Source organism: Roseovarius sp. TE539 (genome assembly GCF_003298505.1).
In the GTDB taxonomy this organism is placed as follows: Bacteria; Pseudomonadota; Alphaproteobacteria; order Rhodobacterales; family Rhodobacteraceae; genus Roseovarius.
In genome coordinates this window covers 1-56418 of record NZ_QNGB01000022.1, presented here as the reverse complement: position 1 = coordinate 56418, position 56418 = coordinate 1, and the positions used below count along the sequence as shown (strand labels likewise).

At 64.3% G+C, this 56418-nt stretch carries 51 protein-coding genes, 1 tRNA gene and 2 pseudogenes (1 of these 54 only partly in view); 29 read left to right on the top strand and 25 right to left on the bottom strand.

Features of this window, described 5'->3' with window-relative positions; all coding sequences use genetic code 11:
• From DQW77_RS13500 to DQW77_RS13485, 4 genes are all read right to left on the bottom strand, one after another.
• Positions 1-33 carry the 5' end (the start) of a LuxR family transcriptional regulator gene (locus tag DQW77_RS13500; RefSeq protein WP_181711271.1) on the bottom strand. It extends 723 nt beyond the left edge of the window, so only the first 33 of its 756 coding nucleotides appear in the window; the start codon lies at positions 31-33; the stop codon falls past the left edge of the window.
• A complete protein-coding gene (gene aroQ / locus DQW77_RS13495; RefSeq protein WP_113258760.1) occupies positions 30-473 on the bottom strand; it encodes a type II 3-dehydroquinate dehydratase in 444 nt (147 codons plus the stop codon). The genes DQW77_RS13500 and aroQ overlap by 4 nt, the downstream gene beginning before the upstream one ends.
• A gap of 268 nt (positions 474-741) precedes the next feature.
• Positions 742-2007, bottom strand: coding sequence for an FAD-binding oxidoreductase (locus DQW77_RS13490; protein WP_113258759.1), 1266 nt, complete (start codon positions 2005-2007; stop codon positions 742-744).
• A 174-nt stretch (positions 2008-2181) separates the two neighbouring features.
• Positions 2182-3405: an acyl-CoA dehydrogenase gene (locus DQW77_RS13485; RefSeq protein WP_113258758.1), complete on the bottom strand. Its 1224-nt coding sequence runs from the start codon at positions 3403-3405 to the stop codon at positions 2182-2184.
• Between the two features lie 89 nt (positions 3406-3494).
• On the opposite strand from DQW77_RS13485, the gene DQW77_RS13480 reads away from it, so the two are divergent.
• Positions 3495-4421, top strand: a complete 927-nt coding sequence (locus DQW77_RS13480) for a LysR substrate-binding domain-containing protein (RefSeq protein WP_113258757.1) — start codon at positions 3495-3497, stop codon at positions 4419-4421.
• Between the two features lie 28 nt (positions 4422-4449).
• Here the strand turns inward: DQW77_RS13480 and phoB are convergent, their stop codons facing one another.
• The 11 genes and pseudogenes from phoB to DQW77_RS13430 form a co-directional block, all read right to left on the bottom strand.
• Positions 4450-5139: a phosphate regulon transcriptional regulator PhoB gene (gene phoB, locus DQW77_RS13475; RefSeq protein ID WP_113258756.1), complete on the bottom strand. Its 690-nt coding sequence runs from the start codon at positions 5137-5139 to the stop codon at positions 4450-4452.
• 18 nt (positions 5140-5157) lie between these two features.
• Complete coding sequence (gene phoU / locus DQW77_RS13470; protein WP_113258755.1) at positions 5158-5883, bottom strand: phosphate signaling complex protein PhoU; 726 nt, start codon at positions 5881-5883, stop codon at positions 5158-5160.
• An 11-nt stretch (positions 5884-5894) separates the two neighbouring features.
• The gene (pstB, locus tag DQW77_RS13465; protein ID WP_113258754.1) at positions 5895-6692 is read right to left on the bottom strand and encodes a phosphate ABC transporter ATP-binding protein PstB; all 798 of its coding nucleotides are present in this window, start codon (positions 6690-6692) and stop codon (positions 5895-5897) included.
• A gap of 21 nt (positions 6693-6713) precedes the next feature.
• Positions 6714-7532: pseudogene (gene pstA, locus DQW77_RS18570) on the bottom strand (phosphate ABC transporter permease PstA); the annotation flags it as partial.
• A 492-nt stretch (positions 7533-8024) separates the two neighbouring features.
• Positions 8025-8513 (bottom strand): annotated as a pseudogene (locus tag DQW77_RS18565) (DUF3333 domain-containing protein); the annotation flags it as partial.
• Between the two features lie 11 nt (positions 8514-8524).
• Positions 8525-9901 carry a phosphate ABC transporter permease subunit PstC gene (gene pstC / locus DQW77_RS13455; protein WP_113258752.1) on the bottom strand — a complete coding sequence of 459 codons (1377 nt, stop codon included), beginning with the start codon at positions 9899-9901 and terminating at the stop codon, positions 8525-8527.
• 112 nt (positions 9902-10013) lie between these two features.
• Positions 10014-10994, bottom strand: coding sequence for a substrate-binding domain-containing protein (locus DQW77_RS13450; RefSeq protein ID WP_113258751.1), 981 nt, complete (start codon positions 10992-10994; stop codon positions 10014-10016).
• A 150-nt stretch (positions 10995-11144) separates the two neighbouring features.
• The gene (locus DQW77_RS13445) at positions 11145-12200 is read right to left on the bottom strand and encodes a cell wall metabolism sensor histidine kinase WalK (protein WP_113258750.1); all 1056 of its coding nucleotides are present in this window, start codon (positions 12198-12200) and stop codon (positions 11145-11147) included.
• 32 nt (positions 12201-12232) lie between these two features.
• A complete protein-coding gene (locus tag DQW77_RS13440) occupies positions 12233-12760 on the bottom strand; it encodes a gamma carbonic anhydrase family protein (protein ID WP_113258749.1) in 528 nt (175 codons plus the stop codon).
• Positions 12757-13398 carry a guanylate kinase gene (gene gmk / locus DQW77_RS13435; protein WP_113258748.1) on the bottom strand — a complete coding sequence of 214 codons (642 nt, stop codon included), beginning with the start codon at positions 13396-13398 and terminating at the stop codon, positions 12757-12759. The genes DQW77_RS13440 and gmk overlap by 4 nt, the downstream gene beginning before the upstream one ends.
• 54 nt (positions 13399-13452) lie before the next feature.
• Positions 13453-14343 (bottom strand): YicC/YloC family endoribonuclease, encoded by an 891-nt coding sequence (locus tag DQW77_RS13430; RefSeq protein WP_113258747.1) that lies wholly within the window; start codon positions 14341-14343, stop codon positions 13453-13455.
• A gap of 272 nt (positions 14344-14615) precedes the next feature.
• On the opposite strand from DQW77_RS13430, the gene DQW77_RS13425 reads away from it, so the two are divergent.
• Both DQW77_RS13425 and DQW77_RS13420 read left to right on the top strand, forming a co-directional pair.
• Entirely contained in the window at positions 14616-15317 is a 702-nt protein-coding gene (locus DQW77_RS13425; protein ID WP_113258764.1) for a PAS domain-containing protein, read from the top strand.
• Between the two features lie 93 nt (positions 15318-15410).
• Entirely contained in the window at positions 15411-16538 is a 1128-nt protein-coding gene (locus DQW77_RS13420; RefSeq protein WP_113258746.1) for a mandelate racemase/muconate lactonizing enzyme family protein, read from the top strand.
• 40 nt (positions 16539-16578) lie between these two features.
• Here DQW77_RS13420 and DQW77_RS13415 read toward each other — a convergent pair whose 3' ends face one another.
• The gene (locus DQW77_RS13415) at positions 16579-17583 is read right to left on the bottom strand and encodes a GlxA family transcriptional regulator (RefSeq protein WP_113258745.1); all 1005 of its coding nucleotides are present in this window, start codon (positions 17581-17583) and stop codon (positions 16579-16581) included.
• 180 nt (positions 17584-17763) lie between these two features.
• Here DQW77_RS13415 and DQW77_RS13410 point away from each other — a divergent pair, with 180 nt between their 5' ends.
• Positions 17764-19131, top strand: coding sequence for a class II 3-deoxy-7-phosphoheptulonate synthase (locus DQW77_RS13410; RefSeq protein ID WP_113258744.1), 1368 nt, complete (start codon positions 17764-17766; stop codon positions 19129-19131).
• A gap of 112 nt (positions 19132-19243) precedes the next feature.
• Here DQW77_RS13410 and DQW77_RS13405 read toward each other — a convergent pair whose 3' ends face one another.
• Positions 19244-20344 (bottom strand): PQQ-dependent sugar dehydrogenase, encoded by a 1101-nt coding sequence (locus DQW77_RS13405; RefSeq protein ID WP_113258743.1) that lies wholly within the window; start codon positions 20342-20344, stop codon positions 19244-19246.
• 123 nt (positions 20345-20467) lie between these two features.
• Here DQW77_RS13405 and DQW77_RS13400 point away from each other — a divergent pair, with 123 nt between their 5' ends.
• From DQW77_RS13400 to DQW77_RS13380, 5 genes are all read left to right on the top strand, one after another.
• The gene (locus DQW77_RS13400) at positions 20468-21655 is read left to right on the top strand and encodes an ABC transporter substrate-binding protein (protein ID WP_113258763.1); all 1188 of its coding nucleotides are present in this window, start codon (positions 20468-20470) and stop codon (positions 21653-21655) included.
• Positions 21656-21756: 101 nt separating this feature from the next.
• On the top strand, positions 21757-22545 hold the full coding sequence (locus DQW77_RS13395; protein WP_113258742.1) for an ABC transporter ATP-binding protein: 789 nt from the start codon (positions 21757-21759) through the stop codon (positions 22543-22545).
• Between the two features lie 30 nt (positions 22546-22575).
• Positions 22576-23289 carry an ABC transporter ATP-binding protein gene (locus DQW77_RS13390; protein ID WP_113258741.1) on the top strand — a complete coding sequence of 238 codons (714 nt, stop codon included), beginning with the start codon at positions 22576-22578 and terminating at the stop codon, positions 23287-23289.
• Positions 23290-23476: 187 nt separating this feature from the next.
• Entirely contained in the window at positions 23477-24487 is a 1011-nt protein-coding gene (locus DQW77_RS13385; RefSeq protein ID WP_113258762.1) for a branched-chain amino acid ABC transporter permease, read from the top strand.
• Positions 24484-25788, top strand: coding sequence for a branched-chain amino acid ABC transporter permease (locus DQW77_RS13380; protein WP_113258740.1), 1305 nt, complete (start codon positions 24484-24486; stop codon positions 25786-25788). Before DQW77_RS13385 ends, DQW77_RS13380 begins: the two co-directional genes overlap by 4 nt.
• A gap of 293 nt (positions 25789-26081) precedes the next feature.
• On the opposite strand, the gene DQW77_RS13375 is transcribed toward DQW77_RS13380, so the two are convergent.
• Positions 26082-26285, bottom strand: coding sequence for a hypothetical protein (locus DQW77_RS13375; protein ID WP_147094976.1), 204 nt, complete (start codon positions 26283-26285; stop codon positions 26082-26084).
• Between the two features lie 201 nt (positions 26286-26486).
• Entirely contained in the window at positions 26487-27587 is a 1101-nt protein-coding gene (locus tag DQW77_RS13370) for a phosphotransferase (RefSeq protein WP_113258738.1), read from the bottom strand.
• Between DQW77_RS13370 and DQW77_RS13365 the strand changes: the two genes are divergently transcribed.
• The 3 genes from DQW77_RS13365 to dxs are packed head-to-tail and all read left to right on the top strand — an operon-like array spanning position 27586 to position 30674.
• On the top strand, positions 27586-27837 hold the full coding sequence (locus tag DQW77_RS13365; RefSeq protein WP_113258737.1) for an exodeoxyribonuclease VII small subunit: 252 nt from the start codon (positions 27586-27588) through the stop codon (positions 27835-27837). The genes DQW77_RS13370 and DQW77_RS13365 overlap by 2 nt on opposite strands.
• 5 nt (positions 27838-27842) lie before the next feature.
• Positions 27843-28709 carry a polyprenyl synthetase family protein gene (locus tag DQW77_RS13360; RefSeq protein ID WP_113258736.1) on the top strand — a complete coding sequence of 289 codons (867 nt, stop codon included), beginning with the start codon at positions 27843-27845 and terminating at the stop codon, positions 28707-28709.
• 36 nt (positions 28710-28745) lie between these two features.
• A complete protein-coding gene (dxs, locus tag DQW77_RS13355; protein WP_113258735.1) occupies positions 28746-30674 on the top strand; it encodes a 1-deoxy-D-xylulose-5-phosphate synthase in 1929 nt (642 codons plus the stop codon).
• A gap of 242 nt (positions 30675-30916) precedes the next feature.
• On the opposite strand, the gene lon is transcribed toward dxs, so the two are convergent.
• Entirely contained in the window at positions 30917-33328 is a 2412-nt protein-coding gene (gene lon, locus DQW77_RS13345; RefSeq protein WP_113258733.1) for an endopeptidase La, read from the bottom strand.
• Positions 33329-33726: 398 nt separating this feature from the next.
• Positions 33727-34857, bottom strand: coding sequence for a tRNA guanosine(34) transglycosylase Tgt (tgt, locus tag DQW77_RS13340; RefSeq protein ID WP_113258732.1), 1131 nt, complete (start codon positions 34855-34857; stop codon positions 33727-33729).
• 66 nt (positions 34858-34923) lie between these two features.
• On the opposite strand from tgt, the gene rimK reads away from it, so the two are divergent.
• The 4 genes from rimK (at position 34924) to tpiA (ending at position 38059) form a co-directional block, all read left to right on the top strand.
• Entirely contained in the window at positions 34924-36330 is a 1407-nt protein-coding gene (gene rimK / locus DQW77_RS13335; protein ID WP_113258731.1) for a 30S ribosomal protein S6--L-glutamate ligase, read from the top strand.
• A gap of 125 nt (positions 36331-36455) precedes the next feature.
• Positions 36456-36818 (top strand): SUF system Fe-S cluster assembly protein, encoded by a 363-nt coding sequence (locus DQW77_RS13330; RefSeq protein ID WP_113258730.1) that lies wholly within the window; start codon positions 36456-36458, stop codon positions 36816-36818.
• Between the two features lie 28 nt (positions 36819-36846).
• Positions 36847-37200, top strand: a complete 354-nt coding sequence (locus tag DQW77_RS13325; protein WP_113258729.1) for an iron-sulfur cluster assembly accessory protein — start codon at positions 36847-36849, stop codon at positions 37198-37200.
• Positions 37201-37309: 109 nt separating this feature from the next.
• Positions 37310-38059, top strand: coding sequence for a triose-phosphate isomerase (gene tpiA, locus DQW77_RS13320; protein WP_113258728.1), 750 nt, complete (start codon positions 37310-37312; stop codon positions 38057-38059).
• Between the two features lie 2 nt (positions 38060-38061).
• Here tpiA and DQW77_RS13315 read toward each other — a convergent pair whose 3' ends face one another.
• The gene (locus DQW77_RS13315) at positions 38062-38544 is read right to left on the bottom strand and encodes an Lrp/AsnC family transcriptional regulator (RefSeq protein ID WP_113258727.1); all 483 of its coding nucleotides are present in this window, start codon (positions 38542-38544) and stop codon (positions 38062-38064) included.
• A gap of 145 nt (positions 38545-38689) precedes the next feature.
• Between DQW77_RS13315 and cysG the strand changes: the two genes are divergently transcribed.
• The 6 genes from cysG (at position 38690) to DQW77_RS13285 (ending at position 44114) form a co-directional block, all read left to right on the top strand.
• Positions 38690-40099: a siroheme synthase CysG gene (gene cysG, locus DQW77_RS13310; RefSeq protein ID WP_113258726.1), complete on the top strand. Its 1410-nt coding sequence runs from the start codon at positions 38690-38692 to the stop codon at positions 40097-40099.
• A gap of 1 nt (position 40100) precedes the next feature.
• Positions 40101-40409: a DUF2849 domain-containing protein gene (locus DQW77_RS13305; RefSeq protein ID WP_113258725.1), complete on the top strand. Its 309-nt coding sequence runs from the start codon at positions 40101-40103 to the stop codon at positions 40407-40409.
• Positions 40402-42069 carry a nitrite/sulfite reductase gene (locus tag DQW77_RS13300; RefSeq protein WP_113258724.1) on the top strand — a complete coding sequence of 556 codons (1668 nt, stop codon included), beginning with the start codon at positions 40402-40404 and terminating at the stop codon, positions 42067-42069. Before DQW77_RS13305 ends, DQW77_RS13300 begins: the two co-directional genes overlap by 8 nt.
• Positions 42056-42790 carry a phosphoadenylyl-sulfate reductase gene (locus tag DQW77_RS13295; RefSeq protein ID WP_113258723.1) on the top strand — a complete coding sequence of 245 codons (735 nt, stop codon included), beginning with the start codon at positions 42056-42058 and terminating at the stop codon, positions 42788-42790. Before DQW77_RS13300 ends, DQW77_RS13295 begins: the two co-directional genes overlap by 14 nt.
• Positions 42787-43194: a DUF934 domain-containing protein gene (locus DQW77_RS13290; protein WP_113258722.1), complete on the top strand. Its 408-nt coding sequence runs from the start codon at positions 42787-42789 to the stop codon at positions 43192-43194. The genes DQW77_RS13295 and DQW77_RS13290 overlap by 4 nt, the downstream gene beginning before the upstream one ends.
• Before the next feature lie 71 nt (positions 43195-43265).
• The gene (locus DQW77_RS13285) at positions 43266-44114 is read left to right on the top strand and encodes a ferredoxin--NADP reductase (protein ID WP_113258721.1); all 849 of its coding nucleotides are present in this window, start codon (positions 43266-43268) and stop codon (positions 44112-44114) included.
• An 88-nt stretch (positions 44115-44202) separates the two neighbouring features.
• On the opposite strand, the gene DQW77_RS13280 is transcribed toward DQW77_RS13285, so the two are convergent.
• Complete coding sequence (locus DQW77_RS13280; RefSeq protein ID WP_113258720.1) at positions 44203-45336, bottom strand: hypothetical protein; 1134 nt, start codon at positions 45334-45336, stop codon at positions 44203-44205.
• 196 nt (positions 45337-45532) lie between these two features.
• On the opposite strand from DQW77_RS13280, the gene infC reads away from it, so the two are divergent.
• From infC to DQW77_RS13265, 3 genes are all read left to right on the top strand, one after another.
• A complete protein-coding gene (gene infC / locus DQW77_RS13275) occupies positions 45533-46087 on the top strand; it encodes a translation initiation factor IF-3 (RefSeq protein WP_113258719.1) in 555 nt (184 codons plus the stop codon).
• 134 nt (positions 46088-46221) lie between these two features.
• Positions 46222-47637, top strand: coding sequence for a YcjX family protein (locus DQW77_RS13270; RefSeq protein ID WP_113258718.1), 1416 nt, complete (start codon positions 46222-46224; stop codon positions 47635-47637).
• Positions 47634-48632 carry a YcjF family protein gene (locus DQW77_RS13265; RefSeq protein ID WP_113258717.1) on the top strand — a complete coding sequence of 333 codons (999 nt, stop codon included), beginning with the start codon at positions 47634-47636 and terminating at the stop codon, positions 48630-48632. Before DQW77_RS13270 ends, DQW77_RS13265 begins: the two co-directional genes overlap by 4 nt.
• A gap of 57 nt (positions 48633-48689) precedes the next feature.
• Here DQW77_RS13265 and DQW77_RS13260 read toward each other — a convergent pair whose 3' ends face one another.
• Positions 48690-49100 carry a group III truncated hemoglobin gene (locus tag DQW77_RS13260; protein ID WP_113258761.1) on the bottom strand — a complete coding sequence of 137 codons (411 nt, stop codon included), beginning with the start codon at positions 49098-49100 and terminating at the stop codon, positions 48690-48692.
• Positions 49101-49440: 340 nt separating this feature from the next.
• Here DQW77_RS13260 and ileS point away from each other — a divergent pair, with 340 nt between their 5' ends.
• Positions 49441-52377 carry an isoleucine--tRNA ligase gene (gene ileS, locus DQW77_RS13255; protein WP_113258716.1) on the top strand — a complete coding sequence of 979 codons (2937 nt, stop codon included), beginning with the start codon at positions 49441-49443 and terminating at the stop codon, positions 52375-52377.
• A 19-nt stretch (positions 52378-52396) separates the two neighbouring features.
• On the top strand, positions 52397-53560 hold the full coding sequence (locus DQW77_RS13250; protein WP_113258715.1) for a PLP-dependent aspartate aminotransferase family protein: 1164 nt from the start codon (positions 52397-52399) through the stop codon (positions 53558-53560).
• Positions 53561-53624: 64 nt separating this feature from the next.
• Here the strand turns inward: DQW77_RS13250 and DQW77_RS13245 are convergent, their stop codons facing one another.
• Positions 53625-54932: an ATP-binding protein gene (locus DQW77_RS13245; protein ID WP_113258714.1), complete on the bottom strand. Its 1308-nt coding sequence runs from the start codon at positions 54930-54932 to the stop codon at positions 53625-53627.
• A 40-nt stretch (positions 54933-54972) separates the two neighbouring features.
• Between DQW77_RS13245 and DQW77_RS13240 the strand changes: the two genes are divergently transcribed.
• A complete protein-coding gene (locus tag DQW77_RS13240) occupies positions 54973-55884 on the top strand; it encodes an MBL fold metallo-hydrolase (protein WP_113258713.1) in 912 nt (303 codons plus the stop codon).
• Between the two features lie 79 nt (positions 55885-55963).
• Positions 55964-56038: transfer RNA gene (locus DQW77_RS13235), tRNA-Asn, on the top strand.
• The last annotated feature ends 380 nt before the right edge of the window (positions 56039-56418 follow it).

Genomic DNA, 56418 nt, shown 5'->3' with positions numbered 1-56418 from the left:
GAGCAGAGCGTTCAGCTCGCTCGTCGGGATCAAGGTTCGATCTCCAGCTGGCCTGCAAGGGCATCCAGTGCGAGCGTGTATCCCGCAGCCCCGAATCCGCAAATGACGCCCAGGGCGACCGGTGCGATGTAGGAGTGGTGCCGGAACGCGTCGCGGGCGTGGATGTTGGACAGGTGCAGTTCGATCACAGGCAGGGCGACGGCGCTGATCGCGTCGCGCAGTGCGATCGAGGTATGCGTGTAGGCGCCCGCATTCAGGACGATGCCATCATGAACACCGCGCGCTGACTGGATCAGGTCCAAGAGGGTACCTTCGCTGTTGCTTTGCTCGACCGTCACGCTGATGCCGCGCGCAGCACCATGATCCCGACAGCGGCGGGATATGTCCTCAAGCGTGGTGTGGCCGTAGATTTCTGGTTGCCGTGTGCCCAGCATGTTGAGGTTGGGGCCATTGAGGATCAGGATGGAGGTCATGGTCTGGCAGTGTCCTTTGTGACAGGCCGTAGCGCGAATTCCTTGCCCTTGTCGAGTTTTCACACGCATGCCGGCCTGATTTTCCGGCCGCCGGTGCAGAAGTGCCATCAGGCGGGCGCCGTTTTCAATATTGAAATCATCTGGTAACTGACAGTTAACAATAAGAATATTGGAGTTTTAGCGGGAGTTCATACACTCCTATTTTATTAACATAATACTGATTATGCGCTTTATGCATGATACCATACGAAGGACTCGCCCACTGGCATCAGCGCCTTTCGGAGATCATGTGCACCAGCCTTGCCCCGGTTTCGAAAAACCGGGTGCGCAGCCCGGGCAGTCTTTCGTGGTGGGCACCGACAGACCCGATCGGCAAATCGGCCTCGTCCCCATCCAGCAATGCTCTGGCCGCGGCCTGTCCGAAAACCGTTCCGGGAGCGATGCCGCGACCGGAATAACCGAAAACGGCATATCCACCCTCTCCAATACGCATGATGCGCGGAAGATGGTCTTCGGTCATGGATATCTTCCCGGCCCAGGCATGGGTGATCGCGGCATCCGCCAGACGCGGGAACAGCCTTTCCAGCTTGCGCCGTGCCCACCCCGCTTGAATGCCCAGGGCGTCGGCATCGCCCATCCCGCCAAGGATCACGCGCCCCGTCGCATCGCGCCTCAGCGACGACATGATCAACCCGGTATCCCAGCATCCTTCGCCACCCGGCAGAACATCCCCGGCCAGGTTGGCGCCGAGCGGTTCCGTCGCCAGCTGAAAGTAATTCACGACGGGAACATCCGGGGGATCCACCGGTCCCAACGCGCGGTGGTAGGCATTGGTCGCAAGCAAAAGACGGCTGGCTGTCAAGGTTCCGCCCGCGGTCCGCAGACACCATTCACCGTTTTGTTCAAAAATACCCTCTACCCGGCTGTTTTCAAATATTTTTGCACCGTTTCCTGCCGCCGCGCGCGCAAGGCCGCGCGCATAGGCCAGCGGTTGGAGCGTGCCTGCCCGCGCATCATGCAAAGCCCCGTGAAACCGGTCAGTTCCGGTGCGGTCGCATGCCTCCTGTCCATCGAGAAGAGTGACCGGAGCGCCGCGCGCCACCATTTGCGCGTGCCGTTTGCGCAGGTCCGACACCCCTCGTGGCGCATGGGCCAGATGCAGCGTGCCGTTTCGCACCGGTTCGCAGGCGATGCGGTGGCGGTCAATCAGTCCGAAGACCTCGTCCGGCGCCGCGGCAAGGATCCTGTTCAGGCGCTCGCCGGCAGATGCCCCCAACGTTTCAGCTACCGCATCGGGCGGCAGCCAAAGGCCGGCATTGACCAGCCCGACATTACGGCCCGATCCGCCGTGACCGATCGTTTCAGCCTCCAGCAAGGTCACATCTGCCCCCTGCCCGGCAGCTTCAAGCGCGGCCGCACAGCCGGTGAACCCGCCACCGACAATGGCCAGTTCGGTCTTGTGGACCCCCTCCAGCGGTGGCGCTGAAAACACCTCGCCAGCGCTTTCGCGCCACAGGACGGACAGATCAGACATTCACCGCCCCTCGCCGAAACTTGATGAAGGTTGCGGCTGAAAGGTTTGATGAAAAATCAAAATCAGGCAAGGCCATATGTGGCGCGTTCGGAGTTCGGTCCGGGGCTTGATCTATACGGAAGAATGAGGTCATCCCCATAGCCTGCCCGCTTGTCGTACCCGGTGCAATGGGTGTCAGAAAAATGCCTGCAACCCGGTTTGCGCCCGCCCGAGGATGAGCGCGTGAACATCATGCGTGCCTTCGTATGTGTTCACCGTCTCCAGGTTCACCATGTGACGGATCACCTGATATTCCAGACTGATCCCGTTTCCGCCGTGCATGTCGCGCGCCATGCGCGCCACGTCCAGCGCCTTGCCGCAATTGTTGCGCTTGATCAGGCTGATCATCTCGGGGGCGGCACTTGCCTTGTCCATTAGGCGCCCCACCTGCAGCGCCGCCTGCAGCCCGAGCGCGATCTCGGTCTGCATGTCGGCAAGTTTCTTCTGGTAAAGCTGGGTCTGTGCAAGGGGGCGTTTGAACTGCTGACGGTCCAGCCCGTATTGCCGCGCCGCGTGCCAGCACGTTTCCGCGGCCCCCATCACGCCCCAGGCAATGCCATAACGGGCCCGGTTCAGACAGCCGAAAGGCCCTTTGAGACCCTGGACGTTCGGTAGCAACGCATCTTCGCCCACCTCGACATCGTCCATCACGATTTCGCCGGTGATGGAGGCACGCAGGGACATCTTGCCGTCGATCTTCGGGGCGCTCAGCCCCTTCATCCCCTTTTCGAGAACGAAACCCCGGATCTTTCCGTCATGCGCGTCCGATTTTGCCCAGACGACGAAGACATCCGCGATCGGGCTGTTTGAGATCCAGGTCTTGGTACCACTCAGGCGGTATCCGCCGTCAACCTTGCGGGCCCGTGTCTTCATTCCCGCCGGATCACTGCCGGCATCCGGTTCCGTCAGGCCGAAGCACCCGATGAGATCCCCCGCCGCCAATCCGGGCAGGTATTTGCGGCGCTGGTCCTCGCTTCCGTAAGCATGGATGGGATACATCACCAGGCTGGACTGAACGCTCATCATGCTGCGGTACCCGGAATCGACACGCTCCACTTCCCGTGCGACAAGCCCATAACCGACATAGCCCGCGCCCAGCCCTCCGTACGTCTCGGGGATGGTCGTGCCCAGAAGCCCCATTTCCCCCATCTCGCGGAAGATCCCGGGATCGGTCCGTTCGTCGCGGAATGCCTCCGTCACCCGCGGTTGCAGCTTCTCCTGCGCGTAGGCGCGGGCGCTCTCGGCGATCATGCGTTCGTCTTCTTCAAGCTGTTCGGTGAGCCGGAGGGGATCCTGCCAATCGAACTGCCCGAGATCGGGTGCGTCCTTGGCGGTCAACGCAGGAGAATCGAGGGACATGACGACACCTTTCTTGAGATCTTGCAATGTTTCATGGGAAGAATACCCCGCGTATTTTGATAATTACAGCGACAATTCGGCAAGGATACATGAGAAAACCGCAAGCATTTCCGGAATCACGGCGGTTCCTGCCCTCCATCGCCGCATTGCGGGCGCTGGAGGCGCTGGACCGGTTGGGCAGTGCCACCGCCGCAGCCGAGGCGCTGAATCTCACACAAGGGGCTGTCAGCCGCCAATTGCGCGGGCTGGAGACTCAGCTGGGGATTACGCTGTTCCTGCGCGAGGGGCGCGGCATACGCCTGACGCCCGAGGGCGCCCGCTATGCCGGCGAGATCCGCGAGGCGTTGCAGCAGATCGCCCGTGCATCCCTCAGGCTTTCGGTCAATCCGGCCGGTGGAACCCTGGACCTGGCGATCCTGCCAACCTTCGGAATGCGGTGGCTGGTGCCCCGGCTTCCCGATTTCGCGCGCCGCCACCCGGAAATCACCGTCAACCTCGCCACACGGTTGAAGCCGTTCAACTTCGCCTCGGATTCGTTTGATGCGGCGATACATTTCGGTGATGGCGACTGGCCGGGAACACAGGCGCTGCGCCTTCGGGACGAAGCTGTCATCGCCGTCTGCTCACCGGCACTGCTGCCCGACGGGCCGCTGACGGCTGCGTCGGAGGTGCTGCGCCTGCCGCTCCTGCACATCGAAACGCGGCCGGACGCCTGGTCAGACTGGCTGCGTGCGCATGGTGTCGAGGACAGTCCGACCAGCGGCACGATCCATGACCAGTTCTCGACCATCACGCAGGCCGCGCTGCACGGTCTGGGGGTCGCGCTTTTGCCCGACTACCTGGCTGAACAGGATCTGGCCACCGGCCGTCTGGCACGGGTCTGGGGCGAGGCGACGCCGATGCCCGGCGCGTACCATCTTGTCTGGCCTTCCGAGCATGCCGAGGATCCGGTTCTTGGCGCCTTCCGCGACTGGCTGTCGGGACAGGCCGAGGACGAGGATCCGCTGCCCCGCTGAACGGTTGACCGGACTGACGCCGGAATTTTCAGCCAAGCGCGTATCCCGCCCCGCGCACGGTGCGTAGGGGATCGGACCCGCCATGCTGACACAGGGCTTTCCTGAGCCGGCCGATATGCACGTCCACGGTGCGGGTATCCACATAGATATCCCGTCCCCACACCCGATCGAGCAGCTGTTCGCGGCTCCAGACACGACCGGGCTTTTCCATGAAGGTGGCCAGAAGCCGGAATTCCGTGGGTCCCAGTTTCAGGGGTTTGTCGGCGCGGGTGACCCTGTGGGTTTCCGAGTCGAGCACGATATCGGTGTATTCCAGCCGTTCACCCACAGTCGCCGGGCGCGTCCGCCGCAGCTGCGCGCGAACCCGGGCCATCAGTTCGACAACCGAATAGGGCTTGACCACGTAATCGTCCGCCCCGGTCTCGAGTCCGCGCACCCGGTCCACCTCCTCGGAACGGGCCGACAGCATGATGATCGGGACGCCGCGGGTTTCCGAACGGGTCTTGAGCTGCCGGCATACCTCGATGCCCGAGACATTGGGCAGCATCCAGTCCAGCACGATGATGTCCGGTGCTGCCTCCTCGACCAGCATCAGCGCCTCTTCGCCGTTGCCGGCTCGGGTGACGCGGAAACCGTCCGCTTCCAGGTTGTAGGCCAGCACTTCGCGCTGTGCCGGCTCGTCCTCGACCAGAAGGACAGTGGGGTGTTCCGGAGACATTGCCCTCATAGACCTCGCTTATTTGCCGCCACTCGGTGCGACGGCAGGATCCGTGGATGTCTTGTCGCTTTTCGGGCGTTTGTCCTCGGGCATCTCCCCGGTCACCAGATAGATCACCTGCTCGGCGATGGAGGTGACGTGATCGCCCATGCGTTCGGTATTCTTGGCCATGAAATGCAGGTGCATGCAGGCGGTGATGTTGCGCGGATCCTCCATCATGAACGTCAGGAACTCGCGGAACAGGGCATTGTACATCTGGTCGACGTCATGATCGCGATGCATCACGTCACGGGCCAGGTCGGCGTCGCGCTGGATGTAGGCATCAAGCGCGTCCTTGAGCATCCGCTCGACCTCGCGGGCCATGCGGCGCAAGGCGGCCGGCGATCCGTCGATCGGTGTCATCTGGGACAGAACCGTGGTGCGCTTGGCCATGTTCTTGGCGTAGTCACCTATCCGCTCGAGGTTGGCACTGATCTTCATCACGCTGAGGATCAACCGCAGGTCCACTGCCGTGGGCGCCCGCAACGCGATCACGCGCGCCGCTTCCTCGTTGATCTGCTCTTCCAGCAAATCAACCGCACGATCACCATCGCGAACCTTCTCGGCAAGTTCCTCGTCACGGTATTCCAGCGATTTGGCCGCGTCGATTATCGCCTCTTCGACCAGCCCGCCCATCTTCATGATCAGCGCCTGTATGGATTCCAGGTCCCGGTCGAAAGCCGAGGCTATGTGTTCGTCCTGCATTTGGGCTCTCCTCAGCCGATCCGTCCGGTAATGTAGCTTTCTGTGCGCTCGTCATTCGGGTTGGTGAAGATGTGGCCCGTCTCGCCAAACTCCACCATGCTCCCGAGATGAAAGAACGCCGTCTTCTGGCTGACCCGCGCGGCCTGCTGCATCGAGTGGGTGACAATCACCACCGAAAAGTTGCTGCGAAGATCGTCGATCAGTTCCTCCACCTGCGAGGTGGCGATCGGGTCAAGCGCCGAGCAGGGTTCGTCCATCAGAAGAACCTCGGGTTCGGTGGCGACGGCGCGGGCGATGCACAGCCGCTGCTGCTGCCCGCCGGAAAGGCCGGTGCCCGGTGTTTCCAGCCTGTCCTTGGCCTCGTCCCAGAGCGCGGCGCGGCGCAGCGATTTCTCGACGATCTCGTCGAGTTCGCCCTTGGTCCGGGCCAGACCGTGTATCTTGGGGCCGTAGGCCACGTTGTCATAGATCGACTTCGGGAAAGGGTTGGGCTTCTGAAAGACCATGCCGACCTTCGCCCTGAGCTGAACAGGGTCGACGCGCTTGTCGTAGATATCCTCCCCGTCGAGACGTATGTCCCCCTCGACCCGGCAGACATCAATCGTGTCGTTCATCCGGTTCAGGCACCGCAGGAATGTGGATTTGCCGCAGCCCGACGGCCCGATGAAGGCGGTAACGGTCTTGTCCTCCAGGTCGACGTCCACATCCTTGATGGCGTGCGTGTCGCCGTAAAAGACTTGGACGTCACGTGCCGAAAACTTGATCTCTTTCTGGTCCACGTCTCTCTCCGAATTGGGCGTGTCATACATGGTAACGGCTCCTGTCAGGACTTACCAACGGCGCTCGAACCGGCGGCGCAGGATGATGGCGATAAGGTTCATGAGAACCAGAAATACCAGAAGCACGCAGATCGCCGCGGCGGTGCGCGCCTCGAAGGCGCGTTCAGGAAAATCCGACCAGCGGAAAACCTGCACCGGCAGAACGGTGGCACTGTCCGTGATGCTGCCCGGCACTTCGACGATAAAGGCGACCATGCCGATCATGATCAGCGGTGCGGTTTCGCCCAGGGCCTGCGCCATGCCGATGATCGTGCCGGTCAGGATACCGGGCATCGCCAGTGGCAGTACGTGATGGAAACTCGCCTGCACGTTGGACGCCCCGACCCCGAGCGCCGCATCCCGGATCGAGGGCGGCACCGCCCGGATCGCGGCCCGGGCCGCGATGATGATCGTCGGCAGCGTCATCAGCGCCAGAACGATACCACCAGCCAGCGGCGCCGAGCGCGGCACACCGAACACGTTCAGGAAAACCGCCAGCCCCAGCAGACCGAACACGATCGACGGCACCGCGGCAAGATTGTTGATGTTGACCTCGATGAAGTTCGTGAACCGGTTCTTGGGCGCGAACTCCTCAAGATAGATCGCCCCCAGAACACCGATGGGGAAGGCAAGGCTGAACGTCACCAGCATCGTCAGGAGCGAGCCGACCAGCGCGCCGCGGATACCCGCAAGCTCGGGCGCGCGACTGTCGGCGGCAGTGAAGAAGCGGGTGTTCAGCGTCTCCTTGATCTTGCCCTGGTCGCGGAGCGTCTCGATCCACGCGATCTGCCGGTCCGTGACCTTTCGATCCGCCTCAGGCAGTTCGGAGGTGTAGAGCGTCCAGTCATCGCTGTTCTCGATCGGCAGCGAGACTTGCGTCAGCAATTCGGCCTTGGCCGTCGCGCGATTGACTTCGGTGAGGCGCATCCAGCCGCCGCCGGCCTTGATCATGATCGAGATGTTCTCGTCATCCACCTTTTCTGCGCCTGACGCGCCCGCAGCACGGCGCTCGAGGGCGGCCGCCTCGTCGATCAGGTCCTGTTGTTTGGCCCGGGCGCTCTCGGCTTTTTCAAGCTGACGCTGCCGGTCTTCTTCGCTGTCGGCTTTTTCCGCGCGTTCCGTGTAGACCCGCACCGCGTTCTCCTGCCGCGCCGCCTTGGTGCGCAGGCTGTCGGCATCCTCGTAGAGATGCTGCTTGACCTGACGGAGCGCCGCCCCGAAATCGTTGGAGCTGGACGAGACCCGCAAATCACCGTCATCGCCTTCGAAGACGGTCAGCAGACCGCTGGCCTCCGCATCACGCAGCGCGCCGAATTCGCCCTTCAGGTAAAGGTCGGTGGTATCGGACGCCAGGAACTCGAAGGTCATCGTCTCGCCGATAAGGCCCGGTTCCGCGGCAATCCGGTCGCCCAGTTCGAAACTGGCCCCGCCCGAGATGATTTCCCCCAGTTCCCGCCCGGCGGTCCGGCCCGTCGCACGGGGAAACTGCGCTTCCATCATGGCTTCGGTCAGGTCTCCGAACTGTGCCCTCGCGATCTCATCCGTCGGTGTCTCGGCTGTGACGCCGATCACTTCGGGGTCGATCGTGATTTCCGAAACGACATAATGCTCGGTGACCGCCTTGGATGCCTGGGTCACGACCGATCCCAACAGCGCGACCAGCGCCGCGGCGGCCACGCCGATGGCGATGATGCCATACATCTTGAGCCGGAATTCGGCGGCGCGCCGTTGCTTGAGGCGTCCGGACCCGGCCGCAAGGCTGCCGTGGTCGAACCCGCCGGATGGAGGCGTTTGTGCGGTGGAATCAGCCATCTGTTCGGCCCTCAATCATAACGTTCGCGGTATCTGGCAACCAGTCGCTGGGCTGCCATGTTCATCAGAAGGGTCAGGACGAAAAGCGTGAAACCCAGCGTGAAGGCGGGACCGGCGGCCGTAGAAGCCTCGGTATCGCCGGTAATGAGGGCCACGATCTGCACGGTCACCGTGGTCACGGCCTCAAGGGGATTGGCGGTCAGGTTGGCCCCCTGCCCCGCGGCCATGACCACGATCATGGTCTCGCCGATAGCGCGGCTGATCGCCAGCAGAACCGCCGACACGATCCCCGGAAGCGCGGCAGGCAGCACCACCTGACGGATGGTTTCGGCCTTTGTCGCGCCAAGCCCCAGTGATCCGTCGCGCAGACTTTGCGGGACAGAGTTGATCACGTCGTCGCTGAGCGACGAGATGAAGGGAATGATCATGATTCCCATCACGATCCCGGCGGCGAGCGCGGATTCACTGGCCACGCGGATGCCGATCGCCTCGCCGGTGTCGCGCAGGAAGGGCGCCACGGTGATCGCCGCGAAAAAGCCGTAAACGACGGTGGGGATGCCGGCAAGGATCTCCAGCATCGGCTTGGCGTAGGAGCGCACTGTCTTGGAGGCGAAATCCGACAGGAAGATCGCCGCGAAAAGCCCCACAGGCACTGCCACCAGCATCGCGATCAGCGTGATCAGGAGCGTCCCCGCGAACAGCGGCAGCGCACCGACCTTTTCAGCGTCCATCTTGCCTTCGAAGACACCCGAAAGCGGGCTCCACGTGGTGCCGAAGATGAACTTGTGCAATTGCCAGTCGATCGCGTTGAAGAACCGGACGGTCTCGAAGATGAGCGAAAGCACGATCCCGATGGTTGTCAGGATCGCGATCACCGCCATCACCAGCAGCCCTGCACGGATCACCGTTTCCGAACGGTTCCGCGCCCGCCATTCCGGCGAGATGCTCAGGTAGGACAGGACCCCGCCAAGAATGGCCGCGCCCAATGTCAGGACGATCACCACCACGTTCCGGATCCGGTCCAGCCCGGCGAAGCGGTCCGCCACCTGCTCGCGCAGCATGTCACTGCCGGACGATATGCGGCCATCGGCGATGGCGCGGGCGTCGGACAGGATGAGTTGATGCTCGATAAGGGGCGCATCCGGCCGGGCCTGGGCAATCTCGTTCATCAAGGTCGAGGTGATGAACCATGTGGCGCCGATCGTCGATATCACCAACACGCCCAACCCGGCCATCAGGACCCAAAGGGCGCTGTGCAGGCCGTGATAGGATGGGCGTGAATGCAGCGCGGCATCCCCGGCCGCGTCAACCCGGGCGGCACGGTTCCGCGACGCAAGATAGGCCGCGGCGGCAAGGACGAGGACGAGGGCGAAAAGGGTGAACACCATCTTGAAACGGCTCCGAAGGCAGGCGGCCCCGACATTCAGTCGGCCGGAAGGTGCCGGAGGCGGCAGGATGCCGCCCCCGGCGTGTCGTCAGGGATCGCTTTTGCGAAGCCTGTCAGTAGTTGTCGACCGTCAGGGCCGGGAGGTTCTCCACCGCGTCCTTGTTCGACGCCATCAGGTCATCGCCGACCGGGATCAGGCCCAGCTCGGGCAGGTAGCCGTCGGGGCCGTTCGCGCTGACGAATTCCTGTGCGTATTCGATCACGCCCGGGATGACGCCGACATGCGCGTGCTTAATGTAGAAGAACATCGAGCGCGAGACCGGGTACTCACCCGACGCGATGTTGTCGAAGGTCGGCTCGACGCCATCGATCACGGCGCCCTTGATGGCATCCTGATTCTGGTCGAGGAACGAGAACCCGAAGATGCCGAGCGCCCGGTCGTTGGCTTCCAGCTTGGAGACGATCAGGTTGTCGTTCTCGCCGGCCTCGACGAAGGCGCCGTCTTCGCGGATTTCCATGCCGGCCTCTTCGCAGTCTTCACCGCCGGCCTCTTCACAGCCCTTTTCCATCACCAGCTCTTCGAAAGCATCACGGGTACCGGATGTCGGCGGGGGGCCCAGCACCTCGATTTCCTCGGCGGGCAGGGCAGGGTCGATCTCGTCCCAGGTGGTCGGCTTGGGGCCGTTCGCGGCCAGGGCTTCCCAGATCTGCGCGCGGCTCAGTTCGTAGTCCGGACCCGAATCGGCGTTGGCAACGACGATACCGTCATAGCCGGCGACGACCTCGGTGAAGTCCACACCGTTCTCGGCGCAGGTCTTGACTTCCTTCATCTTCACGCGGCGCGAGGCGTTGGTGATGTCGGGATGCTCGGCGCCAACACCGGCACAGAACAGTTTCAGGCCACCGCCCGACCCGGTCGATTCAACGACGGGTGTGGGGAATTCCGTGGATTTGCCGAACTGTTCGGCCACGGCTGTCGCGAAGGGGAAAACGGTGGATGAACCGACGATGCGGATCTGGTCACGTGCCGCGGCGGCGGTTGCCGACACGGCAATGATGGCCGCAGCAGAAACGGACATTCTTGCAAAGGACATGGATAGCTCCTGATTTCATGTGTTCCGGTCACCGCGATGTGATGACCTCATGGCGGGTGCTATTCGGCCACGGCAAAGCTTTTGTTACGTTTTTGTAACGCTTTTATGACAGACGATGATTTCATCGCCCGCGGGTTGGTGCATCAAGGCTCAGCTTTGGGATCCCATCGGAAGTATGACCTTGAATTCGCTTCCCTTTCCAACGCTGCTGGCGATGCGGAAACGCCCGCGATGGCGGTTGATGATATGTTTCACGATCGCCAGGCCCAGGCCGGTTCCGCCCATCTCGCGGGAGCGATGGGGGTCGACGCGATAGAATCGCTCGGTCAGACGGGGGATATGCACTTCCTCGATCCCCGGCCCCTCGTCGCGCACCGTGACGATGGCCGCCGGTCCGCGAAGACCCGGTTCGTGGCCGGAGGAGCGGGCGCGAACGTGAACGCTCTTGCCCGAACCGCCATATTTGATCGCGTTCTCGATCAGGTTGGTGAAGACCTGCCTGAGCTGATCTGCGTCTGCCGGCACCGGCAGTATCCCGTCGGGCAGCTCCAGCACCAGTGTAACATCCGCGTCCCGCGCCACCGGTGCCAGCGCATCCCTGACAGATCCAAGAAGGTCGTTCAGGTCAACCCGTTCCGTCGGCCGGACGCGTTCCTGGCTTTCCACCCGGCTCAGCGAGAGCAGATCGCGCACCAGCCGCTCCATGCGGGTCGCCTCCACCATCATCGTGGCCAGGAAACGGTCGCGGGCGGCGGCATCCTCGCGCGCCGGCCCGCGCAGTGTTTCGATGAACCCGAGCAGCGCGGTGAGCGGGGTGCGCAGCTCGTGACTCACGTTGGCAACGAAGTCCCGCCGCATCTGGCTGACCTGTTCCAGATGCGTCACATCCTCGAAGCAGACCAGCGCGCCGCCATGCCCCGCCCCGCCAAGGGTGACATGGGCGACGGAAACATCGAATGTCGTGTCCTGCGCGCCGTCATTGGACAGGTATCGGGTCTCCCGCTTCTGACGGTCCCGCAGGCAGGCCTCGACCGCATCAAGGACCGTCGGCTGGCGCAGTGCGGTGATGAAGTGGCGCCCCACGATGGCGCGTCCCAGAAGCGCCCCGGCCCCCTCGTTGGCCCCGATGATGCGCTCGTCCTGCCCGATCAGCAACGCCGGAAGCGGCAGGCCCTGAAGCAAGGTCCGGATCGTTTCATCCGTCATTCGTCATCCACCGCGCGGCCCCGGCAACGGGATCACAGCGCAACCAGCCCGTCCCGGAACCGGCGCATGTTCTGCTGGTAATGCAGCGCGCTGGCCCTCAGGCCCTCGATCGCCTCGTCGTCAAGCCGGCGCACCACCTTGCCCGGCACCCCCATGACAAGCGAGCCTTCCGGGATTTCCTTGCCTTCGGTGACAAGTGCTCCCGCGCCGACCAGGCTGTTGCGACCGATATGCGCGCCGTTGAGGATCGTCGCGCCCATCCCGATCAGAACGTTGTCCTCCAGGGTGCAACCGTGCAGCATCGCCTTGTGCCCGACCGTGCAACCCGCCCCGATCGCCAGGGGATACCCCATGTCGGTATGCATCACGGTGTTTTCCTGTACGTTCGTTCCCGTGCCCAGGGTGATGGGTTCATTGTCCCCCCGCAGGGTACTGCCGAACCAGACCGAAACGGCACTTTCCACGATCACCCGACCAATCAGGTTGGCATCGGGGGCGATCCAGAAATCAGCGTCTTCGGGCAGAACCGGGGCATGGCCGTCCAGCGCATAAATCGTCATGTCTTCTCCTCGAATTCGGTTTGCAGCCTGCGCACGTGATCGACCAGTTGCGGCTGGCGGCTCCGGCGCAGGCGCTCGGCGGTGATGATCGTCGTCAGGCGCGACTCCGTGGCGTCGAGATCGTCGTTGATCAGCACGTAATCATATGCATCCCAGTGGCTTATCTCGTCCCAGCTCTTCTGCATCCGCCGCGCGATCACCTCGGGGCTGTCCTGCCCGCGGCCCTCCAGCCGCCGGCGCAGCTCCGGGATCGACGGCGGCAGCAGGAAGATCGACAGGACACTGTCCTTCAGCGGCGAATTGCGGATCTGCTGAGCCCCCTGCCAGTCGACATCGAAGAGAACGTCCGCCCCGTCCAGGATCGACCGTTCCACCGGCCCGCGCGGCGAGCCGTAGAAATTGCCGAAGACATGCGCGTGCTCCAGCATCCCGCCGGCCTTGACCTCGGCCTTGAACCGCGCCTCGTCCATGAAATGATACTCGCGGCCATCGACCTCCCCGTCGCGTGGTGCGCGCGTCGTGGCCGAGACCGAGAAGGTGATCGTCGGATCCCAGTCCCGCAGACGTCGCGACAGGGTGGATTTGCCGGCCCCCGACGGTGACGAGAGTATGATCAGTAGTCCCCGCCGATCAGTCATGCCTGCAACTGTCCTTCATCTTTCCCGAAATACTCACATCCGGTCCCCTGGCCGTCATTCCACATTCTGCACCTGTTCGCGCATCTGCTCGATCATCGCCTTGAGCTCCAGGCCGATGCCCGTAAGCGGCGCCGATTGCGCCTTGGAACACAGGGTATTCGCTTCGCGGTTGAACTCCTGTGCCAGAAAATCCAGCTTGCGCCCGATCGGAGATCCCTGTGCCAGCAGCTCGCGCGCCGCGGTCACATGGGCGCGCAGCCGGTCGATTTCCTCGGTGACGTCGGCTTTCACGGCCAACAGCGCCAGTTCCTGTGCAACCCGCGCGGCGTCGGCCCCTTCGGCATTCGACATCACCCGCTCCAGGGCGGCCCGGAACGCCGACTCGGCCTCCGGCCGCCGCGCCTCGGCAGCATCCCGGGCGGCGTCTGTCAGGCGCGCGATCTCGTCCAGATGGCCGTTCAGGACAGTCTCGAGAACGGCACCCTCGGCGGCGCGCATCCGGTCATGGTCGGCGATCAGGTTCTCGGCATCGGCCAGCAACGCATCACGCAGCACGGCGGTCCCTGCCGGCGCGGTGCCCGCCTCGCTTTCCGGCTCCAGCACTCCACGCTGCGCCAGAATGTCACCCGGACGCGCCGGGGCCAGCGACAGGCCGCGCTCCATCGCGCGGGCCTCGACTGACGCCATCGCAGAGAGCACCCTTTCCAGCTGCGCCTCGTTCAGGGTCAGCCGCCCGGTCTCTTCGCCGGCCTGCATCCGCAAAGAGAGCGTGACATTGCCACGCACCAGCGTCTTGCCCAGAAGCTCCCTGAGCCCGGCTTCCAATCCCTCGATCCAGTCCGGCAGGCGCAGCCGCAGTTCCAGCCCGCGGCCGTTGACGCTGCGCAGCTCCCAGCTCCAGCCCCGGCCCTCGTGCGCACCGCGCCCCGAGGCAAAACCCGTCATCGACCTGAGCACCCTGTCCTCCCGGCTTGTCCGGGATCCGTCCTACGCGCTGCAACCCGGGCTGGCAAGCACCGCCAGCACGCCGGCACACTGCAGGACGGGTTAACCAGTTGCTGCGGATTTTAGACAAAACCGACGACAAATGTGGCAGTCTGCTCCCGGCGCCCTGCGCGTCCGGCTTCGGGCTTCCACCGCATCGCGGGAAACCAGGGTGTAGCGCCGCAGGGACACGCAGCCCGGTCACGGGCGTTCATGCAAAGGGAGGCACGATGATGTCGGACGATTCATGCAAGACGCCAGACCACGGAAATGTCCTCGGATTCCGGTCGGGGGCGGCAGTGGCCCCGACCGGCCGGGACAGCGCCCTGTCGGCCCTCGTTGGGTACTGGGCAGGGATGTGCGACGGGGCGCAGGTTCCGCGCCGCTCGGACGTCGATCCGCGACGGATCGGGGCGCTTCTGTCAAACGCCTTCATCGCCGAACGGATCGCGCCCGGTCATGCCAGGCTGCGGATTGCCGGGATGCACCTGACCGAGCTGATGGGCATGGAGGTGCGGGGCCTGCCTCTCAGCGCCTTCATCGCCCCCGCCGGCCGGGACCGGCTGGCCGACGGGCTGGTGCGGCTGTTCGATCAGCCGGCCACCCTTCGGCTTGATCTGGTGTTGCGCGGCGACGGTCGGGGCCGGGCGGCTGCAACGGGCACGATGGTCCTGTTGCCCCTGCGCAGCGACATGGGCGACGTGTCACGCGCCCTGGGCTGCCTGATCACCACCGCGCCGCCGGGCGCGGCACCTGTCCGCTTCGACATCCGCGACTGCAAGGCAACACCGGTCCTTCGGGATACCGGCCCGCCACCCGCCGCCGGCCCCTGCCCCGCCAGGGGCCGCGCGGATGCGCTCCTTCGGTACGATGCGGCCCCCGGCATCCGGTCCGGCGAGCGCCCTTACCTGCGCCTGGTGAAATCCGACACCTGAGATGCCTCTCGGCCGCGCACCACTGCTTGCGCCCGGCCCGCGCTTCGCTAAGGTCGGCAGAGGCGCCGGCACACGGCATCGGGGGCCAGCATCATGACGACCATCGCGACCGTCGAGGTCACACCGCTACGTCTGCCACTCAGGCGGCCCTACATCTGGTCGCAGGGTGTGGAGCAGGCCTTCACGGTCAACCTCATCCGGATCACCGACAGCGAGGGACGCCAAGGGATCGGTGAAACCCCCGCAATGCCGGATGCCGAGGCACAAAAGCGGGTGCTCGAAAAGATCGGTGGCGATCTGATCGGGCAAGTCCCTTTCGACATCACACAATGCCTGATGCGCGCCGAAAAGGCGTATTTCCGCGCCTTCGGCGCCAACATGCCGCGCTATTTCGCCACCCTGGCCACGGGGCTGGAAATGGCCGCCCTGGATTTGCAGGGCCGGATCACCGGCCGGCCGGTCCGGGATCTTCTGGGCGGACAGGTGCGCGACACGGTGGGATATTTCCATTTTCTGCAAGGCGATACGCCCGACATGCTGGCCGAGGACGCCGCGCAGGCGGCGCGCGACGGACACCCGATCCTGTATCTCAAGGTGGGACTCGGCGACGCAGCGGATCTTGCGGCGGTGCGGGCCGTGCGCGCCGCGGCCCCTGAAACGCGCCTGCGCCTTGATGCGAACGAAGCATGGGACCAGGCCCGAGCCATGCGTATGATGACCGTGCTGAAACCTTACGGCATCGAGTATATCGAGCAGCCCACCCCGGCCGCCTCGCAGGCCGCGCTGGCCCATGTGGCGGCGCGTGCTCCGATCGCCATCGGCGCGGACCAGAGTGTCTTTACCCTTTCGGAGGTGCACACCGCCTGCACCACCCACCGGGCGGACATGATCGCCGTCGGCCCGCGCGAACTTGGTGGGCTGCGCGCGCTTATGAAGGCCGCGGCGGTGACCGAGGCGGCGGGAGTGCCGCTGTGCATCCATTCCTCCATGACCTCCGGAATCACCACATGCGCGGAACACGAGGCGGGGCGCTGCATCCCCAATCTCGACGACGGCAACCAGATCATGTGGCAACTCTTGCGCCACGATCTGGTCCGTGAACCGCAGCTCGCTCCGGTAAGGGGGCAACTTTCCCTTCCCGCCCGGCCCGGGCTCGGGGTGGAGCTTGACGCGGACGTGGTGGCGGACGCGGCCGAGCGGCACCGGCATTTTGCCGCCTAGGGCAACGCCAGGTCCGCTCCCGGCCTTCCGGTCCCGCGCTTCAGACCGACAGCCGCGCCGACTGGGCGCCACGTTCGCGGTAGGGCGTGGTATTGTAATGGGCCCGATAACACTTGGAGAAATGCGAGGGCGAGGCAAATCCGCAGGCCAGCGCCACGTTGATCACGGTCATGTCGGTCTGCATCAGCAGGTTGCGCGCCTTTTGCAACCGCAGTTCCATGTAGTAGCGCTTCGGGCTCCGGCTGAGGTAACGGCGAAAGAGCCGCTCCAGCTGCCGCGTGGACATGCCCACTTCCTTGGCCAGTATCGAGGGGCTGATCGGCTCCTCTATGTTGTTCTCCATCATCTGGATCACCTGGCTGAGCTTTGGATGGCGCACCCCGATTCGGGTGGGTACGCTCAGGCGTTGAGTGTCCTGGTCGGTGCGGATGGAAGAATATATCAACTGGTCGGCTACCGAATTGGCCAGCTTTTCGCCGTGCTCGTCGGCAATCAGCTTGAGCATCAGGTCGATCGACGAGGTGCCGCCGGCCGTGGTCATCCTGTTTCCGTCCAGCGTGAACACCGACTTGGTGAGCTCGACCTCCTCGAACTCCTCGGCGAAGCTGTCGTGATTTTCCCAGTGTATGGTGGCTCGCTTCCCGTCCAGGAGCCCCGCGCGCGCCAGGACGTAGGACGCGGTACAAAGCCCGCCCATTCGCAGCCCGCGCCGCGCTTCGCGCCGCACCCAGTTGAGCAGCCGTTTGGTGGTGGCACCTTGGATGTCACTGCCGCCGCAGATCAGGACCGTATCGTCCCGGCCAAGCTCCTCGAGGGCCATGTCCGCCTGGAAACGCGACCCGGCGGAACAGGTGATCATGTCACCTTCTTCGCCGGCAACGGCCCAGCTGTAGAGCGTCTTGCCGGCCATGCGGTTGGCGATCCGCAGGCATTCGACAGCCGCGGAAAAACTGAGCAGCGAAAAGTTCTCCAGCAGCACGAAGACATATCGGCTCGGAGCGCCCGAGGCTTCCGCGGCCACGCGCGGCCGATTTCCCTGTGCCATTTGCGACTCCCTGTGCGGCATAAGCGGCATATCCGGACTTTCACGGAACAATAGAGAAAGGACAAGAGCCCGCGGGTCAATTCAGCTTGATTTCTCGCAAATGCGTATGGTTTCTTGCCCACGGCTCTAGTATACGATGTGTCCGAAACACGCAATGACACGCAATCTCGGAGAAACAAGATGACGGATTGGCAGAAGTCCGGCTGGCGCCGGAAGCCGCGGGTCCAGATGCCGGACTATACGGACGCGGATGCGCTGGCATCGGTGGAAGCGCGACTGTCGCAATATCCGCCTCTGGTTTTCGCCGGGGAGGCACGCCGCCTCAAGGACCAGCTGGGTGAAGCCGCGCGCGGCGAGGCGTTCCTGCTTCAGGGTGGCGATTGCGCCGAAAGCTTCGCGCAGTTCAGTGCCGATGCGATCCGCGACACCTTCAAGGTGATGCTGCAGATGGCGATGGTATTGACCTATGGCGCCAAGGTGCCGGTCATCAAGGTGGGCCGCATGGCCGGGCAATTCGCCAAGCCCCGCAGCGCCCCGACGGAGGTTCAGGACGGTCTGGAACTGCCCAGCTATCGCGGTGACATCATCAATGAACTGGATTTCACCGAGACGGCCCGCGTGCCCGACCCCGAAAAGATGCTGCAAGCCTATACTCAGGCGGCGGCGACACTTAATCTTCTGCGCGCCTTCTCGACGGGCGGATATGCCGACGTACACAAGGTCCATCAGTGGACTCTCGGTTTTACGGATGGCGAAAAGGCCGAGAAATACCGCGAGATGGCGACCCGGATCAGCGATACGCTGGATTTCATGAAGGCCGCCGGCGTCGACAGCGACCATGCCGAAACGCTGCGGTCGGTCGATTTCTATACCAGCCACGAGGCCCTGCTTCTGGAATACGAGGAGGCCCTCACTCGCAAGGACTCGACCTCGGGCAACTGGCTGGCCGGATCCGGGCACATGATCTGGATCGGGGATCGTACCCGTCAGCCCGATGGTGCGCATGTGGAGTTTGCCCGCGGTGTCCTCAACCCGGTCGGGCTGAAATGCGGACCGTCAATGGAGACCGACGACCTCAAGCGCCTTCTGGGCACTCTCAACCCCGGAAACGAGTCCGGTCGCCTGACCCTGATCGCACGGTTCGGTGCCGGCAAGGTGGGCGAGCATCTGCCCCGGCTCATTCGCACCGTCGAGCAAGAGGGTGCCTACGTGACCTGGGTCTGCGATCCGATGCACGGCAACACGATCAAGTCATCCTCGGGTTACAAGACCCGGCCCTTTGACGCGGTGCTGCGCGAAGTGCGCGAGTTCTTCGCGGTCCACAAGGCCGAGGGCACGATACCGGGCGGGGTGCATTTCGAAATGACCGGGCAGGACGTGACCGAATGCACCGGCGGCGTCCGCGCGGTCAGCGATGAGGATCTTTCGGATCGCTACCACACGGCCTGCGATCCGCGTCTCAACGCCTCGCAATCGTTGGAACTCGCTTTCCTCGTCGCGGAAGAGCTTTCTGCCCTGCGCGAGGAGCGCCACGCGCAAGCGGTCTGAGGACTGTTCAGACGCGTGGTGACCGGGCCGGCGCCAGGAGGAGGGCGCCGGCCCGTGTCATTGCCGGAGTTCAGTCGCCCGGTGCTTCAGGCCGGGCGTGACACCACCGCCGTCAGGGCGTGACCCGATACAGCGCAGCGGTGCCGACCGACAGGAACCAGATCGCGCCGTCCGGTCCCTCCTCGATGGCGCGCACACGGCCTGTTTCAGGTCCGCTGATCCTCTCGGCCTCGCGGAGGGGGCTGCCCTCCAGCCGCGAGATATGATCGAATTTCAGACTGCCGACGAAAATATGTCCCGTCCAGTCCGGCCATAGCCGGCCGGAATAGATCATCATGCCCGATGGTGCGATCGAGGGATCCCAATAGAACGCCGGCTGCTCCATGCCTTTCTTGTGCGTGCCTTCCCCGATGCTGGCCCCGGAATAATGCGTACCGTAGGAAATCACCGGCCAGCCGTAATTGGCGCCGCGGCGGATCAGGTTCACCTCGTCGCCGCCGCGGGCCCCGTGCTCGACCACCCATAGCCGGCCCTTCAGATCCAGCGCCGCACCCTGCGGGTTGCGATGCCCGTAGGACCAGATCGCGGGCACCGCGCCCGCACGGCCGGCAAAGGGATTGTCGGCGGGCACGCCTCCATCGAGGTCAATGCGGATCACCGACCCGGCCGCGCGCCCGAGATCCTGCGCCGACGGCCGATCGCCACGCTCTCCCACCGTGACGAACAGATGACCGTCCGGCGCCTCGACAAGGCGCGACCCGAAATGCCGTCCGCCGAAGCTGCCCGGTGCCATCTCCCAGATCACCCGCCATCCGTCGAGCCGCGTGCCGGTCTCGTTCAGCGTCGCGCGTGCCACCGCGGTGCCGGCACCGCCGCCCGCCTGCGGCGCGGCCAGCGTGAAGTAAAGCTCGCGGGTGCGGGCAAAATCACGCGGCACCAGGATGTCCAGGAGTCCGCCCTGCCCGCGCGCCGCCACCGGGCCGACGCCGCGCACCGGTTGGCGCGCGCCGTCCTCGAGCCGCCACAGCCGGCCACCCCGTTCCGTGATCAGAACCGCGCCACCGGGCAGGAACGCAATCGCCCAGGGCGCCTCCAGCCCCTTGGCCATGCGTTCGACCTTCAGTGTCCCGGCTCCGCTTTCGAGCGCCGCCGCCGGTGCGGCCAGGACCAGCATCGTCAGCACCCGTATCACCGCATTCCGGATTCGCATCATCGGCCTCCCCGGTCTCATGAACGCGCGGATTATGCCCTATTCGGCGCCGCGAAGACACTTTTCATTTTTGACATCAGCGCATACGATCCCGGTTGGAGAAAGATCTGAACAGGGAGAATGAAGATGAAGAAACTGCTTATGGCCACCGCCGCGGCCGCGCTCAGTGCCGGAACCGCATCCGCGGATTCCCACGCGGTCAAGATCGGCATAATCCTCGGGTTCACCGGACCGATCGAATCCCTGACACCGCACATGGCCGCCGGCGCCGAACTGGCGATGTCTGAGGTCAGCGAAAGCGGCAATCTGCTGGACGGCATGAAGGTCGAGCCGGTCCGCGCCGATTCCACCTGCATCGATTCCGGCGCCGCCACCGCCGCCGCCGAACGCCTGATCACGGCAGAGGGCATCAAGGGTATCATGGGTGCGGACTGCTCGGGTGTCACCGGCGCGATCCTGTCGAACGCCGCACTGCCAAACGGCATGGTGATGATCTCGCCCTCGGCCACCTCGCCGGCACTTTCCACGGCCGAAGACGACGGCCTGTTCTTCCGCACCTCGCCGTCGGACGCCCGCCAGGGCGTGGTGATGACCAACGTGCTCATGGATCGCGGCATTGACGAGATCGCGCTGACCTACACCAACAACGATTACGGCAAGGGCCTCGCGGATGCCTTCCAGGCCGCCTTCGAGGAGGCCGGCGGCACCGTCACCATTTCGGCCGCGCACGAGGACGGCAAGGCCGACTATTACGCCGAGGTCGGCGCGCTCGCCTCCGCGGGGGGAGAACGGCTTGTCGTCGCCGGGTACGTGGATCAGGGCGGCAGCGGCATCGTGCGCGCTGCGCTCGACACCGGGGCTTTCGACTCGTTCCACTTTCCCGACGGCATGATCGGGACAGCCCTGGAAGAGAACTTCGGCACCGAAATCGACGGATCCACCGGGCAGCATCCGGGCACCGACAGCCCCGGGAAGGATCGGTTCCAAGACATGGTCGGCGACAAGTTCGAGGCCACCTCGCCCTTCGCGCCCGAATCCTACGACGCGGCGGCACTCATCATGTTGGCCATGCAGGCGGCCGGATCGGTCGAACCCGGCGATTACAAGACCCATGTGATGAACGTGGCCAATGCGCCCGGCGAAAAGATCTTTCCGGGCGAACTGGGCAAGGCGCTTGAAATCATCGCCGACGGCGGTGACGTGGATTACGTGGGCGCCACCGCGGTCGATCTGATCGGCCCCGGCGAATCGGCCGGCAATTACCGCGAGATCATTTTCGAGGATGGCGCGATCACGACGGTGCAGTACCGCTGAACACGCGCTGTGCCTGAAGAACACGCCGACAGCCCGGCTTGTGGGGCCGGGCTGTCGATGTACATGATCGTCCGGCCAAGGGCGGCAAGAGAGGACAGCGCATGATCGTCGTCGAGGACGTTCACAAGCATTTCGGCGGCTTTCATGCCGTCGACGGTGCCAACCTGAGGATCGAGGAGGGCACGATTACCGGGTTGATTGGTCCTAACGGAGCAGGGAAAACAACGCTTTTCAATGTTATAGCTGGTGTTCTTAAACCTACGTCGGGGCGCGTGACCATGTCCGGGGAGGATATCACGGGCCTGCCCCCGCACGAGTTGTTTCACAAGGGCCTGCTGCGGACCTTCCAGATCGCGCATGAATTCGCCTCGATGACGGTCCGCGAAAACCTGATGATGGTGCCCGGCGGGCAGTCGGGAGAGACGCTTTGGAAAACCTGGATCGCGCGCCACAGTATCGCCGAAGAGGAACGCACCCTGCGGGCCCGCGCCGACGAGGTTCTGGAATTTCTCACCATCGACCATCTGGCCGAGGAAAAGGCCGGCAATCTTTCCGGCGGGCAGAAAAAGCTCCTGGAACTGGGGCGCACCATGATGGTGGATGCCCGGATCGTCTTTCTGGACGAGGTTGGCGCAGGCGTGAACCGTACCCTTCTGGGTACCATCGCGGACGCCATCGCGAGCCTCAACCGGGATCGCGGTTACACCTTCGTGGTCATCGAGCACGACATGGATTTCATCGACCGGCTGTGCGATCCTGTCATCTGCATGGCCGAGGGCAAGGTGCTGGCCGAGGGGACACTGAACGAGATCAAGGCCAATGAACGGGTGATCGAAGCTTATCTTGGTACCGGTCTTAAAAACATGGAAAAACAAGGGATTGAGGCATGATATTCAAGCTCCGTGCCGCGGGGACTCGGCATGGATGAACCGTTCCTTGTCGGTGACAGGATGACAGGCGGCTACGGTCGCGGTCCGGATATCCTGCACGACTGCACGGTCGCCGTGAACGCCGGGGAAATCGCGGTGATCGTCGGTCCGAACGGAGCCGGCAAATCCACCGCAATGAAGGCGCTCTTCGGGATGCTTGATGTCCGTAGCGGCGCGGTGCGCCTGGACGGGGACGATATCACGTCTCTCAATCCGCAGGACCGGGTGGCACGTGGCATGGGCTTCGTGCCGCAGACCGCGAACATTTTTACGTCTCTCACGGTCGAGGAAAACCTCGAAATGGGCGCCTTCATCCGGCGCGATGACATCTCCGGCACCATGGCGCAGGTCTACGACCTGTTTCCCATCCTACGGGACAAGCGCAACCAGGCCGCGGGCGAGCTTTCAGGCGGTCAGCGCCAACAGGTCGCGGTCGGCCGCGCATTGATGACCCGGCCCAAGGTGCTGATGCTGGACGAACCGACGGCCGGCGTTTCACCGATCGTGATGGATGAACTTTTCGACCGTATCATCGAGGTGGCCCGCACCGGCCTGCCCGTGCTCATGGTCGAACAGAACGCACGTCAGGCGCTGGCAATCGCGGACCGGGGGTATGTTCTGGTACAAGGCAGAAACGCCTATACCGGCACCGGCAAGGAATTGCTGGCAGACCCCGAAGTCCGGCGCAGCTTCCTGGGAGGATGAGAATGAACACCTGGCAAATGCGGCGATCGGAGTTGCCACGGAAGAATCGGGGCGATGGTCCGGGCCATTCCAATTATCCACATTTTCCCGTGAAATCTGTGGATAAACCTGTGGATAATTTCAAATACCTGACTGTTCTATTTTCGTTCACGCCCGGCCGCCGGCCGTCCCGCAGCGGAGCCTCGTGATGGATCTTCTCAACGCGTTCATCGCGCTTGCCAATTTTGTCCTTGTCCCGGCCATCGCCTATGGCAGCCAGCTTGCTCTCGGGGCGCTCGGGGTCACGATGATATATGGCATCCTGCGGTTTTCCAATTTCGCCCACGGTGACACGATGGCCTTCGGGACGATGGTCACCATTCTTGCGACATGGTGGCTGCAGGGGATGGGCGTAAGCCTCGGGCCGTTGCCCACGGCGCTTCTGGCCCTTCCCGTGGGAATCGCTGGATGCATGGCGCTTCTCCTGCTCACCGACAGGGCCGTCTACCGCTTCTACCGCGCGCAACGGGCCAAGCCGGTGATCCTGGTGATCGTCTCGATGGGGGTCATGTTCATCCTCAACGGTCTGGTGCGCTTCATAATCGGACCGGGGGATCAACGCTTCGCGGATGGTGAGCGTTTCATCGTCAACGCGCGCGAGTTCAAGGCCGCCACCGGCCTTGAGGAGGGCCTTGCGGTCAAGACCACCCAGGGCATCACCCTTGTCACCGCGATCGTGGTCGTGGCGGCCCTTTTCTGGTTCCTCGGCCGCACCCGCACCGGAAAGTCCATGCGCGCCTACTCCGACAACGAGGACTTGGCGCTCCTGTCCGGCATCAACCCCGAACGCGTGGTCACCATCACCTGGCTGATCGTCGCGGCACTGGCGACGATTGCCGGGGTGCTGTACGGGCTCGACAAATCCTTCAAACCCTTCACTTATTTCCAGCTGCTGCTGCCGGTCTTCGCCTCGGCCATCGTCGGTGGCCTGGGCAATCCGGTCGGGGCCATCGCCGGCGGATTCATAATCGCCTTCTCGGAGGTGACGATCACCTATGCCTGGAAGAAGGTGCTGGGCCACGCCCTGCCCGAAAGCCTCGAACCCTCCGGGCTGGTGCAGCTTCTGAGCACCGATTACAAGTTCGCGGTCAGTTTCGTGATCCTGCTGATCGTGCTTCTCTTCCGGCCCACCGGTCTATTCAGGGGAAAAGCGGTATGATCGACAATCCCAGAACACCCGCTCTTTTCGCGCTGGTCGCGGGGCTCATCCTCCTTACCGGCTTCGTTCAAAGCTGGAACACGGCGTTGCTGATCCTCAACATGGGGCTGATCTCGGCGATCATGTCCATGGGTGTCAATCTGCAATGGGGATTTGCCGGCCTCTTCAATGTCGGTGTCATGGGCTTCGTGGCACTTGGCGGGCTGGCGGCGGTGCTGGTGGCGATGCCTCCCACCACCGAGGCGTGGTCGGCGGGTGGCGCGCAGGTTCTGGCGGGGTTGCTGAGCGGCGCGGCGGTGATCACGCTCGCGGCGGTCATCCGGAAGCGCATGGCGCCCTCACGGCGGCGCGCGGTGGCATTGGTGGCGGTGCTGGTGGGCGGGTTCTTCGCGTACCGTGCCATCTTCGATCCCGGTGTCGAGGCCATCGAGGCCGTCAATCCCGCCGGCACCGGGTATCTGGGCGGCCTCGGCCTGCCGGTGCTGCTGGCGTGGCCAGTTGGTGGCCTGCTGGCGGCCGGGGCGGCCTGGATCATCGGCAAGACGGCCCTCGGGCTTCGTTCGGATTACCTGGCCATTGCCACGCTGGGCATCGCCGAGATCATCCTTGCGGTCCTCAAGAACGAAGACTGGCTCAGCCGCGGCGTCAAGAATGTCAGCGGCATTCCCCGCCCCCTGCCCTATGAAATCGACCTGCAGAACGATCCCGGTTTCACCGCACGGGCGGCGGAGATCGGGCTCGATCCGGTTACCGCTTCCTCGCTCTATATCAAGCTCGGGTATGCCGGGCTCTTCGCGGTGGTCCTGGTGTTGCTGCTGTGGCTGGCGCAGCGCGCCCTGAACAGCCCCTGGGGCCGGATGATGCGCGCCATCCGCGACAACGAGACAGCCGCAGAGGCCATGGGCAAGGACGTGACCGCCCGGCATCTTCAAGTCTTCATCCTGGGCTCGGCGCTCTGCGGTATCGCCGGGGCGATGATGACGACGCTCGACGGCCAGCTGATCCCCACCTCGTACCAGCCGCTGCGGTTCACCTTCCTTATCTGGGTGATGGTGATCGTCGGAGGCTCGGGCAACAATCTCGGCGCGGTCCTCGGCGGATTCCTGATATGGTTCCTCTGGGTGCAGGTCGAGCCGATCGGCCACGCGCTGATGCAACTGGTCACGGCCCCCATGGCCGACGGCAGCGCGCTGAAGGCACATCTTCTGGACAGCGCCGCGCACATGCGACTCCTGACGATGGGGCTGATCCTCCTGCTGGTCCTCCGCTTCAGCCCCCGGGGCCTGATCCCGGAGAAATAGACGCGCCGGCGCTGACGGACGGGATGGCGGGCTTCTTGCCATGCCCGTACAGGGGCTTGTGACCGGATCAGGGGGCGCTGCCCCCGTCGCCCGTGCGGGCGACTCCCCCGGGATACTTCCGGCCAGAAGAAACCGCCGGGCGACACCGGCCACGGGAGCGTTGTCAGTACAAGGGGCCGGGGCGGACGGATAACACCCGTCCCCGATCGTTCATCCGCCGTGGTCTACCCTGTCGATCACGGTATGCACACCCCTCCGGCGACCGGCGCCGGAAGGGCCGCGATCGGCAAGGGTCAGCTCTTGACGAGTGCGAGGATGAAGGTGATCGCCGTCAGTGTCAGTGCGACGATTTCCGCGGAGTTGGCCGAGGAGGCAGCGGTTTCGGCCTCGATAATCTCGGGCTCCATTACCGGTGCTTCATACTGGCCTGCCGCCAGCGGCAGGGCGGTCAGGCTGAGCGAGGCGGCAAGTGCCGATGTCATGAACAGTTTCTTCATCAAATCCCCCGGATTTTCCTGTGTTGGCGGACGCGATCCAAAACGCGCCCCGTGCTCGTGAGGCATCATAGCGTAAAAGCGGTGAGGACTGAACATTCCCTGTCCGGAGGCGGTGGCGAATAATCCCGGGAAGTGGCGCGAAGGACACGCCGCGGCACCGGCTTGTGACCGGACCCGACCCGTGAAACCGGGCGGAAATCCTCAGACATCGTCCAGCGCGTCGCCCGTCCGCCTCATATCGTCGAGCGTGGCGGCATACATGGCCTCGGCCCGCCTGATGCGGGAGCGTGACAGATCTTCGCTTTCCACCCGGATCAGCACCTCGACACCGATCATGAACGGCAGACACAATCGCCTTTCGCGGCCGGTCAGGCCGAAGGCGGTGGTGAAGGCCTCGATCCCGTCGGCATCCACCCCCAGCCAGGCCCGCCCCGAGGGAAGCATGCCGCGCCGTCCCATATGCACCAGAAAGCGCGCCATGTCCTTGTAGACCGGTGTGCGGGCCGAGCCGCCGAGATCAATCCCGGTAAGCCTGTCACCGTCGAGGATCAGGTTGTTGGGGTGCATATCGCCGTGACAGATCGCGCAGCGCCAGTCGTGCCCTTCGATCAGGGCGCCGATGCGTGCCAGCTCCCCGAGGAGGTCGCTTTCGATCCGGCGCAGAGACGCGAAAGGCTGCCGGGTGGCCGCACGTTCAGCGCGGCCGATCCATCCGCGCACCCGCGCCGGTTGCCAGCCCTCGGACATGTCGGTGGCACGGCGCAGCCATGTCGCGGCCGGCAGGAAGTGCCGGGTACGGGTTTCGGGCGGGCTTTGCCACAGGTGCTGCATCAGCGGCGTGCCCTGCACCGCGGCGATGACGAGGATGCCCTGCTCGGGGGCACAGAGCAAGGGTTCGGCAATACGAAAGCGCCCGTCGCACATATGCGGCCAGAGGCGCTGCATCTCGGCCCATTCGCGCGCGATGCTGTCATCGCGCGGATCGAGTGTGACGCGAAACACCACCGGACGGCCGTCGAGCCGGCCTTCGAATATGGCGCGCTTGCCCGGAACCAGACGGATCAGGGGGCCTGCCTCGGCCCCGTCGAATCCCGGAACGGAGGCACGCGCCGTCTCCAGCCGCGTTGCCACCTCAATCACCGCGGCCATGTCGGGCGCGCTGTCGTTCGGGGATGCGGTATCGGTGGCCATAAGGCCGATCTTTCCGCAGTGCAGCGCGGGGGTCAAGTGGCCGGGAACCGAATTGAACCCGGCGCCGGGCGCGTCTATGGTACCCGGACGCGGCGCAGGGAGAGCATGCATGACCGAGACCCCGGACACCCCGGTTGGGGAAATGAGTTTCGAACAGGCGATGGCCGAACTGGAACAGGTCGTCGGCAAACTGGAGCGCGGCGACGTGGCGCTGGCCGACTCGATTGCGCTTTACGAGCGCGGCGCGGCCCTCAAGAAGCGCTGTGAAACCAAGCTGCGCGAGGCCGAGGAAAAGGTCGCCGCGATCACCTTCGACGCGGAGGGCAGGCCAGCCGGCACTTCCCCCGTGGATGAAACGTAGCGGCCATGGAGACACCCCGCGCCGAGGCCGCCCGGGCCGTTGCCGCGCATCTGGAAAGGGTTCTCAGGCCGTTCGGTGATGGGGATGTGGCGCAGGCCATGCGCTATGCGTCGGGTGGCGGCAAGCGGTTGCGGGCGCTTCTGGTGCTGGAGGGCGCGCGGCTTCATGGCGTGGCGCAGGACCGCGCGATCTGGCCGGCGGCAGCCATCGAGGCGATGCATGCCTACAGCCTTGTGCACGACGATCTTCCCTGCATGGACGATGACAGCCTGCGCCGCGGTCGGGCGACTGTCCATGTCCGCTGGGACGAGGCCACCGCGGTCCTGGCGGGCGACGCACTGCAATCCCTGGCCTTCGAACTGGCCGCCCATCCCGAGGGCGCCGAAACCGCCCGGGCGCGGGCCGATCTGGCGTTCGGGCTGGCACGGGCCGCCGGGGGACAGGGCATGGTGCTCGGGCAGGCCCTTGATATTGCCGCCGAGGCCGCCGGCCCGCCCCTTTCGCTCGAGCAGATCACCGCCCTGCAGCAAGGCAAGACCGGGGCGCTGTTCGCCTGGGCGGCAACCGCCGGGCCGATCATGGCCGGTGCCAACGCCGATGCGCTCGACACCTATGCACGCGCGCTCGGACTGGCGTTCCAGATCCAGGACGACGTGATCGACATCACCGGCGATGCGGACCGGGCGGGCAAGGCCGTCGGCAAGGACACGACCGCCGGCAAGGCGACATTCGTGTCGCTTCTGGGGCTGGACGGGGCACGTGCGCGCGCTTCCGGTCTTGTTGACGCGGCCTGCGATGCCCTATCTTGTTACGGCGAGGACGCCGAAACCTTGCGGGCCGTCGCGCGCTTCGCTATCTCGCGTGAGGCCTGAATTGCCGCCCGCAGATCCCCAAGGGAGGGGAGCCCCATGAGCAGTCGCCCCGAAACCCCGCTTCTGGATCAGGTCGCCTCGCCGGCCGACCTCAAGCGCCTGTCTGACCGTGACCTCGGCCGACTGGCCCACGAGCTGCGTGCCGAAACCATCAGCACGGTCAGCGAAACCGGCGGCCATCTGGGGGCCGGTCTTGGCGTCGTCGAGCTGACGGTGGCGCTGCACGCCGTCTTCGACGCGCCGCGCGACAAGATTGTCTGGGACGTGAGCCATCAATCCTACCCGCACAAGATCCTGACCGGGCGGCGGGACAGGATGCGGACCCTGCGCCAGAAGGACGGCTTGAGCGGGTTCACCAAACGGTCGGAATCACCCTATGATCCGTTCGGGGCCGCGCACAGCTCCACCTCGATCAGCGCGGCGCTCGGCTTTGCGGTGGCGCGCGACCTGGGCGGTGCCTGCGAGACGGGGCATGGTGATGCCATCGCGGTGATCGGCGACGGCGCGATGAGCGCCGGCATGGCCTTCGAGGCGATGAACAATGCCGGTGCCCTGAAAAAGCGCCTGATCGTGATTCTCAACGACAACGAGATGAGCATCGCGCCACCGGTGGGCGCGCTTTCCTCCTACCTGTCAAGGCTTTACGCCGGTGCGCCCTTTCAGGAATTCAAGGCAGCGGCCAAAGGGGCGGTGTCGCTTCTGCCGGGGCCGTTCCAGCAGGGCGCGCGGCGGGCGCATGACCTGCTCAAGGGGATGACCGTGGGCGGTACCCTGTTCGAGGAGCTGGGATTCGATTACGTGGGGCCGATCGACGGGCACGACATGGACCAGCTCCTGCCGGTGCTGCGCACGGTACGCGAACGTGCCAACGGTCCGATCCTGATCCACGCGATCACCAGAAAGGGCAAGGGTTATGGCCCCGCCGAGACCCGGCGCGACGGTGGCCATGCCACGGCGAAGTTCAATGTCACCACCGGTGAGCAGAAAAAGGCGGTGTCCAACGCGCCCAGCTACACCGCCGTTTTCGCAGATGCGCTGATCGAGGCGGCCGAACGCGACGACCGGATCTGCGCCGTGACGGCGGCGATGCCGGATGGCACCGGGCTGGACCGCTTCGGCGCGCGCTACCCGTCGCGCTGCTTCGACGTGGGGATTGCCGAACAGCACGCCGTGACCTTCTCGGCCGGGTTGGCGGCGGGCGGTATGCGGCCTTTCGCGGCGCTCTATTCCACCTTCTTGCAGCGCGGGTATGACCAGGTTGTGCACGACGTGGCGATCCAGCGGTTGCCGGTGCGTTTCGCGATCGACCGTGCCGGGCTCGTAGGGGCGGACGGGCCGACACATGCCGGCAGTTACGACGTGGCCTACCTTGCCAACCTGCCGGGTTTCACCGTGATGGCCGCCGCCGACGAGGCGGAGCTCAAGCACATGGTGGCGACCGCTGCCGCGCATGACAGTGGGCCGATCGCGTTCCGGTATCCGCGCGGCGAAGGCGCCGGCGTGGAAATGCCCGAGCGCGGCGAGCCGCTGGAGATCGGTCGCGGCCGGACGATCCGGGAGGGCGCGCGCATCGCCATCCTGTCTTACGGAACGAGGCTGGGCGAAGTCCTGAGGGCGGCCGAGGCGCTCGGCCAGCGCGGGATCACCCCCACCATCGCCGATGCGCGGTTCGCCAAACCGCTCGACGAGGCGTTGATCCTGGAGCTCGCGACGGAGCACGAGGCGCTGATTACCATCGAGGAAGGTGCCATCGGCGGTTTCGGCAGCCATGTCGCGCAGCTTCTGGCCGAAAGGGGCGTCTTCGATACCGGATTGAAATATCGCTCGATGGTGCTGCCGGACATCTTCATCGACCAGGCCGGGCCCGCCGACATGTATGCGGTGGCACAACTCAATGCGGCGGATATCGAGGCGCGTGTTCTTGACGTTCTGGGAGTGGCCCAACTTCACGATCGGCGCGCCTGACCGGTCACCGGTCGCCCCGTGGACCCGACGCGCGGGTTTCCGGCGTAGAGTGATTTGCCCCGGCTGTGCGCCCCGCGCGTCTGCCGTGCGGCCCGCGTTGCCACGAACACATCCCGCACATGGCCATCAACGGAACCGCCCGGCAGGGCGCCGGCCCCGACCACGAACATGATGCCAAGCGAAAAAGGGGCGCCCCGGTAACGGGCGCCCCCTTGGCTGGGTCCGGTCTTGCCCGGGCCGGATCAGTGATGCGCAGCGGCGCCCGCTCCGTCACGATCCTTCAAAGCCGCTTCGGCCGCGGCGGCCTCCTCGGCCGCTTCGTCCCATTCCACCGGCTCAGGCTGGCGGACAAGCGCATGATCCAGCACGTCGCGAACATGATCCACTGGAATGATCTCCAGCCCTTGCTTGACGTTGTCGGGGATCTCCACGAGATCCTTTTCGTTCTCCGCAGGGATCAGCACCCGCTTGATGCCGCCCCTGAGAGCCGCGAGAAGTTTCTCCTTCAATCCGCCGATCGGCAATGCGTTGCCGCGCAGCGTCACCTCACCCGTCATGGCGATGTCCTTGCGGACCGGAATGCCGGTCAGCACCGACACGATCGACGTGACCATCGCCAGCCCGGCACTCGGCCCGTCCTTGGGCGTTGCGCCCTCAGGGACGTGAACGTGGATATCCCACTTCTCGAACCTTGGCGGCTTCACCCCGATCTCGGGCGCCACCGAGCGCACGTAGCTTGACGCGGCGTCGATCGATTCCTTCATCACGTCGCCAAGCGTGCCGGTTGTCTTCATCCGACCCTTGCCCGGCAGGCGCAGAGCCTCGATGTTCAAAAGCTCGCCACCCACGGATGTGTAAGCCAGCCCTGTCACCACGCCGACCTGATCCTTTTCCTCGGCCAGACCGTACTTGAACTTCTTCACGCCAAGGAAATCCGACAGGTTCTCGGGCGTCACGGTCACGCTTTCGGCCTCGCCCTTGATGATCCGGGTCACGGCCTTGCGGGCCACCTTGGCCAGTTCGCGTTCAAGGTTCCGTACCCCCGCCTCTCGGGTGTAGGTGCGAACGATCTCGGTCAGCGCAGCGTCGGTCAACTCGAACTCGCCCTTCTTGAGACCGTGATTCTTGATCTGCTTGGGGATCAGGTGTTGCTTGGCGATCTCACGCTTTTCATCCTCGGTATAGCCCGCAAGCGGGATCACCTCCATCCGGTCCTTCAGGGGTTCCGGCATGTTGTAGGAATTCGCCGTGGTCAGGAACATCACGTTGGAAAGATCGTATTCCACTTCGAGATAGTGATCGACGAAGGTCGAGTTCTGTTCGGGGTCCAGCACCTCGAGCATCGCGCTTGCCGGGTCGCCGCGAAAATCCTGACCCATCTTGTCGATCTCGTCGAGCAGGATCAGCGGATTTGTCGTCTTCGCCTTCTTGAGCGACTGGATGATCTTGCCGGGCATCGACCCGATATAAGTCCGGCGGTGTCCGCGGATCTCGCTTTCGTCACGCACGCCACCAAGGCTGATGCGGATGAATTCGCGGCCGGTGGCCCGCGCCACGGATTCCCCGAGCGAGGTCTTGCCCACGCCCGGCGGCCCCACGAGGCACATGATCGGACCCTTGAGCTTCTTGGACCGCTGCTGAACGGCCAGATACTCGACAATGCGCTCCTTGACCTTCTCGAGCCCGTAGTGATCGGTGTCGAGGATCTTCTCGGCACGGCTCAAGTCCTTCTTGACGCGCGATTTCTTGCCCCACGGGATGCTCAGCATCCAGTCGAGGTAGTTGCGCACAACCGTTGCCTCGGCGCTCATCGGGCTCATGTTCTTGAGTTTCTTGAGTTCCGCCTCGGCCTTCTCGCGGGCCTCCTTGGAAAGCTTGGTCTCCGCGATGCGTGATTCCAGCTCGGCAACCTCGCCTTCGCCTTCCTCGCCGTCGCCCAGCTCCTTCTGAATGGCTTTCATCTGCTCATTCAGGTAATATTCCCTCTGGGTGCGCTCCATCTGCGACTTGACGCGCGTCTTGATCTTCTTTTCCACCTGCAGAACGCTCATCTCGCCCTGCATCAGGCCGTAGACCTTTTCCAGGCGCTCACTCACGCTGAGCGTTTCCAGAAGCTCCTGTTTCTGTTCCACCTCGATACCGAGATGCCCGGCCACCAGATCGGCCAGCCGCCCCGGCTCCTCGGACTCGGCCACGGCCGACAACGCCTCTTCGGGAATGTTGTTCTTGGCCTTGGCATAGCGTTCGAATTCGTCCGACACGGTTCGCAGCAACGCCTCAAGGGTGGCCGCGTCGCCCGGCACCTCGGTCAGGTACTCGGCCCGCGCCTCGAAATAAGAGTCGTTTTCAAGGTATTCGGTGATACGCACCCGTGCCACGCCTTCGACCAGCACCTTCACGGTGCCGTCGGGCAGCTTCAGAAGCTGCAGAACGTTTGCCAGTACGCCACTGCCATAAATGCCGTCGGTGCCCGGATCGTCCACGCCCGGATCGACCTGGCTCGACAGCAGGATCTGCTTGTCGTCGGCCATGACCTCTTCGAGCGCGCGGACCGATTTGTCGCGGCCCACGAAAAGCGGCACGATCATGTGAGGAAACACCACAATGTCCCGCAGCGGCAGGACGGGATAACTTGAGTTGAGGGGTTCTTGCATGCTCTTTCCTTGCTTGGCAAAAAGGCGCGCGCCCCGCTCTGCGGCGACGCATGGCCTTTTCCTGTCTCGGGATTAACAGTTGGGGCGAAAGCGCCCCTGTTTCAACCCGTCGGTCGCGTCATCGCGCCAATCTGCCCGGCCTTGCAGCCGGGGGCAAGGGCGCAATTCGGCCAATGTGCAGGAAATGGAAATCATGCAAAGGGCCCCGGGCCGACTGCTCAGGCCAGCAGCCCCGCGGCCAGCGCGGCCACCAGTGCCCAGCTTGCGGCAAAGATCGCGAAGTGAACTGAAATCGGCATTGTCTCGGCCTCCGGGGTCATCTTCCGCACCTACAATAGCTGTTGTCGCGGGTCGCGGGCAGTCAGGAAAACCTTACCCGGCGCCGCTCGACGTCCCTTTCAGAGCGGATCGATGTCCCCGTCGGCCCGTCCGGCGTGGAAGGCGGCCTCCCATTGCGCGAATCGCGCTTCCGCGATCGCCAGGCGCATCCCCGCCATGATTTCCTGGAAATAATGCAGGTTGTGCCAGGTCAGCAGCATCCCGCTGATCATCTCGCCCGCGCGAAAGACATGGTGCAGGTAGGCGCGCGAATAGCCGCGGCAGGCCGGGCATCCACAGGCATCGTCCAGCGGGCGGGGATCGTCGGCATGGCGCGCGTTCTTGATGTTGACCACCCCGCGACGGGTGAAGGCCTGCCCCGTCCGGCCCGACCGCGAGGGCAACACGCAATCCATCATGTCCACGCCCCGCTTCACGGCGCCCACGATGTCATCGGGCTTGCCGACCCCCATCAGGTAGCGTGGCCTGTCCCGCGGCAGCAACCCCGGCGCATAATCCAGAACCCCGAACATGGCAGCCTGCCCCTCGCCCACGGCCAGCCCGCCGATGGCATAGCCGTCGAATCCGATGGCCGTCAGGGCCTCGGCGCTTTCGGCGCGCAGATCCGGGGCAACCCCGCCCTGCATGATCCCGAAAAGGGCGTGGCCGGGCCGGTTCCCGAAGGCCACCTTCGACCGCTCGGCCCACCGCATCGACAGGTGCATCGCGCGCGCCACCTCGTCATCGGTGGCGGGCAGCGCCGGACATTCGTCAAAACACATCACGATGTCGCTGCCCAGAAGCCGCTGTATTTCCATCGAGCGTTCCGGTGTAAGCTCGTGACGCGACCCGTCGATATGGGATTTGAACGTGACCCCCTGCTCGGTGAGCTTGCGGAGCCCGGCCAGGCTCATCACCTGGAAGCCGCCGCTGTCGGTCAGGATCGGCCGGTCCCAGTTCATGAACCGGTGCAGCCCCCCCAGCCGCGCCACCCGCTCAGGCCCCGGGCGCAGCATCAGGTGATACGTGTTGCCCAGCAGGATATCGGCCCCCGTCTCGCGCACCGAGTCCGGCAACATCGCCTTGACCGTGCCCGCGGTGCCCACCGGCATGAAGGCCGGCGTGCGGATCTCGCCGCGCGGCGTGGCAATGACGCCCGCGCGTGCCGCACCGTCAATTGCCTTGAGTTCGAAGCTGAATGATGCTGTCATCCTAGGCCCACAAGTCGCGATCCCTCCATATCCGACGATTCTCCGCGAATGCCAAGGAGCCCGCCAATGAGTGACGACGAAACCGGTGCAGAACTCAATTTTGGCTGGGAGGAATGGATCACCCTGCCCGACCTCGGGGTTCCGGCCCTTCGCGCCAAGGTCGATACCGGGGCGCGTACCTCGGCGCTCCACGCGTTTGACATCGAGACCTTCGGCCCCGCCTCGCGCCCCAAGGTGCGCTTCACCGTACACCCGATTCCGGGGCGCGACGACCTGATCATTCCTTGCTCGGCCCCCATACTGGACCGGCGCGAGGTGGCCTCTTCCAACGGCGAAAAGGAAATGCGCTACGTGATCCAGTCACGGATGGCGGTGAACGGACAGGAATGGCCGATCGAGATCACGCTGACAAACCGCGCCACCATGACCAGCCGCATGCTTCTGGGGCGCCAGGCGCTCAAGGACCACATCACCATCGTCGCCACAGACCGCTTCCTGCAGCCGGAGTTGAGCTACGATGTCTATCACACTGCGCGGATGCGCCACGAACAGCCCAAGCGTGCGCTGCGCATCGCCGTTCTTTCGCGCGAGGACAACTATTCAACCCGCCGCCTCGTGGAAGAGGGAGAAAAGCGCGGGCACACCGTGGAGGTGATCAATACCACGCGCTGCTACATGGCGATCAACGCCATGGCGCCCGAAGTCCATTACGACGGCAAGCGCCTGCCCCGCTTCGACGCGGTGATCCCACGCATCGGCGCCTCCATAACCCCCTACGGTGCAGCGGTGATCCGGCAGTTCGAAACCATCGGAACCTATTGCGTGAACCCCTCGCACGGGATCAGCGCCAGCCGTGACAAGCTCTACGCTCATCAGCTCATGGCGCGGGCACGGATCGGAATGCCCAACACCGCCTTCGCGGCTTCGCCGAAGGACACCGGCAACCTGATCGGGCTCGTGGGGACCGCGCCACTGATCGTCAAGCTGCTGGAATCGACGCAGGGAAAGGGCGTGGTGCTGGCGGAAACCAAGAAGGCCGCCGAATCGGTCATCGATGCCTTCCGCGGACTGAAGGCCAATTTTCTGGTTCAGGATTTCGTCAAGGAAGCCGCGGGCGAGGATATCCGTTGCCTGGTCATCGGCGGAAAGGTGGTGGCCTCGATGAAGCGCACCGGTGCGGACGGCGACTTCCGCTCCAACCTCCATCGTGGCGGCAATGCCAAGTCGGTCCGCATCACCCGAGAGGAGCGTGACACCGCCGTGCGCGCCGCCCGCGCCTTTGAACTCAACCTCGCCGGTGTGGACCTGCTGCGTTCGGAATCCGGGCCCAAGGTCCTTGAGGTCAATTCTTCTCCGGGCTTTGAGGGAATCGAGAGGTCCACGAGCAAGAACATCACCGCAAAGCTTTATGAACAGATCGAAAGCCGGGTCCGTCCGGCACCGATCCGGCGCCGCAAGAAGACCGGCAAATAGGCCGATCCGGGGCGTGAACGGTTTATCCGTACAAACTGAACAGAATGTTCACTTCACCGCCCCTCTGGACGCGCGGCCTTATAAAACTTATATGTTTTATCAGGATATACAGACAGGTTCCGATCATGACCCACAGTCCAGAACCGCTTGAAGGGGCACCGCTCATCGCTCCGTCAAGCACAGAGCATCCGCTTTACGATCAGGTCGTCGCCGCATGCCAATCGGTCTTTGACCCCGAAATCCCGGTCAACATCTATGATCTGGGCCTGATCTATACGATTGATATAGATAAGGAAAATGCCGTGAACGTTATCATGACCCTGACCGCGCCGGGGTGTCCCGTCGCCGGGGAAATGCCCGGTTGGGTGGCCGATGCGATCGAACCTCTGCCGGGGGTCAAACAGGTCGATGTGGAACTGGTCTGGGAGCCCCCGTGGGGTATGGACATGATGAGCGACGAAGCCCGCCTGGAACTGGGTTTCATGTGAAAATTCAAGACGCTGAAAGGTAAAATTCATGTTCGGAATTCCGGGAAAGCAGGCCATTTCAATGACCCCTGCGGCCGCCTCGCAAATCCGCAAGCTGATGCAGCAGGAAGGCCATGACGGCCTTCGAATCGGCGTCAAGAAAGGCGGCTGCGCGGGCATGGAATACACGATGGAATATGTGGATGAAACCGATCCCCATGACGAGGTGGTCGAGCAGGAGGGTGCGCGGGTCATGATTGCGCCGATGGCGCAGATGTTCCTGTTCGGTACCGAGATAGATTACGAGGTGTCTCTGCTTGAATCGGGTTTCCGTTTCAACAATCCCAACGTGACCGAATCCTGCGGCTGCGGTGAATCCATCAAGTTCGAGAACATGGAATGAAGGTTCCATTTGCTTGGTTCTGAACATTTTTTTCTAAGGATGATTGCCGCCTTGCATCCGTGTCCGCACTGCGTGATAACCTGCCGGACACAGATCGCGGGAGGGTGATATGCCACGCAGGCTGGCCGCTGGTAATTGGAAGATGAACGGAACGCGTGGCAATCTGAGCGAACTTGACGCGCTCATGGCACGCCATCCCGCCCCGTCCGTCGATCTGCTTCTTTGTCCTCCCGCCACTCTTGTGACACAGGCCGCGGACCGGGTTGCCGGGCATCCCATGTTTATCGGCGCGCAGGATTGTCATCCCGCACCGTCCGGGGCCCATACCGGCGATTTATCGGCTGCGATGCTGGCCGATGCCGGGGCCGGGGCGGTCATTCTAGGCCATTCCGAGCGGCGGGAAAATCATCATGAAACCAATGCTTTGGTCTGTGACAAGGTTATGGCTGCGCAGGCCGCCGGACTGATCGCCCTGGCGTGCATCGGCGAAACGCTGGAACAGCGCGAAGGCGGTCAGACGCTACAGGTTATCGCCGAGCAGATCGCACAGTCCCTACCCGATGGCGCGACCCCGGAAAACACCGTCATAGCCTATGAACCGGTCTGGGCCATCGGCACCGGTCTGACCCCGGAAATCGGCCAGATCGCGGAGGTGCATGATTTCCTGCGCCAGGCGCTGTCCGATCGGTTCGGCAGTGGGAATGGCAACGGGTTCCGCCTGCTCTATGGCGGGTCGGTGAAGCCCGCGAATGCCGCCGAGATTTTCGGCGTGGACAATGTCGACGGTGCACTCGTCGGTGGCGCCAGCCTTCGGGCGGATGATTTCTCTCCCATCATAGACGCGCTTGAAAACACGTGATTTCAGGTTGTTGCTTCCCGACTTTCAAGCGGGATCATGGTGGTGGACTTGATTTCCTCCATCGACAGCAGGGCAGTGACATTGTGCACTTTCACCTCTGAGATCAGGGCCTGATAAAAGGTGTCATAGGCCCGGGCGTTCGTGACCCGCACCTTCAGGATGTAATCTATATCGCCAGCCAGACGGTGGGCCTCCTGTACCTCCGGCCGGTCTTTCAACGCTTTCAGGAATGTCGCCTGCCAGGCCGCGTCGTGTTCGGACGTCCGGATGAGAACAAAGAAACACGCTTCGAATCCAAGGGCTTCCGCATCCAGGATGTAGGTCTGCTGACGTATGATACCGGCCTCGCGCATCTTGCGGATCCGATTCCAGACCGGGGTCTTGGAACTGCCCACTTTTCTGGCGATATCGTCCAGTGACTGTCCGCCGTCGCGCTGAAGCTGGACAAGGATTTTTCGATCAAGATCATCTGTGCGGACTGGCATTCCGTAAATTTCCCTCGTCTGGAACAATCAAGCCATAATGATGCCTTGGTGGAACGAGTGTTCTTATTCTGTCATCCATATGGCGAATGGGTGGGAATATTTTCTATATTACGGGGGAAGTCAATCGGATTGCCGGAGCGTCGCCATGAAGCATTTTCCAATCTTTGTCGCACTCGAGGGGCGGCGCGTCGTCCTGTCGGGCGGTGGCGAGGCCGCGCTGGCCAAGCTGCGCCTGCTCCTGAAAACCGAGGCCCGGCTGACGGTCTTCGCCCCTGCCCCGTCCGGCGAGATCGAGGCGTGGGAAGCCGCCGGCCGACTGACGCTGCACAGGCGCCGCATGCAGCCCGGTGACGCGCTTTGCGCGGCGCTGTTCTATGCTGCGGATGAGGACAGCACCGAAGACACGCGCACCGCGGCACTCGCCCGTGCGGACGGGGCGCTGGTGAACATCGTGGACAACCTGGAAGACAGCCAGTTTATCACCCCTGCCATCGTGGACCGTGATCCCGTGACCGTGGCTATCGGCACGGAGGGGGCGGCGCCGGTCCTCGCCCGGGCGATCAAGGCGGATCTCGAGGAAAGGTTGCCGGCCATGCTTGGCGCGCTGGCGCGGGTCGGAAAGGCGTTCCGCCGGGCGGCCGATGTGCTGCCCTTCGGGCGTCGGCGCCGTGATTTCTGGTCTGAATTCTATTTCAAGGAAGGCCCCCGTGCCATGGATCGAGGCGGCGAGACTGACGCCAAGGCCAGCCTTCGGGCTCTTCTGGAAAAACACCTGGCCCGGCAATCCAACACCGGCCATGTGGCATTCGTCGGGGCCGGGCCGGGAGATCCCGAGCTGTTGACCCTCAAGGCGCGCAAGGCGCTCGACACGGCCGATGTCGTGATTCACGATCGCCTTGTCACGCCCGGCATCCTTGAGCTTGCGCGGCGCGAAGCCGTCATGATCGACGCCGGCAAACAGGGTTTCGGCCCCGCCATGAAGCAGGCGGACATAAATGCACTGATAACCCGCCATGCGGCCGACGGGGCGCAGGTGGTCCGTCTCAAGGGGGGCGATCCGACGGTATTCGGCCGCCTTGACGAAGAGATCGCGGCGGTCGAGGCGGCCGGTGTCGGATGGCACGTGGTTCCGGGTATCACCGCTGCCTCCGCCAGTGTCGCCGCCATCGGGCAAAGCCTGACCCGAAGGGGGCGCAACTCGTCTGTAAGGCTGCTGACCGGGCACGACATCAAGGGCTTTGCGGATCATGACTGGACGGCGCTCGCCCGTCAGGAAGAGGTGGCCGCGATCTACATGGGCAAAAAGTCTGCGCGTTTCATTCAGGGCCGGCTTCTGATGCACGGCGCCCCGCGCGATACGCCGGTCACGATCGTCGAGAACGCCTCGCGTCCCGATCAGACCGTACTGGCCAGCACCCTTGCAACGCTGCCCGCCGATCTGAACGGCGCCGGTATCACGGGGCCTGCCCTGACCTTCTACGGTCTGGCGCCGCGCGATGTGAATGCCGGCCCCGCGGAAACCGACAAGACACCGCACCAACAGGAGCTTGCCTGACATGGCCAAACCCTTTTCCCCCAAGGTCGTGACCGCGAATGCGCTGTTGGAGGGCGATGTCGTCTATCTGACCGCCGATGACCGCTGGACACGGCATCTCTCAGAGGCCGAGATCCTTTACGACAAGGGACAGGCCGACCTGCGTCTGATGCAGGCCGACGGCCAGCCCGACGCGGTCGTGGGCGTCTATCTTGCAGAGGTGCAGCCCGGGCCGAACGGCCCCGAGCCGGCCCATTTCCGCGAGGATTTCCGCCGCACCGGCCCCTCCAACTACCCTCATGGCAAACAAGCGGAGCCTTCCGATGTATGATTACAACGAATTCGACGCCGCCTTTGTCGCCGAGCGCAACCGCCAGTTCCGCGCACAGGTGGAACGGCGCGTCGCCGGCCACCTGACGGAGGATGAATTCAGGCCGCTGCGCCTGATGAACGGGCTCTATCTCCAGCTGCACGCCTACATGCTGCGCGTGGCGATCCCCTATGGCACGCTCGACAGCCGCAAGATGCGGCAACTGGCCCATATCGCCGAGCGGTGGGACAAGGGCTATGGCCATTTCACCACCCGCCAGAACATTCAGTTCAACTGGCCAAGACTGAACGACGTGCCGGATATCCTTGATGCGCTGGCCGAGGTGGAAATGCACGCGATCCAGACCTCGGGCAACACGATCCGGAACGTCACGGCAGACCATTTCGCCGGCGCCGCGGCGGACGAGATCGCAGATCCCAGGCCGGTCGCCGAACTGATCCGGCAATGGTCCACCGACCATCCGGAATTCCAGTTCCTGCCGCGGAAATTCAAGATCGCGATCACCGGCAGCCCCAATGACCGCGCCGTGACGCGCGCTCATGACATCGGCCTGCGCATGGTCGAGCGTGACGGCAAGCCGGGCTTCGAGGTGATCGTGGGCGGCGGCCTCGGCCGGACGCCGATGATCGGCAAGGTGATCCGGGACTTCCTGCCGCAGGCCGATCTGCTGCCCTATCTGGAGGCCATCGTGAGCGTCTGGAACCTGCTGGGCCGGCGCGACAACAAGTTCAAGAGCCGGATCAAGATCACCGTGCACGAACACGGGATCGACGATATCCGCACCCGCGTGGAAGAACGGTTCGAAATGCTGCGTCCAACGTTCAGCGGTATCGACCAGACGCTTTTCAAAGAGATCAAGGCCGCCTTCGCGCCGCCGGCCCTGCACGACCGGGCGACGGCCGGATTCGAAAGCGCGTACCGGACCGATCCGGTCTTTCGTTCATGGTGCGATACCAATCTTGCCGCGCATCGCGCCCCGGATCATGCCATCGTCCAGATCAGCCTCAAGGCACACGGCGCCACCCCGGGAGACGCGAGTGCTACACAGATGCGCGTGATGGCCGATCTGGCCGAGCGGTACGGCCATGACGAATTGCGCATCAGCCACGAGCAGAACGTGATCCTGCCCCACGTGCACAAATCCGATCTGCCGGCAGTGCATGCAAGCCTTCGGGATGCGGGGCTGGCGACTGCCAATATCGGGCTTGTCAGCGACATCATCGCCTGCCCGGGGATGGATTACTGCGCTTTGGCGACTGCACGCTCGATCCCGATCGCACAGGAAATCGCGACACGGTTCGATGAACTGAAGCTGGAGCACGAGATCGGCGCATTGAAGATAAAGATCTCGGGCTGCATCAATGCCTGCGGGCACCATCATGTGGGCCATATCGGCATTCTGGGGCTCGATCGCGCGGGGGTGGAGAACTACCAGATCACACTTGGCGGGGACGGCTCGGAGGCCGCCGCACTCGGGGATCGCACCGGGCCGGGCTTTTCCGCCGCCGAGATCATCCCGGCGATCGAACGGATCGTCCATGCCTACCTGGACCACCGCACGGATCCGCAGGAGACGTTCCTGCAAACCTATCGGCGGCTTGGCATGGCGCCGTTCAAGGCCGCTCTTTACGACGAGGTCGAGGCTTATGCCGCACAATGATCTGAACGCCCGGGTTGGCGGGCTCAACAACTGGTACAGGCTGCATTCGGCGATTTCGGTGCTTGATCACGCGTTGACGGACCCCAAGGCGGGCAAGCTGGCGCTGGTGTCGAGTTTCGGGGCCGAATCCGTGGTGCTTCTTCACATGGTATCGGTTCTCCGGCGTGACACCCCGGTGATCTTTCTGGATACCGAGATGCTGTTTGCGGAAACGCTGGTCTATCAGCAGGAGGTGAGCGAGCGGTTGGGGCTGCGCGACGTGCGGGTGATCCGCGCATCCGCGACCGACCTGTCGCGCCGGGATCCGGACCGAACCCTGCACCAACGCGACACCGAAAGCTGCTGTGCGCTGCGCAAGACCGAACCGCTGAACCGCGCGCTGGAAGGTTTCGACGGCTGGATCACCGGGCGCAAGCGGTATCAGGGCGGAATGCGCGCCGACATGGATTTCTTCGAGACCGAGCCGGAAACCGGCCGCATCAAGGTCAATCCGCTGGCGCATTGGGCGCCGGGCGACGTGCGCACCTACATGGAAGAAAACCGATTGCCGCGGCATCCGCTGGTGACGAAGGGGTATCCTTCGATCGGGTGCATGCCATGCACGTCACCTGTATCCGAAGATGAAGATCCACGCGCAGGCCGTTGGCGTGGCGAGGAAAAAACCGAATGCGGTATTCACTTTGCCAATGGCCGCGTGATCCGCCAGGGAGAAAACGCATGACCGTTATCGTGAAGGACACCGGCTTTGCCGAGGAAGATCTGGACATGGCAATCGTTCCGCCGCAAGAGGCGACATCACGATCCGAAGCCGTGGACCTGCCTTCCGACACCGACCCGGCAAGCCTTGCCGCGCTGTTGCCGTCACTTGGCATGATCCGGGTGGATTTCCCGTCCTTCGCGGATGGTCGGGGCTTCACCATAGCGCGTCAGCTGCGTTTGATGGGATATCGGGGGCGCCTGCGCGCCCGCGGTCACGTCATCGCGGACCAGTACGCGATGGCCCGCCGCGCCGGGTTCGACGAGATCGAGATAAGTGACGACCTGGCCCGCCGGCAGCCGCAGGATCAGTGGCTTTTCCGGTCGGACTGGCGGGCCCATGACTATCAGTCGCGCCTTCGCGGCTGATACCCCCTTCACCTGACATGGATCAAAGATTACTAGGAGATGTCGGTTTATCGAAACCGGCAGTGGAGCCAATGAACGAGATTTCTTCCGTGACCGAAGCCAAGGCCATCAACACCCCCACCCTGCCGGACGCGCAGGAAGTGACGCAGGTGAAGCACTACACCGACCGATTGTTTTCCTTCCGTGTAACCCGCCCGCAATCCTTGCGCTTCCGATCGGGAGAATTCGTGATGCTCGGGCTGATGGGCGATCTGGACCCGAAGACAGGCAAACAGAAGCCACTGTTGCGGGCCTATTCCATCGCGTCACCGTCCTGGGACGATGAACTGGAATTCTACTCGATCAAGGTTCAGGATGGGCCGCTGACGTCGAAACTGCAGCATATCGAACCCGGTGACCAGATCATTCTGCGCCCCAAGCCCGTGGGTACTCTGGTGCATGACGCCCTGTTGCCGGGAAAGCGGATCTGGTTCTTCGCAACCGGAACCGGGATCGCCCCCTTCGCCTCGCTACTGCGCGATCCGCAGACCTATGAGGATTACGAAGAAATCATCGTCACCCACACCTGCCGGGAGGTGGGCGAGCTTCAATACGGTCAGGACATCATCGAAGGCATCCGCTCCGACGAACTGCTGGAAGAGCTGATCGGCGAAGACTTCCACGAGAAGCTGCGCTATTATCCCACGACCACCCGCGAAGAGAGCCCCAAGATGGGCCGGATCACCGATCTGATGCGCTCGGGAGAGGTGTTCGAGGATCTCGAGGTCAAGCCGCTGAGCCCCGAAACCGATCGCGCCATGGTCTGTGGCAACCTGGCCTTCAACCTCGAAATCAAGGAAATGCTGGAAGAATACGGCTTGCGCGAGGGGGCAAATTCCGCGCCACGCGAATACGTGGTCGAAAAGGCCTTCCTGGACTGAGCAGGACCGTTACCGGACACCGGGATCAACCAGGCCCGCCGCGCACCGTTCCGGTCACGCGCGGCGGGCCGTTCCATGTGCGGCAGGATCAGAGGTCGAGCGCCGCGCGAACCTTCTCCAGAGCGGCTTCGAGGGTCTCGGGATCGTTCATGGCCTTTTCGAGACCGGTCTTGAGAACGGATTTCTCGATGGCGCCCAGGCCGGACTCGTCGATCAATTCGGCAACCTTGGTCATATCGAACCCGTCAACCGTCAGCGCTTCGGGAAGATCGCCGGACGTGTCGGCGCCTGCATCCGCCTGGGTTCCGGTCTCTTCGGCGGCCGTGTCCGCGGCGGGAACGGTGTCGGCCGTGTCGGTATCCGACTCCGGCATCGCCTCGCCCGCGGCCCCTTCCGCGTCACCTGCGGCATCACCGGGCGCCACGTCTGATGCGACATCCTGTGCGGCTGCCGTATCCGCCCCTGCGTCACCGTTTCCGGTGTCCGCGCCTGAGGCCGCTTCGCCGGCCGACCCGGTCGTGTCCTCCGCCAGGTTCTCGGCGTCTTCGGCGGCCGCCCCGGCGGAGTCGGCGGCCGTCTCGGCCGGCACTTCCACCGCATCCTCGGCCGTGTCGCTGGCCGTTTCCGCAGCCTGAGCGGCGTCCTCGCTCACCTCCTCGGCGGCCTCCACCGTTTCGCCAACGCTGTCGGCGGTCGTTTCCTCGGCCACTTCGGCGGCCTCGTCTGCCTCGTCCACGGCCTCTTCCGCCATATCTGCGGCGCCCTCTGCCATGTCGGCCCCCGCTTCGCCCGCATCACCGGCAAGGTCTTCGGCGGCATCGGTTGCGGCATCCGTCGTGTCGCGCGCGGCGTCGATCGCCTCGTTCACGGCATCCGCCGCGGCATCGGCGGTGTCCTGTCCGGCCTCCTCGGCCATGTTCATCGCATCGCCCGCGGCATCAAGGGTCGTGTCGGCGGCTTCGTCGGCAACCTCGCCGGCGCTTTCCAACGTGTCCTCGGCCGCTGTTTCAACCGTCTCCGCCGTATCTGCGGCCACGTCGGCTGTTTCCTCCGCAACCTCGCCGGCCGCCTCGGAGGCATCCTCAAGGGGCTCGGGCGCGTCCACACCCTGCAGACCCTCTTCGACATCGGTGACGATTTCCTGCGGCGATTTTCCGGTGACCAGCACATAGCCGCCAACCAGGACGCCCGCGGCAAGAATGATCCAGAGCAGATTTCTCATGGTTTCCCCCAAAATAGGATTCCTGCGCGTATCAGGTTGGCGCAGGTTGCAATTTCAAGCCTCCAGATGAGGTGGAAAAAGGAAAGGCGCAAGGGAAAATATCGCTTTGGTCGGCTCACATCAGCCTATTTTGCGGCTTGAATCGCCTCGCACGCGCGTTTACCTTGCCGTTTCAACTCCGCGACACCACAGAAGGATGGAAGCCATAGCCCGCAGACCTCACAACGCGCCTCCGACGCGTGATACCGGCCCCCGAGTGAACGACAGGATACGCGCCGACGAAATTCGACTGATCGGGGCGGACGGTGACAATGTCGGGGTCGTCGCACCTTCCCGGGCAATGGAACTTGCCGAACAGGCCGGCCTCGATCTCGTCGAAATCTCCCCGAATGCCAATCCGCCGGTCTGCAAGATCATGGACTACGGCAAATACAAGTACGAACAGCAGAAGCGGGAGTCGGAGGCGCGCAAGAAGCAGAAGGTCATCGAGGTGAAGGAGGTGAAATTTCGCCCCAACACCGATACGCATGATTACGATGTGAAGATGCGTAACGTCATGAAATTCCTCGAAAACGGCGACAAGGTCAAGGTAACCCTGCGGTTTCGTGGGCGCGAGATGGCACATCAGGAACTGGGCCGCGACCTGCTGCACCGTGTGGCCGAGGACACCAAGGAAGTGGGCAAGGTCGAGAACATGCCGAAGATGGAAGGACGTCAGATGATCATGATCATCGGTCCGTCCGGCAAGTAGCACCGGACCCGTGCAGGCGCGGACTGCACCCCCCTTTGCCGCCGTGCCGCACGAGGCCGTGGTCATTCCGGCCGTTGGCATGACGCGCCGGACGCATTCAACCTGCCGTTGGAAACGAGGGTAAAGGCGGCTCCGTGGTCATTTCCCGGATCACCGACGAGTTGACGCGGGCCACCGATGCGCTTGGTGACCGAGTTTCGGGTGCGTTTCTGGAACCGGTTGTGCGTCTCGGCGTGACCGGGCTTTCGCGGGCCGGCAAGACGGTTTTCATCACCTCCCTCGTGGCAAACCTGATGGACCGTGCCCGCATGCCCGGGCTTCTGGCGGCGGCGGAAGGGCGCATCGAGGCCGCATTCTTGCAACCGCAGCCGGACGATACCGTGCCCCGCTTCGAGTATGAGGCGCATCTCGACGCATTGAGCGGAGCCGATCCCCGCTGGCCCGAAAGCACCCGCAGCGTTTCGGAACTGCGCCTGTCGCTCCGGGTGCGTCCGGCGGGGCTTCTTTCGGGGTTTCAGGGGCCGCGCACGGTTCACCTGGACATCGTCGATTATCCCGGCGAATGGCTTCTTGACCTCGAATTGCTGGACATGGATTACAGGGGGTGGTCCGCGGGTGTCCTCGAACGCATGACCGGTCGGCCCGGTGCCGACAGCTTCCTGGCGGCGGCGCACGCGGCACAGGGGCGCAAGGACTGGGACGCGACATCCATCGGCGAGCTTTCCGATCTCTACACACGCTACCTGATGACGGCGCGCGATGCCGGGTTCGCGGGCGTCGGCCCCGGCCGTTTCCTGCTGCCGGGAGAGCTGGAAGGCTCGCCCGTCGTCACCTTCGCGCCATTGCCGCCCGAACACAGCCCGCCGCGCCGAGGGCTGTGGCGCGAGATGGAGCGCCGCTTTGACGCGTATCGCAGCAAGGTGGTCCGCCCGTTCTTTCGGGATCATTTCGCGCGGATCGACCGCCAGGTGGTGCTTGTCGATACCCTTGGGGCGATCCATTCCGGGCCTCCGGCAGTGGCGGACCTGCAGGACACGATGACCGGTATCCTGTCCGCCTTCCGCCCGGGACGGAATCCGTTCCTCGCGCGGCTGCTGCGCGGCAGACGGGTGGAGCGGATCCTCTTCGCGGCCACCAAGGCGGATCACCTGCACCATTCCCAGCACGGCCGCCTGAGCGCCATCATGGAAGCCATGATGCGCCGCGCCCGCGACCGGGCGGATTTCGCCGGTGCCAGGACCGGCGCCATGGCGATCGCGTCACTGCGGGCAACCACCGAGGAAACCCGCCGGCACGGCGGGCAGACACTGGATTGCGTGCGCGGGCGCCTTCTGGACGACGGGCGGCAGGCGGCCTTTCACCCCGGTGCCCTGCCCGAGGACCCGCGCGCCATTCTCGATCCGGCAAGGCAAGGGCATGCCGCGTGGCTGGACCAGGAATTCGGCGCGATGAATTTCGCCCCTGCGCGGATCACCCTGAGGCCCGGGGAAGGTCCGCCGCATATCCGGTTGGACAGGGCCGCACAGTTCCTGATCGGGGACCGGCTATGACCCGCGGACCGATCCTGATCGACCTTGAGGACGAATCTCCGGGCCCGGCACCCGACACGGCGCCTCCGGTCCCGGCCGGGGATGCCTTCGAGGAGCCGCAGGGCCACGGCATGCAGGCCGCCGCGAGGATCGCCGCGCGCCGCCCGTCACGCCTGTCCCGGCTTTTCTGGACAGTCCTTGGCGCGTTGCTTGCAACGGTGCTGTCGGTCATGGCGTGGGATTTCGCCGCCGGTCTGATGGCGCGCAACGCGGTCCTCGGGTGGGTGGTGAGCGGGCTTGGCGCGGCGCTGTTGCTATTGCTGCTCGTGATCGCGCTGCGCGAGGCCGCCGGCCTGGCCCGTTTACGCAGGGTCGATGCGCTCGGACGCGCGGCCGAGGCGGCACTGGCGGCACGGGACCTGGATGCGGCACGGCGCGTCGTGGCGCGACTGGACGCTCTCTATGCCGGGCGCGAGGACACCCGGTGGGGCCGCGCCCGCCTGGCCGAACTGGGGGCCGATCAGTTCGATGCAGAGGCCCTCCTTCAGGTTGCCGAAACCGAGCTTCTGACACCGCTCGACACGGCTGCGACACGCGAGGTGGAAGCCGCCGCGCGTCAGGTGGCGATGGTCACCGCGCTGGTTCCGCTGGCTCTGGCCGATGTGGCAACGGCGCTGACCGCGAATGTCCGCATGATCCGGCGGGTGGCCGAGATCTATGGCGGGCGTGCGGGCACGCTGGGTGGCTGGCGGCTGACCCGTGCCGTGATGGCCCATCTGCTGGCCACCGGGGCGGTCGCGGTCGGCGACGATCTGCTGGGATCGGTTGCCGGGGGCGGGGTGTTGAGCCGGGTCTCGCGCCGCTTTGGCGAAGGGGTCGTGAACGGCGCGCTGACAGCTCGCGTGGGGGTCGCCGCGATGGAGGTCTGTCGCCCCGTCCCTTTCGGAAGCGGGCGCCGCCCTTCGGTTTCACGACTTGTCAGGCAGGCCCTCGCAGGCCTGTTTTCCGGCGCCTGAAGCGGCGTTACCCGGTGCCAGCCGCCGCCCGGGCCGCATCCGGACATCGTCACCCGCTCAGCGAAGCTTCGGCACGCCGCCCTCCAGCGTTTCGCGTTCCACCACACCGGCGCGCAGGGACCGGCCGATACGGTGTGCCAGCGCGGACCAGGCGGCGGCCTGTTCCTGCGAAAGCTCGTCCGCGAGGACCGCGTCGAACAGATCCAGCCATGCCGAGAACATTCCCGGCCTGACATTGCCCGCGCGCACATGTGCAGCCATGGGGCTGCCGTCATAGCTGCGCTCGTGCAGGATGGTGTTGGCCCAGAAATCGGCAACCTTAGCTTCATGCGCCGGCCAGTCCCCGACATGCACCGCAAAGACGGGGCCAAGACCCGGATCCGCGCGAATACGGGCATAGAATACCGCGACAACCCGTTCGATCTGCGGGCGAGTTATGTCGAAGCGGGGTGGCAGGGCGCTGCTCATGCTGGATATGTGGCGTTTCGCGGCGGTCGAGGCAAGCGATCTTGCAACTTCGCGTGCAGCATCATCCACCTTTCTGCATGCAGGCGCGCGACCGGGTGTGCCGCGGCCCCGAACCAAAGTCGGCGCGCGCCGGAAACACGGTGTTCCTTCGGGCCTCATCGCCCTCTGGACGCCGCCTGCCCCCATGCCTATAAGGCGGCCCATGATGACATGCGCAGCGATCGTCATTCGAATTACATGCCCGGCGCTCTGATCCTGTCGAGCCGCCGGGAAAAGGCGCTTGAGCCATCGCGCCGCCCCTCATCCGCATACTTGCAAGACCTGACGAAGGACGCCCCTCATGTGCGCCGAAACGCCCGAATACAAAGACACCCTCAACCTGCCCCGCACCGATTTCCCGATGCGGGCAGGCCTGCCCAAGCGTGAACCCGGCTGGCTGGACCGGTGGGAAAAGATCGGCATCTATGACCGGCTGCGGGAGAAGGAGGGGCGCGCACCGTTCACCCTGCATGACGGGCCGCCCTATGCCAATGGGCATCTTCATATCGGCCACGCGCTCAACAAGATCCTCAAGGACATGGTGGTGCGCTCCCAGCAGATGCTGGGCCATGACGCGCGCTACATCCCCGGATGGGACTGCCATGGCCTGCCGATCGAGTGGAAGATCGAACAGCGCTACCGCGAGAAGGGGCGCAACAAGGACGAGGTTGACGTGGTGGAATTCCGCCGCGAGTGCCGCGATTTCGCCGATGAGTGGATCGACGTGCAGCGTGCCGAGTTCAAGCGCCTCGGCGTCACGGGTAAATGGGAAAAGCCCTACCTGACAATGGATTACCGCGCCGAGCGGATCATCGCCGAGGAGTTCCAGAAATTCCTGATGACCGGCACCCTCTATCGCGGCTCCAAGCCGGTCATGTGGTCACCGGTGGAAAAGACCGCCCTGGCCGAGGCCGAGGTCGAGTATCACGACAAGGAAAGCTTCACCATCTGGGTGAAGTTTAGGGTTGTCACGGCATCGGCGGGCGGCTCCGTCAGCGATGCAGGCGAAAGCGACCTGCCGGGTGCAAGCGTGGTGATCTGGACCACGACCCCCTGGACGATCCCCTCCAACAAGGCGGTCGTCTATGGCGAGGACATCGCCTATGGACTCTACGAGGTGACGGGCACGCCCGGCGAGTGCTGGGCCAGTGTCGGCGACCGCTTCATCCTGGCCGACAAGCTGGCCGGCGATGTGATGAGCCGCGCGCGCCTGGAAGATGGGATGTGGAAACGTGTCCGCGATGTAAGCGCCGAGGAGCTTTCGGGCCTGTCACTCGTCCATCCCCTTGCCGGGGCCGAGGGCAGCGAGCGCGAATGGGATGACCTGCGCGATTTCCGCGCCGCCGATTTCGTCACCGACGAGGAGGGCACCGGGTTCGTCCATTGCGCCCCCTCCCACGGTATGGACGAATACCTGCTCTTCCAGGAACTGGGGATGCTCGATCAGGTCATCACCTACAACGTGCTCGACGATGGCAGTTTCCGCGAGGACCTGCCATTCTTCGGCGGCACCCGCATCCTCAAGCCCAATGGCAAGGAGGGCGACGCCAACAAGGCCGTGATCGACAAGCTCACGGAGGTCGGCGGCCTGCTGGCGCGCGGCAAGATCAAGCACAGCTATCCGCATAGCTGGCGCTCCAAGGCCCCGGTGATTTATCGCAACACGCCGCAATGGTTCGCCGCCATCGACCGCGAGGTCGGCGACGGGCAGGACGAGTACGGCAGGACGATCCGCGACCGCGCCCTGACCTCCATCGACCAACTGGTGACATGGACGCCGAAGACGGGGCGCAACCGCCTTCACTCGATGATCGAGGCGCGGCCCGACTGGGTGCTCTCGCGTCAGCGGGCCTGGGGCGTGCCGCTGACCTGTTTTGTCAGGACGGGCGCGAAACCGACCGATCCCGGTTTCCTGCTGCGGGACGAAGCGGTCAATGCCCGCATCCTGGAGGCGTTCGAGGCCGAGGGGGCGGATGCATGGTACAAGCCCGGCGCCAAGGAACGGTTCCTTGGCAACGATTACGATCCGGCCGAGTGGGAGAAGGTCGATGACATCCTCGACGTTTGGTTCGACAGCGGCTCGACCCACGCCTTCGTGCTGCGCGACCGCGAAGACGGCTCCGAGGACGGGCTGGCCGACCTCTACCTCGAAGGAACCGACCAGCATCGCGGCTGGTTCCATTCCTCGATGCTGCAGGCTTGTGGCACGATCGGCCGCGCGCCCTATCGCGGCGTGCTGACCCACGGCTTCACGCTGGACGAGAAGGGCAACAAGATGTCCAAATCGCTCGGCAACACGGTCGCGCCCGACGACGTGACAAAGCAGTACGGGGCGGACATCCTGCGGCTGTGGGTGGCGCAATCGGACTACACCGGCGACCTGCGCATCGGTCCTGAAATCCTCAAGGGGGTCGCGGACGGGTATCGCAGGCTCAGGAACACCATGCGCTTCATGCTTGGTTCTCTGGCACATTTCACACGCGAGGACCGGGTGGACCCCGCCGAGATGCCGGAACTGGAACGCTGGGTTCTGCATCGCCTGGCGGAACTCGATCACCGGGTGCGCACCGGCTATGCGGCCTATGATTTCCAAGGTGTCTTCCAGGCGCTGTTCAACTTCGCGACCGTGGAGCTAAGTGCCTTCTACTTCGACATCCGCAAGGACGCCCTCTATTGCGATGGCGACACCCACCGCCGCCGTGCCGCGCGCACGGTGCTCGACATCCTTTTCCACCGCCTGACCACCTGGCTGGCGCCGGTGCTGGTCTTCACCACCGAGGAAGTCTGGCTTGAGCGGTTTCCCGGCGAGAACAGTTCGGTGCATCTGGTCGATATTCCCGAAACGCCGGCCGACTGGCTGAATGAGCCGCTGGCCGCGAAATGGGCACAGGTCCGCCGCGCGCGGCGGGCGGTTACCGCGGCGCTCGAGGTGCAGCGTACCGACAAGGTCATCGGTGCCAGCCTCGAGGCGGCTCCGGTCGTGCATGTCCGGGATCATGAGATGCTGGAGGTCCTCAAATCCGTCAATTTCGAGGACATCTGCATCACGTCCGCGATCCGGCTCACGAACGATCCGAGCCCGGCCGAGGCGTTCCGCCTGCCCGAGATCGACGGGATCGGCGTGGTGTTCGAGAAGGCGGATGGAGACAAGTGCCTGCGGTGCTGGAAGATCCTGCCCGACGTGGGCCGCCACGCGCATCCCGGCACCTGCCGGCGCTGTTCCGAGGCACTTGGATGAAGCGAAAGGCAGGCAGACCATGAACAACAGGCCCAACAGCCGCCCTTCCCCGGCAACACGCGTGGCCCAGGCGATGCGGTTCCTGGACAGGGAAACCGGCGCCATCGTGCCGCCGGTGCAGCCCTCCGTCACCTTCGCGCGGGACGAAGCCCATGACCTGCGGCGGGACTACATGTATCGCCGTGACGGCAATCCGACCACGGAACATGCCGAGGCGATGATCGCCGAACTCGAAGGCGCGCGCGAGGCGATGCTTTTCGCGTCGGGGATGTCGGCCGCCACGGCGGTGATCGACCAGCTCGACACGGGGGCGCATGTGGTCGTGCCCGAGGTGATCTACCACGGGGTGCGCGAACAGTTCGCGACCGCCCATGCAAAGGGGCGGATCGTCCTGAGCACCTTCCTGCCCGGCAACCTGGACAGCTTGAACAGCGCCGTGCGGCCGGACGAGACACGGCTTGTCTGGGTGGAGACCCCCAACAATCCCGACTGGACCGTCACCGATATCGCCGCGGCGGCACGCATCGCCCATGGGGCCGGCGCGATGCTGCTGACCGATTGCACGGCGACGCCCCCCTGCGCCACCCGTGCACTTGACCTGGGCGCCGACATTTCCTTCCATTCGGCCACCAAGTATCTGGCCGGTCATACCGACGTCACCGCCGGGGTGCTCTCGGTTCGCGACGCCGGCACCTTCTGGGAGGGACTTGCCCACCTGCGCAAGTTGCAGGGAACCGTGTTGCATTCCTTCGATGCCTGGCTTCTGATCCGCGGAATGCGCACCCTCTACCTGCGCTATGACCGCGCAACGCGCAACGCCTTGACAATGGCGCGGCATTTTTCCGGGCACGCGGGGCTGGAGGCGGTGCTTTATCCCGGTCTGCCCGCACATCCCGGTCACGAGATCGCCGCCCGCCAGACCGGCGGGCAGTTCGGCGGTATGATGTCGGTGATCGTGAAGGGCAGCGAGCAGACGGCGATAGATGTCGTCCGCGCCTGCCGGGTCTTTTATCCCGCGACGTCGCTGGGAGGGGTCGAAAGCCTGATCGAGCACCGCAAGACGGTGTCGGGCGAAGGTTTTCCGGTTCACCCGCGATTGTTGCGTCTCTCCGTGGGTATCGAGGATGCCGAGGATCTGATCGCCGACCTGGAACAGGCGCTCGCAACCGCCGGCGCCGGCTGATCCCAGGCTCGGGCCATGCCCGGCGCCGGCGCGGATGACGGGGGCGGACCGCGGGCAAGAACCGTCAGCGCGAAATCACGATGTCCGCGCGCAACCCGCCCAATCGCTTGGACGTCGCAAGGCGCAGCATGCCGCCATGTGCGCGGGCAATGTCCGTCGCGATCGAAAGTCCCAGGCCCACGCCACTGCCCCGGTCCTGGTTTCGCGCCGGATCAAGCCGCGTGAAGGGGCGCACCGCCTCCTCACGCCGATCGGCCGGGATGCCCGGCCCGTCGTCCTCGACCCGGATGCGCAGGGATCTTTCCGACATCATGACCGAGAGTTCCGCGCGGCTGCCATACCGTACCGCGTTGTTGATAAGGTTCTCGACCGCACGCCGGATCGCCGCCCGGCGCAGCGGCACCGTGCCCTCGCCCTCGGTGCTGCGGAGCCGGGCCGGAATATTGCTGCGGGCACAATCCTCGACGATCTGGCGCACCAGCGCCACCGGGTCCACCGGTTCCGGCTCGCCCTCCGCCGCGTCACGCGCGAAGGCAAGGAACTCGTCAAGAAGCCGTTCCATTTCGTCGATATCCTGTAGCATCGGCTCGCGCTCCTCCGCATCCAGCATCGCCAGGCTGAGCCTCAGGCGGGTCAATGGCGTCCGCATGTCATGGCTGACCCCCGACAACATCAGCGTGCGCTGTTCGATCTGCCGCTCGATGCGCGCGCGCATGTCCAGGAACGCATGACCCGCCGCGCGAACCTCCACCGCCCCGGCCGGGCGATAGGGCACATGGCGGCCCCGGCCAAAGGCTTCGGCGGCGCGGGCGAGACGGGTGATCGGACGCAGCTGATTGCGCAGGTAGAAGAAGGCGATGGCCGTCATCAGAACCCCGAAGAAGACCATGTTCACAGGCAGCTGATGGGCGTTCTTGGCGGAAAGGCGCCGCCGGTCGAATTGCAGTTCAAGCGCTCTCCGGGGCAAGTCGATATACAGCCGAACGATCTGGTCGTCCGGCAGCTCCACCGCCGCCAGGTCGGGCAGAATGCGCTCGAACTCGCGAATCGCGACAGACCCCGAGAAATCATACCATCGCCTCGTATGCGTTTCGGGCAGGTCCTCCGATGGCAGGCTTCGCATTTCTATCCTCAGCGCATCCGCCATCGCCTTGCGCGCCCCGGGCGCGGCGATCGGGGTGTCGTTCTGAAGAAGAAGGTTGATCTCGCGGCTCACGGAACGGGCCATCTGCTCGGTAACGCCCTCGAAAAGCCGCTGTACCGACACGATCGAGACCACCAGCAGCAGCGTGATCACCGGCATCAGCAGGATCAGCGTGGCCCGGCCATAAAGACCGCGGGGCATATAAGGTTTGAGCCACACGAACGACATGGGCTAAACCTAGCCCGGTCCGAGCAGGAGAGGAAGAACAATGGCGCCGGAACAGGATTTCGATCCGCCAACGGGGGTCGCCGTGCCTCTGGGCGCGATGCTGCGCCGGGTGCTGGCGCCGAACCCTTCACCGATGACTTTCCGGGGCACAAATACCTATCTTCTGGGGCGTCGTGGGATCGCCGTCATCGACCCCGGACCGGACGACACGGCTCACCTCGAGGCGATCCTCGCGGCGCTGCAGCCGGGACAACGCGTGAGCCATGTGATCGTGACCCATGCCCATCTGGATCACGCCCCGCTGGCGCGCCGGCTTGCCCGTGAAACCGGTGCGCCGGTGCTGGCAAGGGGGGAGGCACAGGCCGGGCGCAGCGCGGTGATGCAGACACTTGCCAAGGGCGGGTGCGTTGCCGGCGGTGAAGGTGTGGATACGGAATTCACCCCCGATATCTCCCTGGCCGACGGGGAACGCATCAAGGGGGACGGCTGGACGCTGACCGCGCTGTGGACGCCGGGACATTTCTGCAACCATATCGCGCTGGAATACGAAGACGCCATCTTCACCGGCGATCTGGTCATGGGCTGGGCCAGTTCCCTGGTTTCGCCGCCGGATGGCGATCTGACCGATTTCATGGCCTCCTGCCGACGCCTGCGTGCGCATGACGTCAGCGTCTTTCACCCCGGCCATGGCGCCCCCGTGACCAGCCCCGCGGACCGGCTCGACTGGCTGATCGCACATCGCCAATCCCGCGAGGCCTCCATCCTGCACGCCCTGCGGGCCGGTCCGGCCAGCGCGCAAACGCTGGCCGGTGCGATCTACACCGACACGCCCCCGGCCCTCCTGCCCGCCGCAACACGCAACGTGCTGGCACACCTGATCGACCTGACCGTCCGCGAGAAGGCCGCACCCCTGGACCGGCTTTCCGCAACGGCCAGATTCGAACGTCTCTGATCGTCGCCGAAACGCTTGCATTTTTTGTGACAACCCCTCTGGACGCGCCCCGACCGGGTTGCTATACGCGCCTTCGTGTTCCGGCGTAGCTCAGCGGTAGAGCAGTTGACTGTTAATCAATTGGTCGTAGGTTCGATCCCTACCGCCGGAGCCAAAAATCCAGATTTTATAAATAAAACAATTACTTGAGATGTTACGCGCTGCGTTACGCGCCAAAAAGCGTGCCATCCTGAAAACGACTGCCGATTGGCACTTTCTGCATTTCATTGGAATGGCCGAGAATCGTTGTTCGAGAAGTCAGGTGGTCGGGACAACCTGGCCTCAGATGCATCGCATATCATCGGCCGCTGCCGCGCCAATTGAGTTTCGAGAAAATGCACATGGCGGCTCGGCTATGCGATTAGTGCTGACCTGCCCCATTTTTCAGGGCCACTCGCAAGTCGAGTCTGTTCCTCATTTGTTTGCCATCATTCGGCGGCGTGAGCAATGGGCGCAGGCGCGGAGCCATCAACTCGCTCAAGCGGCTGCGCCCAT

Coding starts and splice junctions, on each gene's coding strand:
- aroQ (WP_113258760.1), bottom strand. CDS start 473: ATGACCTCCATCCTGATCCTCAATGGCCCCAACCTCAACATGCTGGGC.
- DQW77_RS13490 (WP_113258759.1), bottom strand. CDS start 2,007: ATGTCTGATCTGTCCGTCCTGTGGCGCGAAAGCGCTGGCGAGGTGTTT.
- DQW77_RS13485 (WP_113258758.1), bottom strand. CDS start 3,405: ATGTCCCTCGATTCTCCTGCGTTGACCGCCAAGGACGCACCCGATCTC.
- DQW77_RS13480 (WP_113258757.1), top strand. CDS start 3,495: ATGAGAAAACCGCAAGCATTTCCGGAATCACGGCGGTTCCTGCCCTCC.
- phoB (WP_113258756.1), bottom strand. CDS start 5,139: ATGTCTCCGGAACACCCCACTGTCCTTCTGGTCGAGGACGAGCCGGCA.
- phoU (WP_113258755.1), bottom strand. CDS start 5,883: ATGCAGGACGAACACATAGCCTCGGCTTTCGACCGGGACCTGGAATCC.
- pstB (WP_113258754.1), bottom strand. CDS start 6,692: ATGTATGACACGCCCAATTCGGAGAGAGACGTGGACCAGAAAGAGATC.
- pstC (WP_113258752.1), bottom strand. CDS start 9,901: ATGGTGTTCACCCTTTTCGCCCTCGTCCTCGTCCTTGCCGCCGCGGCC.
- DQW77_RS13450 (WP_113258751.1), bottom strand. CDS start 10,994: ATGTCCTTTGCAAGAATGTCCGTTTCTGCTGCGGCCATCATTGCCGTG.
- DQW77_RS13445 (WP_113258750.1), bottom strand. CDS start 12,200: ATGACGGATGAAACGATCCGGACCTTGCTTCAGGGCCTGCCGCTTCCG.
- DQW77_RS13440 (WP_113258749.1), bottom strand. CDS start 12,760: ATGACGATTTATGCGCTGGACGGCCATGCCCCGGTTCTGCCCGAAGAC.
- gmk (WP_113258748.1), bottom strand. CDS start 13,398: ATGACTGATCGGCGGGGACTACTGATCATACTCTCGTCACCGTCGGGG.
- DQW77_RS13430 (WP_113258747.1), bottom strand. CDS start 14,343: ATGACGGGTTTTGCCTCGGGGCGCGGTGCGCACGAGGGCCGGGGCTGG.
- DQW77_RS13425 (WP_113258764.1), top strand. CDS start 14,616: ATGTCGGACGATTCATGCAAGACGCCAGACCACGGAAATGTCCTCGGA.
- DQW77_RS13420 (WP_113258746.1), top strand. CDS start 15,411: ATGACGACCATCGCGACCGTCGAGGTCACACCGCTACGTCTGCCACTC.
- DQW77_RS13415 (WP_113258745.1), bottom strand. CDS start 17,583: ATGGCACAGGGAAATCGGCCGCGCGTGGCCGCGGAAGCCTCGGGCGCT.
- DQW77_RS13410 (WP_113258744.1), top strand. CDS start 17,764: ATGACGGATTGGCAGAAGTCCGGCTGGCGCCGGAAGCCGCGGGTCCAG.
- DQW77_RS13405 (WP_113258743.1), bottom strand. CDS start 20,344: ATGATGCGAATCCGGAATGCGGTGATACGGGTGCTGACGATGCTGGTC.
- DQW77_RS13400 (WP_113258763.1), top strand. CDS start 20,468: ATGAAGAAACTGCTTATGGCCACCGCCGCGGCCGCGCTCAGTGCCGGA.
- DQW77_RS13395 (WP_113258742.1), top strand. CDS start 21,757: ATGATCGTCGTCGAGGACGTTCACAAGCATTTCGGCGGCTTTCATGCC.
- DQW77_RS13390 (WP_113258741.1), top strand. CDS start 22,576: ATGGATGAACCGTTCCTTGTCGGTGACAGGATGACAGGCGGCTACGGT.
- DQW77_RS13385 (WP_113258762.1), top strand. CDS start 23,477: ATGGATCTTCTCAACGCGTTCATCGCGCTTGCCAATTTTGTCCTTGTC.
- DQW77_RS13380 (WP_113258740.1), top strand. CDS start 24,484: ATGATCGACAATCCCAGAACACCCGCTCTTTTCGCGCTGGTCGCGGGG.
- DQW77_RS13375 (WP_147094976.1), bottom strand. CDS start 26,285: ATGAAGAAACTGTTCATGACATCGGCACTTGCCGCCTCGCTCAGCCTG.
- DQW77_RS13365 (WP_113258737.1), top strand. CDS start 27,586: ATGACCGAGACCCCGGACACCCCGGTTGGGGAAATGAGTTTCGAACAG.
- DQW77_RS13370 (WP_113258738.1), bottom strand. CDS start 27,587: ATGCATGCTCTCCCTGCGCCGCGTCCGGGTACCATAGACGCGCCCGGC.
- DQW77_RS13360 (WP_113258736.1), top strand. CDS start 27,843: ATGGAGACACCCCGCGCCGAGGCCGCCCGGGCCGTTGCCGCGCATCTG.
- dxs (WP_113258735.1), top strand. CDS start 28,746: ATGAGCAGTCGCCCCGAAACCCCGCTTCTGGATCAGGTCGCCTCGCCG.
- lon (WP_113258733.1), bottom strand. CDS start 33,328: ATGCAAGAACCCCTCAACTCAAGTTATCCCGTCCTGCCGCTGCGGGAC.
- tgt (WP_113258732.1), bottom strand. CDS start 34,857: ATGACAGCATCATTCAGCTTCGAACTCAAGGCAATTGACGGTGCGGCA.
- rimK (WP_113258731.1), top strand. CDS start 34,924: ATGAGTGACGACGAAACCGGTGCAGAACTCAATTTTGGCTGGGAGGAA.
- DQW77_RS13330 (WP_113258730.1), top strand. CDS start 36,456: ATGACCCACAGTCCAGAACCGCTTGAAGGGGCACCGCTCATCGCTCCG.
- DQW77_RS13325 (WP_113258729.1), top strand. CDS start 36,847: ATGTTCGGAATTCCGGGAAAGCAGGCCATTTCAATGACCCCTGCGGCC.
- tpiA (WP_113258728.1), top strand. CDS start 37,310: ATGCCACGCAGGCTGGCCGCTGGTAATTGGAAGATGAACGGAACGCGT.
- DQW77_RS13315 (WP_113258727.1), bottom strand. CDS start 38,544: ATGCCAGTCCGCACAGATGATCTTGATCGAAAAATCCTTGTCCAGCTT.
- cysG (WP_113258726.1), top strand. CDS start 38,690: ATGAAGCATTTTCCAATCTTTGTCGCACTCGAGGGGCGGCGCGTCGTC.
- DQW77_RS13305 (WP_113258725.1), top strand. CDS start 40,101: ATGGCCAAACCCTTTTCCCCCAAGGTCGTGACCGCGAATGCGCTGTTG.
- DQW77_RS13300 (WP_113258724.1), top strand. CDS start 40,402: ATGTATGATTACAACGAATTCGACGCCGCCTTTGTCGCCGAGCGCAAC.
- DQW77_RS13295 (WP_113258723.1), top strand. CDS start 42,056: ATGCCGCACAATGATCTGAACGCCCGGGTTGGCGGGCTCAACAACTGG.
- DQW77_RS13290 (WP_113258722.1), top strand. CDS start 42,787: ATGACCGTTATCGTGAAGGACACCGGCTTTGCCGAGGAAGATCTGGAC.
- DQW77_RS13285 (WP_113258721.1), top strand. CDS start 43,266: ATGAACGAGATTTCTTCCGTGACCGAAGCCAAGGCCATCAACACCCCC.
- DQW77_RS13280 (WP_113258720.1), bottom strand. CDS start 45,336: ATGAGAAATCTGCTCTGGATCATTCTTGCCGCGGGCGTCCTGGTTGGC.
- infC (WP_113258719.1), top strand. CDS start 45,533: ATGGAAGCCATAGCCCGCAGACCTCACAACGCGCCTCCGACGCGTGAT.
- DQW77_RS13265 (WP_113258717.1), top strand. CDS start 47,634: ATGACCCGCGGACCGATCCTGATCGACCTTGAGGACGAATCTCCGGGC.
- DQW77_RS13260 (WP_113258761.1), bottom strand. CDS start 49,100: ATGAGCAGCGCCCTGCCACCCCGCTTCGACATAACTCGCCCGCAGATC.
- ileS (WP_113258716.1), top strand. CDS start 49,441: ATGTGCGCCGAAACGCCCGAATACAAAGACACCCTCAACCTGCCCCGC.
- DQW77_RS13250 (WP_113258715.1), top strand. CDS start 52,397: ATGAACAACAGGCCCAACAGCCGCCCTTCCCCGGCAACACGCGTGGCC.
- DQW77_RS13245 (WP_113258714.1), bottom strand. CDS start 54,932: ATGTCGTTCGTGTGGCTCAAACCTTATATGCCCCGCGGTCTTTATGGC.
- DQW77_RS13240 (WP_113258713.1), top strand. CDS start 54,973: ATGGCGCCGGAACAGGATTTCGATCCGCCAACGGGGGTCGCCGTGCCT.